At 67.3% G+C, this 54,823-nt stretch carries 55 protein-coding genes and 1 riboswitch (2 of these 56 running past the window's edge); of the genes, 20 read left to right on the top strand and 35 right to left on the bottom strand.

Features of this window, described 5'->3' with window-relative positions; genetic code table 11:
• From LGR64_RS11475 to LGR64_RS11435, 9 genes are all read right to left on the bottom strand, one after another.
• Window positions 1-278, bottom strand: partial view of a PepSY domain-containing protein gene (locus LGR64_RS11475; RefSeq protein ID WP_230355469.1) — the 5' portion only. Its footprint begins 268 nt before the window's first position; 278 of the gene's 546 nt are visible here — the first part of the coding sequence; the start codon lies at window positions 276-278; the stop codon falls past the left edge of the window.
• Between the two features lie 143 nt (window positions 279-421).
• Window positions 422-1,633 carry a tryptophan synthase subunit beta gene (trpB, locus tag LGR64_RS11470; protein WP_071955814.1) on the bottom strand — a complete coding sequence of 404 codons (1,212 nt, stop codon included), beginning with the start codon at window positions 1,631-1,633 and terminating at the stop codon, window positions 422-424.
• 444 nt (window positions 1,634-2,077) lie between these two features.
• Window positions 2,078-2,974, bottom strand: coding sequence for a 3-hydroxyisobutyrate dehydrogenase (gene mmsB, locus LGR64_RS11465; RefSeq protein ID WP_230355468.1), 897 nt, complete (start codon window positions 2,972-2,974; stop codon window positions 2,078-2,080).
• A gap of 37 nt (window positions 2,975-3,011) precedes the next feature.
• Window positions 3,012-3,506 (bottom strand): DUF488 domain-containing protein, encoded by a 495-nt coding sequence (locus tag LGR64_RS11460; protein WP_230355467.1) that lies wholly within the window; start codon window positions 3,504-3,506, stop codon window positions 3,012-3,014.
• A gap of 22 nt (window positions 3,507-3,528) precedes the next feature.
• Window positions 3,529-3,993, bottom strand: coding sequence for a TfoX/Sxy family protein (locus LGR64_RS11455; protein WP_230355466.1), 465 nt, complete (start codon window positions 3,991-3,993; stop codon window positions 3,529-3,531).
• A gap of 23 nt (window positions 3,994-4,016) precedes the next feature.
• A complete protein-coding gene (locus LGR64_RS11450; RefSeq protein WP_065345865.1) occupies window positions 4,017-5,183 on the bottom strand; it encodes an acyl-CoA dehydrogenase family protein in 1,167 nt (388 codons plus the stop codon).
• Window positions 5,184-5,284: 101 nt separating this feature from the next.
• Window positions 5,285-5,686 carry a lysozyme inhibitor LprI family protein gene (locus LGR64_RS11445; RefSeq protein WP_199962522.1) on the bottom strand — a complete coding sequence of 134 codons (402 nt, stop codon included), beginning with the start codon at window positions 5,684-5,686 and terminating at the stop codon, window positions 5,285-5,287.
• Window positions 5,687-5,747: 61 nt separating this feature from the next.
• Complete coding sequence (locus LGR64_RS11440; protein ID WP_012205523.1) at window positions 5,748-7,271, bottom strand: CoA-acylating methylmalonate-semialdehyde dehydrogenase; 1,524 nt, start codon at window positions 7,269-7,271, stop codon at window positions 5,748-5,750.
• A 190-nt stretch (window positions 7,272-7,461) separates the two neighbouring features.
• Entirely contained in the window at window positions 7,462-8,013 is a 552-nt protein-coding gene (locus tag LGR64_RS11435) for a MarR family winged helix-turn-helix transcriptional regulator (protein ID WP_230355465.1), read from the bottom strand.
• 122 nt (window positions 8,014-8,135) lie between these two features.
• Here LGR64_RS11435 and LGR64_RS11430 point away from each other — a divergent pair, with 122 nt between their 5' ends.
• Together LGR64_RS11430 and LGR64_RS11425 are read left to right on the top strand one after the other, a co-directional pair.
• A complete protein-coding gene (locus tag LGR64_RS11430) occupies window positions 8,136-9,116 on the top strand; it encodes a tripartite tricarboxylate transporter substrate binding protein (protein ID WP_016446007.1) in 981 nt (326 codons plus the stop codon).
• A gap of 49 nt (window positions 9,117-9,165) precedes the next feature.
• Window positions 9,166-10,404, top strand: a complete 1,239-nt coding sequence (locus LGR64_RS11425; RefSeq protein ID WP_230355464.1) for a flavin-dependent oxidoreductase — start codon at window positions 9,166-9,168, stop codon at window positions 10,402-10,404.
• Between the two features lie 414 nt (window positions 10,405-10,818).
• On the opposite strand, the gene LGR64_RS11420 is transcribed toward LGR64_RS11425, so the two are convergent.
• The 5 genes from LGR64_RS11420 to LGR64_RS11400 form a co-directional block, all read right to left on the bottom strand.
• Entirely contained in the window at window positions 10,819-11,856 is a 1,038-nt protein-coding gene (locus LGR64_RS11420; protein ID WP_230355463.1) for a Bug family tripartite tricarboxylate transporter substrate binding protein, read from the bottom strand.
• A gap of 106 nt (window positions 11,857-11,962) precedes the next feature.
• Window positions 11,963-12,604 carry a maleylacetoacetate isomerase gene (gene maiA, locus LGR64_RS11415; RefSeq protein ID WP_230355462.1) on the bottom strand — a complete coding sequence of 214 codons (642 nt, stop codon included), beginning with the start codon at window positions 12,602-12,604 and terminating at the stop codon, window positions 11,963-11,965.
• A 19-nt stretch (window positions 12,605-12,623) separates the two neighbouring features.
• A complete protein-coding gene (locus LGR64_RS11410) occupies window positions 12,624-13,331 on the bottom strand; it encodes a fumarylacetoacetate hydrolase family protein (RefSeq protein ID WP_230355461.1) in 708 nt (235 codons plus the stop codon).
• 38 nt (window positions 13,332-13,369) lie between these two features.
• Window positions 13,370-14,407 carry a cupin domain-containing protein gene (locus tag LGR64_RS11405; protein WP_230355460.1) on the bottom strand — a complete coding sequence of 346 codons (1,038 nt, stop codon included), beginning with the start codon at window positions 14,405-14,407 and terminating at the stop codon, window positions 13,370-13,372.
• Window positions 14,408-14,423: 16 nt separating this feature from the next.
• The gene (locus tag LGR64_RS11400; RefSeq protein WP_230355459.1) at window positions 14,424-15,632 is read right to left on the bottom strand and encodes a 3-hydroxybenzoate 6-monooxygenase; all 1,209 of its coding nucleotides are present in this window, start codon (window positions 15,630-15,632) and stop codon (window positions 14,424-14,426) included.
• A 204-nt stretch (window positions 15,633-15,836) separates the two neighbouring features.
• On the opposite strand from LGR64_RS11400, the gene LGR64_RS11395 reads away from it, so the two are divergent.
• The 3 genes from LGR64_RS11395 (at window position 15,837) to LGR64_RS11385 (ending at window position 18,413) form a co-directional block, all read left to right on the top strand.
• Complete coding sequence (locus LGR64_RS11395) at window positions 15,837-16,373, top strand: MarR family winged helix-turn-helix transcriptional regulator (protein ID WP_012205532.1); 537 nt, start codon at window positions 15,837-15,839, stop codon at window positions 16,371-16,373.
• 14 nt (window positions 16,374-16,387) lie between these two features.
• Entirely contained in the window at window positions 16,388-17,290 is a 903-nt protein-coding gene (locus tag LGR64_RS11390) for a LysR family transcriptional regulator (RefSeq protein ID WP_016446014.1), read from the top strand.
• Window positions 17,291-17,366: 76 nt separating this feature from the next.
• The gene (locus tag LGR64_RS11385) at window positions 17,367-18,413 is read left to right on the top strand and encodes a patatin-like phospholipase family protein (protein WP_230355458.1); all 1,047 of its coding nucleotides are present in this window, start codon (window positions 17,367-17,369) and stop codon (window positions 18,411-18,413) included.
• A gap of 21 nt (window positions 18,414-18,434) precedes the next feature.
• On the opposite strand, the gene glyA is transcribed toward LGR64_RS11385, so the two are convergent.
• Genes glyA through LGR64_RS11365 form a run of 4 tightly spaced genes read right to left on the bottom strand, consistent with a single transcriptional unit; the run spans window position 18,435 to window position 23,164 of the window.
• Window positions 18,435-19,709 carry a serine hydroxymethyltransferase gene (glyA, locus tag LGR64_RS11380; protein WP_198821398.1) on the bottom strand — a complete coding sequence of 425 codons (1,275 nt, stop codon included), beginning with the start codon at window positions 19,707-19,709 and terminating at the stop codon, window positions 18,435-18,437.
• A gap of 46 nt (window positions 19,710-19,755) precedes the next feature.
• Window positions 19,756-20,994, bottom strand: a complete 1,239-nt coding sequence (locus tag LGR64_RS11375; RefSeq protein WP_442873811.1) for an aspartate aminotransferase family protein — start codon at window positions 20,992-20,994, stop codon at window positions 19,756-19,758.
• A gap of 57 nt (window positions 20,995-21,051) precedes the next feature.
• Entirely contained in the window at window positions 21,052-21,903 is an 852-nt protein-coding gene (locus tag LGR64_RS11370; RefSeq protein ID WP_230355456.1) for a YggS family pyridoxal phosphate-dependent enzyme, read from the bottom strand.
• A gap of 4 nt (window positions 21,904-21,907) precedes the next feature.
• On the bottom strand, window positions 21,908-23,164 hold the full coding sequence (locus LGR64_RS11365) for a benzoate/H(+) symporter BenE family transporter (protein WP_230355455.1): 1,257 nt from the start codon (window positions 23,162-23,164) through the stop codon (window positions 21,908-21,910).
• A gap of 191 nt (window positions 23,165-23,355) precedes the next feature.
• Here LGR64_RS11365 and pdxR point away from each other — a divergent pair, with 191 nt between their 5' ends.
• Window positions 23,356-24,870 (top strand): MocR-like pyridoxine biosynthesis transcription factor PdxR, encoded by a 1,515-nt coding sequence (pdxR, locus tag LGR64_RS11360; RefSeq protein ID WP_230355454.1) that lies wholly within the window; start codon window positions 23,356-23,358, stop codon window positions 24,868-24,870.
• Window positions 24,871-24,900: 30 nt separating this feature from the next.
• Here pdxR and LGR64_RS11355 read toward each other — a convergent pair whose 3' ends face one another.
• Entirely contained in the window at window positions 24,901-26,181 is a 1,281-nt protein-coding gene (locus LGR64_RS11355) for a serine hydroxymethyltransferase (RefSeq protein ID WP_170962038.1), read from the bottom strand.
• 495 nt (window positions 26,182-26,676) lie between these two features.
• Between LGR64_RS11355 and LGR64_RS11350 the strand changes: the two genes are divergently transcribed.
• The 4 genes from LGR64_RS11350 to LGR64_RS11335 all read left to right on the top strand — a co-directional run bounded on the left by LGR64_RS11350 (window position 26,677) and on the right by LGR64_RS11335 (window position 29,935).
• Window positions 26,677-27,639: an AurF N-oxygenase family protein gene (locus LGR64_RS11350; RefSeq protein ID WP_012205541.1), complete on the top strand. Its 963-nt coding sequence runs from the start codon at window positions 26,677-26,679 to the stop codon at window positions 27,637-27,639.
• Window positions 27,636-28,715 carry a 2Fe-2S iron-sulfur cluster-binding protein gene (locus tag LGR64_RS11345; protein ID WP_230355453.1) on the top strand — a complete coding sequence of 360 codons (1,080 nt, stop codon included), beginning with the start codon at window positions 27,636-27,638 and terminating at the stop codon, window positions 28,713-28,715. The genes LGR64_RS11350 and LGR64_RS11345 overlap by 4 nt, the downstream gene beginning before the upstream one ends.
• Before the next feature lie 51 nt (window positions 28,716-28,766).
• A complete protein-coding gene (locus LGR64_RS11340) occupies window positions 28,767-29,471 on the top strand; it encodes a glutamine amidotransferase (RefSeq protein ID WP_230355452.1) in 705 nt (234 codons plus the stop codon).
• Between the two features lie 95 nt (window positions 29,472-29,566).
• The gene (locus LGR64_RS11335) at window positions 29,567-29,935 is read left to right on the top strand and encodes an antibiotic biosynthesis monooxygenase family protein (RefSeq protein WP_141832287.1); all 369 of its coding nucleotides are present in this window, start codon (window positions 29,567-29,569) and stop codon (window positions 29,933-29,935) included.
• 213 nt (window positions 29,936-30,148) lie between these two features.
• Here LGR64_RS11335 and LGR64_RS11330 read toward each other — a convergent pair whose 3' ends face one another.
• On the bottom strand, window positions 30,149-30,490 hold the full coding sequence (locus tag LGR64_RS11330; RefSeq protein ID WP_034393459.1) for an H-NS histone family protein: 342 nt from the start codon (window positions 30,488-30,490) through the stop codon (window positions 30,149-30,151).
• A 241-nt stretch (window positions 30,491-30,731) separates the two neighbouring features.
• A complete protein-coding gene (locus tag LGR64_RS11325) occupies window positions 30,732-31,202 on the bottom strand; it encodes a hypothetical protein (RefSeq protein WP_230355451.1) in 471 nt (156 codons plus the stop codon).
• 329 nt (window positions 31,203-31,531) lie between these two features.
• On the opposite strand from LGR64_RS11325, the gene LGR64_RS11320 reads away from it, so the two are divergent.
• Window positions 31,532-31,852 (top strand): heavy metal-binding domain-containing protein, encoded by a 321-nt coding sequence (locus tag LGR64_RS11320; RefSeq protein WP_012205554.1) that lies wholly within the window; start codon window positions 31,532-31,534, stop codon window positions 31,850-31,852.
• Between the two features lie 40 nt (window positions 31,853-31,892).
• Here the strand turns inward: LGR64_RS11320 and LGR64_RS11315 are convergent, their stop codons facing one another.
• A complete protein-coding gene (locus LGR64_RS11315; RefSeq protein WP_141832285.1) occupies window positions 31,893-32,831 on the bottom strand; it encodes an ABC transporter substrate-binding protein in 939 nt (312 codons plus the stop codon).
• A 5-nt stretch (window positions 32,832-32,836) separates the two neighbouring features.
• A complete protein-coding gene (locus LGR64_RS11310) occupies window positions 32,837-34,741 on the bottom strand; it encodes a TonB-dependent receptor domain-containing protein (RefSeq protein ID WP_141832281.1) in 1,905 nt (634 codons plus the stop codon).
• A 70-nt stretch (window positions 34,742-34,811) separates the two neighbouring features.
• A riboswitch (cobalamin riboswitch) is annotated at window positions 34,812-35,037 on the bottom strand.
• A gap of 96 nt (window positions 35,038-35,133) precedes the next feature.
• On the opposite strand from LGR64_RS11310, the gene LGR64_RS11305 reads away from it, so the two are divergent.
• On the top strand, window positions 35,134-35,523 hold the full coding sequence (locus tag LGR64_RS11305) for a hypothetical protein (RefSeq protein ID WP_017406629.1): 390 nt from the start codon (window positions 35,134-35,136) through the stop codon (window positions 35,521-35,523).
• Between the two features lie 25 nt (window positions 35,524-35,548).
• Window positions 35,549-35,740 carry a helix-turn-helix transcriptional regulator gene (locus tag LGR64_RS11300; RefSeq protein ID WP_013802457.1) on the top strand — a complete coding sequence of 64 codons (192 nt, stop codon included), beginning with the start codon at window positions 35,549-35,551 and terminating at the stop codon, window positions 35,738-35,740.
• 9 nt (window positions 35,741-35,749) lie between these two features.
• Here the strand turns inward: LGR64_RS11300 and LGR64_RS11295 are convergent, their stop codons facing one another.
• Window positions 35,750-36,556, bottom strand: a complete 807-nt coding sequence (locus LGR64_RS11295) for a sulfite exporter TauE/SafE family protein (RefSeq protein WP_141832279.1) — start codon at window positions 36,554-36,556, stop codon at window positions 35,750-35,752.
• Between the two features lie 128 nt (window positions 36,557-36,684).
• On the opposite strand from LGR64_RS11295, the gene LGR64_RS11290 reads away from it, so the two are divergent.
• A complete protein-coding gene (locus LGR64_RS11290; protein ID WP_013802455.1) occupies window positions 36,685-37,452 on the top strand; it encodes an AraC family transcriptional regulator in 768 nt (255 codons plus the stop codon).
• Here the strand turns inward: LGR64_RS11290 and LGR64_RS11285 are convergent.
• Window positions 37,449-38,660, bottom strand: coding sequence for an MFS transporter (locus LGR64_RS11285; RefSeq protein WP_230355450.1), 1,212 nt, complete (start codon window positions 38,658-38,660; stop codon window positions 37,449-37,451). The genes LGR64_RS11290 and LGR64_RS11285 overlap by 4 nt on opposite strands.
• 76 nt (window positions 38,661-38,736) lie before the next feature.
• Here LGR64_RS11285 and LGR64_RS11280 point away from each other — a divergent pair, with 76 nt between their 5' ends.
• Entirely contained in the window at window positions 38,737-39,186 is a 450-nt protein-coding gene (locus LGR64_RS11280; protein WP_230355449.1) for a winged helix-turn-helix transcriptional regulator, read from the top strand.
• Between the two features lie 3 nt (window positions 39,187-39,189).
• Complete coding sequence (locus tag LGR64_RS11275; RefSeq protein WP_230355448.1) at window positions 39,190-39,681, top strand: rod shape-determining protein; 492 nt, start codon at window positions 39,190-39,192, stop codon at window positions 39,679-39,681.
• Window positions 39,682-39,762: 81 nt separating this feature from the next.
• Here the strand turns inward: LGR64_RS11275 and LGR64_RS11270 are convergent, their stop codons facing one another.
• The 10 genes from LGR64_RS11270 to LGR64_RS11225 form a co-directional block, all read right to left on the bottom strand.
• Window positions 39,763-41,760, bottom strand: coding sequence for a TonB-dependent receptor domain-containing protein (locus LGR64_RS11270; RefSeq protein ID WP_043821947.1), 1,998 nt, complete (start codon window positions 41,758-41,760; stop codon window positions 39,763-39,765).
• 333 nt (window positions 41,761-42,093) lie between these two features.
• Window positions 42,094-43,542 carry a D-serine/D-alanine/glycine transporter gene (gene cycA / locus LGR64_RS11265; RefSeq protein WP_230355447.1) on the bottom strand — a complete coding sequence of 483 codons (1,449 nt, stop codon included), beginning with the start codon at window positions 43,540-43,542 and terminating at the stop codon, window positions 42,094-42,096.
• A 214-nt stretch (window positions 43,543-43,756) separates the two neighbouring features.
• The gene (locus tag LGR64_RS11260; RefSeq protein WP_230355446.1) at window positions 43,757-44,167 is read right to left on the bottom strand and encodes a polyhydroxyalkanoate granule-associated phasin; all 411 of its coding nucleotides are present in this window, start codon (window positions 44,165-44,167) and stop codon (window positions 43,757-43,759) included.
• A gap of 97 nt (window positions 44,168-44,264) precedes the next feature.
• Window positions 44,265-45,356, bottom strand: a complete 1,092-nt coding sequence (locus LGR64_RS11255; RefSeq protein ID WP_230355445.1) for an MBL fold metallo-hydrolase — start codon at window positions 45,354-45,356, stop codon at window positions 44,265-44,267.
• 168 nt (window positions 45,357-45,524) lie between these two features.
• Window positions 45,525-47,159, bottom strand: coding sequence for a DHA2 family efflux MFS transporter permease subunit (locus LGR64_RS11250; RefSeq protein ID WP_043821952.1), 1,635 nt, complete (start codon window positions 47,157-47,159; stop codon window positions 45,525-45,527).
• Window positions 47,160-47,204: 45 nt separating this feature from the next.
• The gene (locus tag LGR64_RS11245; RefSeq protein WP_141832271.1) at window positions 47,205-48,566 is read right to left on the bottom strand and encodes an HlyD family secretion protein; all 1,362 of its coding nucleotides are present in this window, start codon (window positions 48,564-48,566) and stop codon (window positions 47,205-47,207) included.
• A 132-nt stretch (window positions 48,567-48,698) separates the two neighbouring features.
• Window positions 48,699-50,174 carry an efflux transporter outer membrane subunit gene (locus LGR64_RS11240; RefSeq protein ID WP_141832270.1) on the bottom strand — a complete coding sequence of 492 codons (1,476 nt, stop codon included), beginning with the start codon at window positions 50,172-50,174 and terminating at the stop codon, window positions 48,699-48,701.
• Between the two features lie 70 nt (window positions 50,175-50,244).
• Window positions 50,245-50,781: a MarR family winged helix-turn-helix transcriptional regulator gene (locus LGR64_RS11235; protein WP_141832268.1), complete on the bottom strand. Its 537-nt coding sequence runs from the start codon at window positions 50,779-50,781 to the stop codon at window positions 50,245-50,247.
• A 164-nt stretch (window positions 50,782-50,945) separates the two neighbouring features.
• Window positions 50,946-51,260: a DUF4148 domain-containing protein gene (locus tag LGR64_RS11230; protein WP_141832266.1), complete on the bottom strand. Its 315-nt coding sequence runs from the start codon at window positions 51,258-51,260 to the stop codon at window positions 50,946-50,948.
• Between the two features lie 126 nt (window positions 51,261-51,386).
• Entirely contained in the window at window positions 51,387-51,590 is a 204-nt protein-coding gene (locus LGR64_RS11225; protein ID WP_141832264.1) for a hypothetical protein, read from the bottom strand.
• On the opposite strand from LGR64_RS11225, the gene LGR64_RS11220 reads away from it, so the two are divergent.
• From LGR64_RS11220 to LGR64_RS11205, 4 genes are all read left to right on the top strand, one after another.
• On the top strand, window positions 51,581-52,318 hold the full coding sequence (locus LGR64_RS11220) for an AzlC family ABC transporter permease (RefSeq protein WP_141832262.1): 738 nt from the start codon (window positions 51,581-51,583) through the stop codon (window positions 52,316-52,318). The two genes, LGR64_RS11225 and LGR64_RS11220, sit on opposite strands and share 10 nt — an antisense overlap.
• A 3-nt stretch (window positions 52,319-52,321) precedes the next feature.
• A complete protein-coding gene (locus tag LGR64_RS11215; RefSeq protein ID WP_141832260.1) occupies window positions 52,322-52,618 on the top strand; it encodes an AzlD family protein in 297 nt (98 codons plus the stop codon).
• Window positions 52,619-52,681: 63 nt separating this feature from the next.
• Window positions 52,682-53,026: a FlxA-like family protein gene (locus tag LGR64_RS11210; protein WP_012205575.1), complete on the top strand. Its 345-nt coding sequence runs from the start codon at window positions 52,682-52,684 to the stop codon at window positions 53,024-53,026.
• 280 nt (window positions 53,027-53,306) lie between these two features.
• A protein-coding gene (locus tag LGR64_RS11205) for a methyl-accepting chemotaxis protein (protein WP_141832257.1) crosses the window boundary here: on the top strand, window positions 53,307-54,823 show its 5' portion. It continues 85 nt past the right edge of the window; the window shows 1,517 of its 1,602 coding nt (coding positions 1-1,517); the start codon lies at window positions 53,307-53,309; its stop codon lies off the right edge, out of view.

Genomic DNA, 54,823 nt, shown 5'->3' with positions numbered 1-54,823 from the left:
TTGACCCAGACTTCCACGCTGTCGCCGGCCGGGGTGATGACTTCGATTTCGTAGCGCGGGCCCATGCCGTCGCCGTCGTCCAGCTGGGCTTCGATGGCCTTGCCGGGCACGGCCTGGGTGGCGCGGGTGATGGCCTGTTCCAGCGGGATCTTGGCCTGGCTGGTGATGGTCTGCCATTCGGCCACTGATTTGGCGGCGACGGGCAGGGCAGCGGTGGCGCAGGTCAGGGCCAGGGCGATGGAGAGGGCGGCAGTGCGTGCGAACGGGGCAGGCTTCATGGGTGTGGGCTCCTTCCGGGAATGGGGTTGGACAAGACAACGGTCGGGGCCATTGTCTCCACCGTCCCGGAGAGCGGTTGTCGGAGAGGGCGCCCTTTGCCCCCTCCGGTGTGCTGCGGTTTGATCCAGCGCAAGCTCTGCGTTCAGAGGCCCAGCACCTTGGCCACGTAGTCGGCGTCCTTGTCGCCCCGGCCCGAGAGGTTGATGAGGATGTGCTGGTCCTTGGGCAGGCCGGGCGCCACGCGCATGGCCCAGGCCACGGCGTGGGCGCTTTCCAGCGCGGGGATGATGCCTTCCACGCGCGACAGCTGCATGAAGGCGTCCAGGCATTCCTTGTCGGTGACGGATTCGTACTGCACGCGGCCCAGGTCCTTGAGGTAGCTGTGCTGCGGGCCCACGCCGGGATAGTCCAGGCCCGAGGCAATGCTGTGCACGGCAGCGGGCGTGCCGTCCGCGTTTTCCAGCACGTAGCACTTCATGCCGTGGATTTCGCCGGGCTTGCCCATGCTGAGGGTGGCTGCGTGGCGGCCGGGCTTGTCCGTGCCTTCGCCCGAGGGCTCCACGCCGACGAGCTTGACCGAGGCATCGCCCAGGAAGGCCGTGAAGATGCCCATGGCGTTGGATCCACCGCCCACGCAGGCTGCCACATGGTCGGGCAGCTTGCCGTGCCTGGCCTGGAATTGCTCGCGCGCCTCGCGGCCGATGATGCTCTGGAAGTCGCGCACCATCATCGGGAACGGGTGGGGGCCGACCACGGAGCCGATGGCGTAGATGTAGTCGGTGGGGTTGGTGAGGTATTCCTCGAAGGCGCTGTCCACGGCTTCCTTGAGCGTGGCCGCGCCGCGCGTCACGGGCACGAGCTTGCAGCCCAGGATGCGCATCTTGGTGACGTTGGGGTGTTCCTTCTCGATGTCCACCTGGCCCATGTGGATCTCGCAGGGAATGCCCACCAGCGCGCAGGCCGTGGCCAGGGCCACGCCGTGCTGGCCGGCGCCGGTTTCTGCGATGACCTTCTTCTTGCCCATGAACTTGGCCAGCAGGGCCTCGCCCAGGCAGTGGTTGATCTTGTGGGCGCCGGTGTGGTTGAGGTCTTCGCGCTTGAGGTGGATCTGTGCGCCGCCCAGCTGCTCCGACAGGCGCCGCGCGTGGAAGATGGGGCTGGGGCGGCCCACGTAGTCGGCGAAGAGCTGGGCCAGTTCCTGCTGGAAGTCTTGGCGTTTGGTGATTTCGGCGTAGGCGGTGTTGATGTCGTCCATGGCCTGCTTGAGGTGGGGCGGGACCAACTGGCCGCCGTAGGGGCCGAAGTAGCCTTCTGCTGTGGGCATGGGGGCGAAGGTGGGGGGTGTAGTGGTCATGGTTGCTGGCGGGTGTTCTGTGGAATGGCTGATGGTGGCGGTGGCAGCTTACGTAGGGCTGCCATGGGTCTGAAGAGAGAAAACCCCGGTCGGGGTTTCTTGTTTTTGACCCTGCCGGGTGGTTGTTTTTCGAGGCCGGGTTTCGGCCCGGCGGCCGACCGACTTTCTTGCCGCGCGGCAAGAAAGTAGGCAAAGAAACGCGCCCGAATGCCCGCGACCCCTTCGCTGCGCTGCGGGGCAACCTGCGTCGGGCCGCCTGCGGGGTTCGCCGTGAAACTCGTTGCGCGCTGCGCGCTTCACTCAAACATCACGGCGAGTCAGATGACGAGGCAGTCCTGTCCTGCGGCAGGACTGCAACCCCGCAGGCGGCCCGACGCAGGCGCGGGCATACGGGATTCAGGGGTGCGGGCGCGGGGGCATCGGCCGCTGGCCTGAGCCTGGCGGTCAGCCGTTCTTTTGCAGGGAGCGGATGACGCTGGAGAAGTCCAGGGCGCCGTTGCCTGCGATGGAGTGCATGGCGTACATGGCGCGGGCCATGCCGCCCAGGGGCGTGGAGGCCTTGACGGCCATGGCGTTTTCCTGGGCCAGGCCCAGGTCCTTGAGCATGAGGTCGGTGCCGAAGCCGCCAGCGTAGTTCTTGGAGGCGGGGGCGTTTTCGTGGACGCCGGGGAAGGGGTTGTATTTTTCCAGGGCCCAGTTACCGCCCGAGCTGCGGCGCATGATTTCGCTGAGGACCTTGGGGTCCAGGCCGTTGGCCACGCCCAGGGCGATGGCTTCGCTGGTGCCGATCATGAGGATGCCCAGCAGCATGTTGTTGCAGATCTTGGCGGTCTGGCCCGCGCCCACGGCGCCGGCGTGGAAGATGTTGGCGCCCATTTTTTCGAGCAGGGGGCGGGCGCGTTCGAGGTCGGCGTCGCTGCCGCCGACCATGAAGGTGAGGGTGCCTGCAATGGCGCCGCCCGTGCCGCCGGAGACGGGGGCGTCGATGAAGGCAATGCCTGCGGCTTCGGCGGCCTTGGCGACCTTTTGGCTGGTGGCGGCGGCGATGGTGGAGCTGTCGATGATGAGCGCGCCCTTGGCAATGCGCTGCAGCAGGCCGGCCGCGCCGTCACGGCCGAGGAAGAGGCCTTCCACGTGTTGGCTGGCGGGCAGCATGGAGACCACGGCTTCGGCGCCCTGCACGGCGTCTTCGGCGCTGGGGGCAATGGTCACGCCTTCGGCGGCGACCTTGGCGCAGGCGTCCTTGGAGAGGTCGAAGGCCTTGACCGTGTGGCCGGCCTTGTGCAGGTTGATGGCCATGGGGCCGCCCATGTTGCCGAGTCCGATGAATGCGATCTGCATGTACTTGTCTCCTGTGTTGTGAAGCTTGTGGTGTGTCTCAGTGGACCGTGTCGCCGGTGTACTTTTCGCCGGGGTTCATGTCGCCGGTGTCCATGTCGCCGTCCGCAATGCCGCCGTTCGCAATGTCGGCGCCGCGTTCTTTGAGCAGGGAGCGCAGGATGCCGCGATGGCAGCGCGCCTCCTGCTCGCAGTAGCAGCCGATGGCGAAGGCGCTGTGCTGCGAGAGGGCGGCCAGCAGGTCCAGGGTGCGGCTGGCGGCGGGCTCGGCCATTTCCTTGCGGAATTTGCGCACGAACTGCTGCCAGAGCTTGTCTGCCTCGGCCTGCTGGCCGTGGTCCTGCAGCCGGTGCGATTCGAGCGCGGTGTGCATGGTGTCGGGCTGGGGCGAGAGTTCGGGGTACCAGACGTCGTAGTAGTCGCGGCTGGCGAATTCGGCCTTGGGCACGCCGCGCGGCGGGCGGCGCACGGTGCCTATGCGCAGGCCTTCATCGGCGTGGCGGGGGCTGCCTAGCTGGACGATGCGGATGGGCATGGGGCTCTCCTGCAAAGGGGGCTTATTCGGCGCCGAAGATGGGGTGCTTGCGTGTGCGGCGCCCGGCCGGGGCGGGCGGCGCTGGCGGCGTGTTTGCGTCGGCGGGCGCGGGTTCGCTGGCCTGGGTCTTGCGCTTTTTCGGGGGCGTGGCCTTGGCGTGGGGGTTGAAGGCCAGGGCCTGGGCAATCCAGTGCTGCCACTGCTGGCGCGTGGCGTAGGCGGCGGGGCCGATGAAGAAGTAGCCGTCCATCTGGCTCTTGGATGAGAGCGGGCGCAGGCCCGGCGTCTCGGCCACGGCGGCGTGCTGCGAAGGCGGCAGGCGCACCAGCAGTTCGTCGTCTTCCACGCCCAGGCACAGCTTGCCGTTGACCATGAAGACATGGCAGCCGAACATGCGCTTTTCCTGCACGTCGTCGCAGCCGGCCAGGGCTTCGCGCACGGCGTCTATGAGGTGCAGCGTGGTGTCGGAGAGCGGGCGGGCGGGCATGGCGTGGGCTGGATGTGGATGGATCAGCGGATCATGTCGGGCGCATCGCCTTCCAGCATGCGCCGCGCGATGATGACGCGCATGATTTCGTTCGTGCCTTCGAGGATCTGGTGCACGCGGGCATCGCGCATGAGGCGCTCCAGCGGGTATTCGCGGATGTAGCCGTAGCCGCCGTGCAGTTGCAGGGCTTCGTTGCAGACCATGAAGCCGGCGTCGGTGGCAAAGCGCTTGGCCATGGCGCAGTAGGTGGAGGCGTCGCGCGCGCCGGCATCGAGCTTGGAGGCGGCCAGGCGCACCATCTGGCGCGCGGCCACGAGTTCGGTGGCCATGTCGGCCAGCTTGAACTGCAGGGCCTGGAAGCTGGCAATGGGCTTGCCGAACTGCTTGCGCTCGTGCATGTACTGCTGGGCCTGGGTGAGCGCGCCCTGGGCGGCGCCCACGGAGCAGGTGGCGATGTTGATGCGTCCGCCGTCCAGGCCCTTCATGGCGATCTTGAAGCCTTCGCCCTCGCGGCCCAGCAGGTTGTGCGCGGGAATGCGCACGTTGTCGAAGCTGATGACGCGCGTGGGCTGGCTGTTCCAGCCCATCTTCTCTTCCTTCTTGCCGTAGCTGATCCCGGGCAGGTCGGCGGGCACGGCAAAGGCGGAGATGCCGCTGGCGCCAGAGCCGGCGTCGCCCGTTCTGGCCATCAGCACCAGCATGTCGGTGCTGCCCGCGCCGCTGATGAAGGCCTTGGCGCCGTTGATGATGTATTCATGCCCCGCCAGCTCGGCCCGGGTCTTGAGCGAGCCGGCGTCCGAGCCCGCGCCGGGCTCGGTCAGGCAGTAGCTGGCCAGCTTGCGGCCGCTGGTCAGGGCCTCGCCCCATTCGGCGCGCACGGCGTCGGTGGCCCAGGTGCCCAGCATCCAGGTGGCCATGTTGTGGATGGTGATGAAGGCGGTGGTGGAGGGATCGACGGCTGCCAGTTCCTCGAAGACCATGGTGGCGTCCAGGCGCGGCAGCTGCAGGCCGCCGGCGTTCTCGGGCGCGTACAGGCCGCAAAAGCCCAGTTCGCCCGCCTTGGCGATGGCCTCGCGCGGGAAGATGGATTCACGGTCCCAGTGCGCGGCATGGGGCGCGAGTTCGGCCTGGGCAAAGGCGCGGGCCGATTCGGCAAAGGCGCGCTGGTCGTCGTTGAGTTCGAAGTCCATGGCTGGCTTGTCTCCTGCGTTGGGCTCTGGGGCCCTTGTTGTTCTGGGGGGGCTTTCGGGGCCTGTGGGCGCCTGTCGATGCCTGTGGGGGCGTGCGGCGGTCAGTGCTGCAGCCAGCGCTCCAGCGCCTGCATGCGCTCCTGTGTCGCGGCCGTGAGGCATTCGTGGTACAGGCGCGGTCCCTCGGGCTGGGTTTCGCTGTCGCGCGTAGCGGCCTTGCAGCGTGCCGTGCGGCCCTTGATCCAGCCGTTCTGGTCGTGGCGCAGGCCCGTGCGCTTGCCCTGGGGCAGTTGCTGCATGACGTCCAGGTAGCGGATGTTGAGCGCGGTGTCGGCCTCCTGGAAGGCCTGGACCGCGCAGGCATTGCGGCTGGCAGCGGCGGTGGAGGCCGGGTCGCAGGCTGCACCGGCCTGCGCGTGAAGGGTCAGGGGCAGGGCGGCCAGGGTGGTCAGCAAGGCGGCACCCAGGCCCCGGGAGAGGAAGGCGGTCATTGGAAAACGCATGCCGCCATCATCCCAGAGCCGGGGCCTGCCCCGGATCAATCCAGGCCCGCCCACCCGTGCATCAGCGCAGGCTGATGGTGGTGTTCACGCCCTGGCTGGTGGTGCTGTCGTCGAACCAGCGCGCCGTGACGGTCTTGGTCTGCGTGTAGAACAGCACGACCTGCTTGCCGTAGGGGCCCAGGTCACCCAGCTTGGAGGCGCGGCTGCCCGTGAAGGAGAACAGCGGAACCGGCACGGGAATCGGCACGTTGATGCCGACCTGGCCCACGTCGATGTCTTCCTGGAACTTGCGCGCCGCGGCGCCCGACTGCGTGAAGATGGCCGTGCCGTTGCCGTTGGGGTTGGCGTTGATGAACTCGATGGCCTCGTCCAGGCTGTCGGCAGCCGCCAGGCACAGCACGGGGCCGAAGATTTCCTGGTCATACACGCTCATGCCGGGCTTGACGCCGCTGAACACGGTGGGGCCGACGAAGTTGCCTTTGTCGTAGCCAGCCACCTGGGGCTTGCGGCCGTCCAGTTCCAGCTTGGCGCCGTCGGCCAGGCCGCGTTCGATCAGGCTTTCCACGCGGGACAGCGCGGCGCAGGACACCAGCGGGCCCACGTCGGTGCCGGGCTCGGTGCCGCCGCTGACCTTGAGGGTCTTGGATTTTTCGACCAGCTCGGGAATCCACTTTTGCGCATCGCCCACCAGCACGGCCACCGACAGCGCCATGCAGCGCTGGCCTGCCGCGCCGAAGGCTGCGCCCAGCAGGGCGTTGAGCGTTTGCTCCTTGTTGGCGTCAGGCATGACGATGGCGTGGTTCTTGGCGCCCATCATGCATTGCACGCGCTTGCCGGCCAGGCTGGCACGGTTGTAGACATGGGTGCCGACCTTGGTGGAACCCACGAAGCTGATGGCCTTGATATCGGGGTGGTCGCAGATGGCGTTGACCACGTCCTCGCCGCCGTGGACCACGTTCAGCACGCCGGGCGGAATGCCGGCTTCCAGCGCCAGTTCGCACAGGCGCATGGTGACCATGGGGTCCTGCTCGGAGGGCTTGAGCACGAAGGTGTTGCCCGTGGCAATGGCCATGGGGAACATCCACAGCGGAATCATGGCCGGGAAGTTGAAGGGGGTGATGCCTGCGCACACGCCCAGGGGCTGCAGCACGGAATAGGTGTCCACGCCGTTGGCCACGTTGTTGGCCAGCTCGCCCAGCTGCAGCGAGCCGATGTTGGCCGCATGCTCCACCACTTCCAGGCCGCGGAAGACGTCGCCCTCCGCGTCAGGCAGGGTCTTGCCCTGTTCTGCGGTCAGCAGGGCGGCCAGCTCCTTCATGTTCTCGCGGATCAGCTGCTGCAGCTTCAGGAAGATGCGGGCGCGCTGGCCAATGGGGGTCTTGCGCCAGGTCTTGAAGGCTTCCTTGGCGTTGGCGACGGCGGCGTTGACCTCGTCGGGTGTGGCAAAGGGCACACGGGCCAGCACTTCCTGCGTGGCCGGGTTGACCACATCGCGCCATTGGGTGCTTTGGGATTCGACCAGCTTGCCGTTGATCAGCAGCTTGACCGTGGGCGCCAAAACCTTGGCGGACGTGGATGCATTCATGGCTTGTCTCCTGTTGCGGTGGTGTCAACCCGGCATGCGTGCGCCGGGCGTTCATCGCATGGTAGCTGTGCGGTTTTTCGCAAGCAATGGAGATGTTTGCAGTATGCATGTGCGTTTTTGCACAGGCTGGCACAAAAAAGAGCATGGCCTGCGGCAGGCGCAGGCCATGCTGGTTCAGGCGGTCAGCGGCTCAGTCCGTGCCGGTGGCCGGCAGGCGGGCGTCGTCGGCAGGCGCAGCCACAGGAGCAGGGGGCTGAACGGCGCGGGCGCCGGGCTTGCGCAGCGGCTCCAGCTTCACGCGGGCATTGGCGCCCAGGCCGGACTCCAGCTTGGCCAGCAGGCGCAGCAGTTCCTGCAGCTCGCCGTCTTCCAGCGGGGACACCAGGCGGTGGTAGGCCTGGTCCACCAGCGGCACGCTGGCAGCCAGAAGGGCGCGGCCCTTGTCGGTCAGCGTCAGTTCGTGCTGGCGGCGGTCACGCGTGCTCAGGGCGCGGTGCACGTATTCGCGCTCTTCCAGCCCGCGCACCAGGCGCAGCGTGGTCACCTTGTCAAAGCCCATGGCGCGCGCCAGGGAGCTTTGGTCGGAGCCGGGGGAGGCGTCGATCAGGACCAGGGCGCCGTACTGTGGCGGTGTCAGCCCCAGGGGGCGGCATTGCTCTTCAAAAATGCCGACCGAAATCTGGTGGGCGCGCCGCAGCAAAAAGCCAGGGCGCTGATATAGCGGCAGTGGTGCAGGCGTCATCGTGTCCATATGCGTCTAGTATTCTTGCAGAGGTGTCCAGTATTCATTCGATTTCCACCAATTGTGCCCATTCTGGTGCATGATTACCATGCGTTTGCATGCTAACTACAAAAGAGGTCTACATGCGAAATTTTGTTGGCAGACGGCAATTTTTGAAGACAAGCGGATTGGGAGTATTGGGTTTACCCGTAGCAGGCGCCATCGCCAGTACCGAGAGTGTGCCTCTGAAATTGATTGTGCCATTCACTCCGGGTACTGGAATCGACACGATTGCGCGAACGATCGGTCCTTTGCTCGCCAAGCGCCAGGGCCGGCCCGTGGTGGTGGAGAACAAGCCGGGCGCCTCTGGAAATATCGGCACCGAGGCCGTTGTGCGCTCGCCCGCCAATGGCCAGACGCTTTTGGTGACAGTGAATACCCTGGTGATGAATGCATCGCTGTATCCCAAATTGCCATTCAATCCGCTGACGGACCTCGAACCTGTAACGCTGACCAGCTGGGGACAGCTGATTTTGGTGACGCCCACGGCCTCCGCCTATCAGACGGCGGCCGATCTGGTGAAGGCCGCCAAGGCCTCGCCGGGCCGCATCAATTACGCATCGCCGGGAGTGGGCACTCCGCACCATATGGCGATGGAGCTTTTCAAGAGCACGGCGGGCGTATCGATCACGCACATCCCTTATCGCGGAACAGGGCCGGCGCTGACGGACCTGCTGGGCGGCCAGGTGGAATGCATGTTCCTGCCCATTCATGTGGCCTTGACGCATGTGAAGGCCGGCAAGCTGCGTGCGCTGGGCATTGGCAGCCAGCGGCGCCACCCGCTGCTGCCCGATGTGCCCACGCTCAAGGAGGCCAAGGCGGGCGATGTGAACGTGGATATGTGGTACGGCGTGTTTGCGCCGGCCGGCATGCCGGCGGACCAGGTCGATGCCCTCAATCGCGAGATCCGCGCGATTTTGGCGTCGGAGGAAGTCCGGCATGCCTTTGCGCCCCAGGGCATGGATCCGGCCGGCAGCACGCCGGCCGAGTTCAAGGCCCTGGTGCAAAAGGACGCCCGGCGCTGGGCCGATCTGGTCAAGGCGCGGGGGATTACCGCCGAGTAGGCGGGACGGGCGCCCAAGGCGCCCTGGAGAAAGCATGGAGAGTCAGCGGATGAAAGTAGCGATCGTGGGGGGCGGCATCGGAGGCCTGTGCCTGGCATTGGCCTTGCATCAAAGAGGCATTGCCTGCGAAGTCTTCGAGGCCGTGCCCGAGGTCCGCGAGATCGGCGCGGGCATTACCCTGCTGCCGCATGCCATGCGCGAACTCAGCGACCTGGGCCTGCAGCCGCAGCTGGAGGCCCAGGCGATTGAGAACCTGGAGAGCGTGTTCTTCAACCGCTATGGCCAGTTCGTCTACCGCGAGCCGCGCGGCCGCCATGCCGGCTATGAGCTGCCGGAGCTGGGCATCCACCGTGGCCGCCTGCACCGCGTTCTCTTCGAGGCCGCCGTGCAGCGCCTGGGCCCGGGTGCCGTGCACACGGGCCACCGCTGCGTGCGCGTGGACCAGTCGGCCCACGGCGCCACCGTGCATTTCGCGCCGGATGCCCAGGGCCATGTGCCGCCGTCCACCACGGCCGACATCGTCGTGGCCTGCGATGGCGTCAACTCCGCCGTGCGGCGCCAGTTCTATCCGCAGGAGGAGCTGGCCTTTGGTGGCATCAACACCTGGCGCGGCGTCTCGCGCTTCAAGCCCATCCTCACGGGCAAGAGCTACCTGCGCATCGGCTCGGTCGATACCGGCAAGATGGTGATCTATCCCATCGAGGACAACGTCGACGGCCAGGGCATGCAGCGCATCAACTGGGTGGCCGAGATCCGCGACCCGCAGATGCGCATGAACGACTGGAACCGCGCAGGCCGCATGGAGGATGTGCTGGAGATTTTCGGCGGCTGGACCTTCGACTGGCTGGATGTTCCGGCCCTGATCCGCTCGGCCGAGACCATCTTCGAGTACCCCATGGTGGACAAGGACCCCGTGGACCAGTGGAGCTTCGGCCGCGTGACCCTGCTGGGCGATGCCGCCCACCCCATGTATCCGCGCGGCTCCAACGGCTCGGCCCAGGCCATGCGCGATGCGCGGGTGCTGGCCGACCTGCTGGCCGCCGACCCGCAGGGCGACCCGCTGGCGCTGTTGGCCGCCTACGAGGCCAGCCGCCTGCCCGCCACCAGCCAGGTGGTGCTGACCAACCGCTCCACGCCGCCCGACTTCATCATCATGAAGGCGGACGAACTCAGTGGCGGCCAGCCCTTCGGCCATATCGACGAGCTGATCAGCCAGGATGAGCTGCGTGCCATTGCCCGCCATTACGAGCAGGTGGCGGGGTTTGCGAATCCGCAGTCGCAGGGTTGAAGTGGTTGGGCAATGAGCTGGCTTGGCAGGTACTCAGTATTGCATCCCGACTCTTTTTGGGTCCCTGCCGGGCGGTTGTTTTTTCGAGGCCGGGTTTCGGCCCGGCGGCCGACCTCCTTTCTTGTCGCGCGACAAGAAAGGAGGCAAAGAAACGCGCCCAAATGCCCGCGTCCCCTTCGCTTCGCTACGGGGCAACCTGCGTCGTGGCGGTTGCGGGGTTCGCCGTGAAACTCACTTCGCGCTGCGCGCTACGTTCAGACAATCACGGCGAGTCAGTTGACGAAGCAGTCCTGTCCTTCGGCAGGACTGCAACCCCGCAACCGCCACGTCGCAGGCACGGGCATATGGGGAGGAGGGGCCGGGGTGCGGGGGCGACAGGGCGCTACGCCCCGTTGCTTTGTCTATTCGGTGCTCTCAATCCAGGCTAATGTTCGCCTTCTGGATCAGCAGCTTGTACTGGTCCGCCTTGGTCTTGGCGAATTTCTCCATCTCCGGCACCTCCCAGGTGATGGGCTGGAAGGCGAAGGTGGCGAATTTCTCGCGCACCTGCGGGTCCTGCAGCACGGCGACCACGTCGGCATGGATCCTGTCGCGCAGGGCGGCGTCCACGCCCTTGGGCGCCAGCAGGGAGACGAAGGAGTTCACGATCAGGTCGGCGGGGCCGCCCGATTCGGCCACGGTGGGCACGTCGGGCATCTGGGCGATGCGCTGGGGCGCAGCCACGGCCAGGTAGCGGATCTTGCCGGATTTGTAGATGCCCTGGCTGGAGGGGAGGCTGGCAAAGCTCCAGGCCGGATCGCCATTGGCCACCGAGGTGTAGAGCTGGCTGACCTCGCGGTAGGGCACATGGGTCATCTTGCTGCCCGTCAGGAAGTCCAGCCATTCACCGCCCAGGTGGCCGGGGCTGCCCACGCCCCAGGAGCCGTAGCTGACCTTGCCGGGCTCGGACTTGGCCGCCTTGATCAGGTCGCCCATGCTCTTCCAGTGCGAGTTCGTGGGCACGGCCACGAAGAAGGGAGTGAGGAACAGCGGTGCCACCGGGTCGAAGTGCTGCAGCGGATGGAAGTTGCGCTGCTTGTAGAGGTAGGGCAGGGCGGAGACATGTTCGCTGTCGAGCTGCAGCAGGGTGTAGCCGTCGGGCTTGGCGCGGCGTGCGGCTTCGATGGCGACAAAGCCGCCGCCGCCTGGGCGGTTGTCCACGGTCACGCCCTGCTTCCAGCGGGCGGCAAGCTTTTCGCCCACGATGCGCAGCACGGCGTCAGGGCCGCTGCCCACGGCAAAGGCCGTTATCACGGTGACGGGGCGCGTGGGAAAGCTGGCGATGCTGCTGGAGCCTGCCTGCGCCCAGGCGCAATGCAGCGGGGCGATGGAGGCCAGCAGCAGGGCTGCGCCTGCAAGGGCCTTGCGGCGGGAGGGGGCGGCGCCGAGGCGGTTGGATGGGGATGCTTTCACAGTCTGTCTCCTGTTGGATCTGCTTTTTTCACTGCTTGCAATGCCCCGGTCCTTCTGGCGAGGACTCGGGGCGGGGTAGGGCTGCCGGCAAAAGGTGCGGCGAGGTTCAGCCGGCGTCAGGCTGGGCCAGGGGCGCAGCCTGTGCAAAGGCGGGCAGGGCCGCGCAGGCCCTGTCCACAGCGCTGATCAGCGGCCAGCGGTCCAGGTCCACGCCAAAGCGGCGTGCGCTTTCGATCTGGGGCACCAGGTAGACATCGGCCAGCGTGGGTGCGTGGCCGAAGCAGAAGTCGCCGCGCTGCGTGTCGCGTGCCAGCAGGGCCTCGATGGCGTCGAAGCCGTCGGCAATCCAGGTGGCACACCAGGCGTTGATGGCGGCCTCGTCCGCACCGAACTGGCGGCGCAGGGTCTGCAGGATGCGGCGGTTGTTGATGGGATGCACGTCGCAGCCCACGATGGCGGCCAGCGCGCGCACCTGGGCGCGGTCCTCGGGGTCGGCGGGCAGCAGCGGCGGCTCGGGGTGGCGCTCCTCCAGCCATTCGATGATGGCCGGCGACTGGATCAGCGTGCGGCCATCGTCCAGTGTCAGCGCCGGCACCAGGCCCTGCGGGTTGACCTGCTTGAACGGCGCCTGGGCCTGCTCGTCCATGCGCAGGTCCACGGGGAAGTAGTCAGGGCGCAGGCCCTTGAGGTGGAGCGCGATGCGCAGGCGGTGCGAGGTGCCGCTGCGGAAAAAACTGTAGAGCTTCATGGTGGTGGTCTCCCTGGCCTTATTCGGGCTGGCCCACGGTGAGCGCGATCTCGCCCACGCCCTGCACATGGCCGGTGATGCGGTCGCCCGGCAGCACGGCGCCCACGCCCTCGGGCGTGCCCGTGTAGATGAGGTCGCCGGGTTGCAGGTGATAGAACAGCGAGAGGTCGGCAATGATTTCGCGGATGTTCCAGATCAGCTTGTCCACGTCGGACTGCTGCCTGGTCTCGCCATTGACGGCCAGTGCAATGGCGCCGGATTCGATCACCTGGCCCGACATGGGCACGATCTCGCTGGCCACCGAGGACTGCTCCACATCCTTGCCCAGGTCCCAGGGCCGGCCCTTGTCGCGCGCCACCAGCTGCAGGTCGCGGCGCGTCATGTCCAGGCCGCAGGCGTAGCCGTAGATGTGTTCATGCGCCTGGTCCGCCGCAATGCGAAAACCCGCCTTGCCGATGGCCACCACCAGTTCCATCTCGAAGTGGTAGTTGTTCGTCTCGGGCGGGTAGGCCACGGTGGCACCCGATTCGGTCAGGGTGGAGGGCGCCTTGGTGAAGTAGAAGGGGCGCTCCACGCTCTTGTCCACCGGGCGGCCCATCTCGACGGCATGGGCGTGGTAGTTGCGGCCCACGAAGAACAGGCGGTTCACGGGCAGGCGCTGCGTGCTGCCGCGCACGGGCAGGGATTGGACGGGGGGCGGGGTCCAGAGGTATTGGGGGGCGGTCATGGTATTGGCGATGGGGGAGGAAAGAGACATCGGAGGATTCAAGGCCGGACTTCGTAGAGGCCCAGCTTTCGGTGCAAAGGCGCCTCGTCGGCCAGGAAGAGGAAGGCGGGCTCGCTGGCGCTGGCATTGGTCAGCGTGGCGGGCGCCCAGCCGGGCACGCAGCAGGTGTCGGCCGGTGCCAGGTCGAAATGGCGGTCCACGGCGGCCACGCTGGCGCCGCCCTCGATGACGTGGAACACGCAGGCCGGCGAACGCGCGGGCAGCTGCAGCGTCTGGCCCGGGCGCAGCATCAGCGCGTAAAAGCCCAGGATGTTTTCGCAGTCGGCCCCGGTTTCGGGGTTGGTGTAGGCCAGCTGCACGCAGTCCAGGTCCGGCCGGTCGGCGGCCAGCTCCAGCAGGGCGGCGCGCGCGTCCTTCCAGGGGTAGCGCAGCATGGGGTAGGCCTTGGCGCTGCGGGCGAACACCTGCGTGGGTGCCAGGCCGCCGCGCGCATACGCCCGGTCGCCACGGCCGGGCAGGGCGGGCTGGCGCGGGCCATCCACGTGGTAGGTAACTTCCAGGTAGTAGGCCAGGGGCAGGTCCAGCACATCGAGCCAGACCACGGGTTCGTTGCCGTCGTGGCCATGCTCGTGCCACAGGCCCGTGGGCGTGAGGATCAGGTCGCCGCGCTCCATGGGGCATTTCTCGCCGTCGACCAGGCTCCAGGCGCCCTGGCCCTCCACCACCATGCGCACGGCATTGGGTGTGTGGCGGTGCGAGGGCGCCCACTCGCCGGGCAGCAGCAGCTGCATGCCCAGGTAGATGGAGGAGCTGGCCTGCATCTTCTCCAGCCCATGGCCGGGATTGGCCAGCACCAGCACGCGGCGCTCGGCCTTTTCGATGGGCGTCAGCTCGCCGGCCTGCATGAGCAGTGGGCGGATGGTCTGGTAGGGCCAGGCAATCGGCTGGGTGCGCGGGCGCGGCGTGTGCGGCGGCATCACGTTGCGCAGGCTGGGCCACAGCGGCACCAGGTTGTTGCGCGTGAGTTCGTCGCGGTAGTCCTGGGGCAGGTCTTCCAGGCGGCCAAGTTCTTGCATGGCGGTCTCCTTGTGTTCAGTCTTCGGCAAGGCAGGTTTCGGCCTTCCAGCCGTACAGCCATTCCATGGCGTCGTAGAAACGCTGGGGCGTGCGGCCCTTCCAGAGGTCGTTGCGCACCAGGCGCTCCACGCCGCTGGCGTGGAAGATGCGGCCCATCTCGCGCGCGGACAGCACCACGCGCGCCGTGCGGGCGATGCGCGAGCGCTCGTACAGCCGCAGTGCCTGCGGCCAGTCGTTGCCGCAGCGCTTGAGCGCCTGGCCCAGCGTCACCGCGTCTTCCAGCGCCATGCAGGCGCCCTGGGCGATGTACTGCAGGGTGGGGTGGGCCGCATCGCCCAGCAGCGTGGCGCGGCCGAAGCTCCACTGGCCAATGGGCTCGCGGTCGGCCGTGGCCCAGCGCTTCCAGCTTTTGGGCAGGTCTATGAGCTGGCGGGCGCGCGGGCAGCAGTCGCGGTAGTAGCTTTGCACCTCTTGGCGGCTGCCTTCGCGCACGCCCCATTCCTCCTGCTCGCGGCTGTGGAAGGTGACGACCACGTTGTACTGCTCGCCGCCGCGCAGCGGGTAGTGCACCAGGTGGTAGTTGGGGCCGACCCAGATGCTGGCCGCGTTCCAGCGCAGGTCCTCGGGGAAGTCGTTCTTCTCCACCACGGCGCGGTACACCACGTGGCCGGAGACACGCGCCGCATCGCCCACGTACTGCTGGCGCACCACGGACTTCACGCCATCGGCGCCGATCAGGGCCTGGCCCACATGGACCTGGCCGTGCTGGTCGCGCACGGTGACGGTGTCGCCCTCCTGCTGCACGGCTTCGATGCGGGTGCCCGTCAGCGTCTCGATTTGGCCGTGGGTGCGCGCGCCTTCGAGCAGCGAGGTGTGGATGTCGGCGCGGTGGATCACCGCATACGGGTTGCCGAAGCGGGCGCGAAACGCCTCGCCCGTGGGAATGCGGCCGACCAGTCTTTCATCGAGCGCGTCGTGCATCACCATCTCGTCGGTATAGACCGCGCGGCCACGGGCCAGCTCGCCAATGCCGAGCGCGTCGAAGGCCGCGAATGCGTTGGGCCCCAGCTGTATGCCGGCGCCGATCTCGCCCAGCTGCGGCGACTGCTCCAGCACCTTGACGGCGAATCCCTGGCGCGCCAGGGCCAGCGCGGCCGCCACGCCGCCAATGCCGCCGCCTGCCACAAGAACGGGCAGCGCCCGGGAAGAAATGCTGGTGCTCATGGATGTCCTGTGCTTCGTGGTGCGTGTCGCCAGCCAGCGGGTCAGCTGCGTCGCGAGTAATTAAACAGTATGCTGATGATGAGTGTAGTGTTGATTTGCATCAGGCCAGCCTGGGGTTTCCCTGGATGCAGGCAAAACGACGGCGGACAGCGTGTCCGGGTGAATCACCTGTCCGCCAGCCAACGCCAACGGAGGGTGCGGTTCATGCGAACATCTGCGCTTGCCCGCAGGGACCCGGAAAAGAGCGCAATGGCCATGGACTACCAACCCGCAGAACTAGAAAACTACCCCGGCTACCACATCCGCCGCCTGCAGCAGATCGCGGTAGCCGTCTTCATGGAGGAGACCCAGGAGTTCGGCGTGACCCCCGTGCAGTACGCGGCGCTGTCGGCCGTGCTGCGCCAGCCCGGCGTGGACCAGCGCACGCTGGCGCGGATGATCGGCTTCGATACCTCGACCATTGGCAGCGTCATCGACCGGCTGGAGGCGCGCGGCCTCATGGTGCGCAACACCAGCCCGGCCGACAGGCGCGTGCGCCTGCTGTCGGTCACCGCAGAAGGCGCTGCGCTGCTGGCCGCTGCCGAACCCTCGGTACTGCGGGCCCAGCAGCGCATGCTGGAGCCGCTGCCGCAGGAGCAGCGGGGCCTGTTCATGGACATGATGGCCGTCCTGGTGCGGCAAAACGACGAGCTGGCGCGTGCGCCCAGCACGCTGGCCGCGCGCCGCGCCGCTGCCGACTGAGGCGGCCTCGACCCATGGACTGGGACCATCTGAGATTCTTTGGCGAGCTGGCGCGCAGCGGCAGCATGGCCGCCGCCGCGCGGCAACTGGGCGTGGAGCACACCACGGTGTCGCGCCGCATCCAGGCCCTGGAAAAACAGCTGGGGGCCGTACTCTTCGAGCGCGAAGCGGGCCAATGGCGGCCCACGGAGGCCGGCCGACAGCTGCTGGGTGTGGCAGACGCCATGCAGCGCGCCGCAGCCGGGCTGGAGCGCATGCCGCTGGCGGCCGAATCCACCAGCCAGGGACCGTCCGGCCTGGTGCGCGTGGGCGCCACCGAGGGCTTCGGCACCCAGCTGCTGGCCCCGCAGCTGGCCGCGCTGACGCAGCGCCATCCGCTGCTGAGCATCGACCTGCTGGCCCTGCCGCGCCTGCTGCACCTGTCGCGGCGCGAGGCCGACATCGTCATCTCGCTGGAGCGCCCCACGCGCGGCTCGGCCGTGGTCACCAAGCTCACCGACTACCGGCTCTTCCTCTACGGCCAGCGCGAATACCTTGCGCGCCGCCCCCTGGTGGCGCGCACCGAGGACCTGCGCCACCACAGCTTCATCCACTATGTGGACGACCTGCTGTTCACGCGCGAGCTGCAGCTGCTGTCCACCCTGTTCCAGCCCGAGCGATTTGCCTTTCGCAGCACCAGCATCACCGCCCAGTACGAGGCCGTGCGCGCCGGCGCTGGCCTGGCCGTGCTGCCCGCCTTCATTGCCGACCGCGACCCCGTGCTCAGCCGCGTGCTGCCCGCCGAGGCCTGCTTCACCCGCACCTTCTGGATGAGCATGCCCTCGGATGCCCGGCAGGTTCAGCGCATCGAGGCGGTCTGGGGGTTTTTGCGGGAGGCTGTGCAGGGCATGGGCGGCTTGCTGAAGCCCAGAGCCTGAGGGCCTGCGGCGGTCAGGCCCCTGCCGCTATACTGCCCGCCCCGAATCTCGTCATCCGACAGCAGGATCTTCCGGCATGCGCCTCCAAGCCCTTTTGCGTCCACTGGTGTACCTGAGCCTGGCGGGGCTGGCCGCTTGCGGCAGCAACCCGCCCAGCCCCTCGGCGGCCACGCCCGAGTCCACGCCCACCGCGCCGGGCACACCCGTGGCGCCCATCAGGATCGGTCTGGCCCTGGGCGGCGGAGCCGTGAAGGGCTTTGCCCATATCGGCGTCATCAAGATGCTGGAAGCCAATGGCCTTGCGCCCGCGGTGGTGTCCGGCACCAGCGCGGGCAGCGTGGTAGGGGCGCTGTATGCGAGCGGCATGAACGCCTTCGAGCTGCAGGAAAAGGCCGTTGCGCTGGATGAGACCAAGATCCGCGACCTGCAGCTGTCCTCGGGCGGCCTGCTGGTGGGCCAGAAGCTGGAAGACTATGTGAACGAACAGGTGGGCCGCAAGCCGCTGGAGCAGTTGGCCAAGCCCTTCGTGGCGGTGTCCACGCGGCTGGAAGACGGCGAGCGCACCGTGTTCGCGCGCGGCAATACGGGGCAGGCGGTGCGTGCCTCCAGCAGCATTCCGGGTGTGTTCCAGCCCGTGGCCATCGGCAAGTTCCACTTCGTCGATGGCGGCATCACCAGCCCCGTGCCCGTGGACGCCGCGCGCCAGCTGGGCGCCGATCTGGTGATCGCCGTGGACATCTCCAACAAGGCCCGTGGCAAGGCGCCCGAGAACATGCTGGGCGCCCTGGGCCAGTCCATTGCCATCATGGGCCAGAAGCTGGGCCAGGCCGAGCTGGCCCGCGCCGACATCACCATCCGCCCCAAGGTGCTGGACATCGGCCCGGCCGACTTCACCCAGCGCGCCAGCGCCATTCTTGAGGGCGAAAAAGCCGCCGTGGCCGCCATGCCCCAGATCCGCGAGCGCATCGCCCAGCTGCAGGCCGAGCGCGCCAAGGCCGCGAAGCTGGCCCAGCAAAAGGCGGCCGAAGCCCAGCACCAGGCCTGCCTGGACCAGCGCTCGCGCATGCAGAAGCTGGCGGAGATGGCGGGGATGGATGGCGCCTGCGCCAACCCCAACCCCTGATCCACCAAGGCTGCGCGCGGGCTATCCGTACACCGGATAGCGGGCGCAAAGCCCCGTCACCTGCTCCCTGACCTGCGCCGCCACCTTGGCAAAGCGGGCGCCTTCCTGCGCGTCCAGCGCATCGAGCACATCGCACAGCCAGCCGGCCAGCTGTTCGCACTGCGCCTGGCCGAAGCCGCGCGTGGTGACGGCGGGCGTGCCTATGCGCAGGCCCGAGGTCACGAAGGGCGAGCGCGGGTCGTTGGGCACGGTGTTCTTGTTGGTGGTGATGTGCGCCTCGCTGAGCGCGGCGTCGGCATCCTTGCCGGTGTAGCTGCGGTCGGACAGGTCGATCAGCATCAGGTGGTTGTCCGTGCCGCCCGAGACGATGCGGTAGCCGCGCTGCTGGATCACGGCGGCCATGGCGCGGGCGTTGGCCAGCACCTGGCGCTGGTAGGCCTTGAACCCGGGCTGCAGCGCCTCCTTGAAGGCGACGGCCTTGGCGGCGATCACATGCATGAGCGGCCCGCCCTGCACGCCGGGGAACACGGCCGAGCTCAGGCGGCGGTTGAAGGTTTCGTCCTGTCCCTTGGACAGGATCAGGCCGCCGCGCGGGCCGCGCAGCGTCTTGTGCGTGGTGCTGGTGACCACATGCGCGTGGGGCAGGGGGCTGGGGTATTCGCCCGCGGCCACCAGGCCTGCGACATGGGCCATGTCCACCCAGAACACGGCGCCCACCTTGTCGGCAATGGCGCGCATGCGGGCCCAGTCCTTGTGGCGCGAGTAGGCAGAGAAGCCGCCGATGAGCATGCGGGGCCGGTGCTCCAGGGCAGTGCGCTCCATCTCGTCGTAGTCGATCAGGCCCGTGGCGGGGTCCAGGCCGTAGGGGACGATGCGGTAGTGGCGGCCCGAGAAGTTGGACGGGTTGCCATGCGTCAGGTGGCCGCCCTGGGCCAGGTTCATGCCCATGACGGTGTCGCCGGGCTGGGCCAGCGCCAGGAACACGGCGGCATTGGCCTGGGCGCCGGCATGGGGCTGCACGTTGGCGTAGTCGCAGTCGAACAGCGCCATGGCGCGTTCCACGGCCAGGCGCTCGGCCACGTCCACGTTCTCGCAGCCGCTGTAGTAGCGCTTGCCGGGGTAGCCCTCGGCGTACTTGTTGGTGAAGACCGAGTTCTGCACCGCCATCACCAGCGGGCTGGCGTAGTTTTCGGAGGCGATGAGTTCCACATGGTCTTCCTGGCGGCGTTTCTCGCTCTGGATGGCCTTGGCCAGCTGCAGGTCGAAGTCGGCCAGGGTCAGGGATGCGTCGTACATGGATGAGTGGTTCCTGTGTCGGGGCAAGGGCTGGGGGAGTCGATGGTCATGCAGCCGCCAGCTGGCCTGCGGCGGGCGCGCCTGCCTGCGCGGCGCTGGCCGACTCCAGCAGGCAGGCCACGCGGGCGACGATGTCGTCGATCTGGCGCTCGTCGCATATCAGCGGCGGCAGCAGGCGGATGGTGGATTCGCGCGTCACCGTGATCAGCAGGCGCTGCTGGGCCAGCGCGCGGCCCACCAGGTCCTGGCAGTTGCGGTTCAGCTCGATGCCCACCATCAGGCCCTGGCCGCGCACGGCCAGCACGTCGGGGTGGCCGTGCAGCGCCTGCTGCAGGCCGTTGAGCAGGCGCCGGCCCAGTTGCCTGGCGCGGCCGGGGATGTCCTCGCTCTCCATGATGTCCAGCACCGTGCAGCCCACGCGGCAGGCCAGCGGGTTGCCGCCGAAGGTGGAGCCATGCTGGCCGGGCGAGATCAGGTCGGCCGCAGGCCCGCGCGCCAGGCAGGCGCCGATCGGAATGCCGTTGCCCAGGGCCTTGGCCAGGGTCATCACATCGGGGGCGATGCCCGCGTGCTGGTGGCCGAACCAGGCGCCGGTGCGTCCCAGGCCGGTCTGGATCTCGTCCAGCATCAGCAGCCAGCCATGCCGGTCGCACAGGCTGCGCAGCTGGCGCAGGTAGTCGGGGCTGGCCAGGCGGATGCCGCCTTCGCCCTGCACGGGCTCGATCAGCACGGCCACGATGTCGCCATGCTGGGCGGCGGCGTGGTGCACGGCCGCGATGTCGTCATAGGGCACGCGCACGAAGCCCGGCATCAGCGGCTCGAAGCCGCGCTGCTTGGCCGGGTTGCCGGTGGCCGACAGCGTGGCCAGCGTGCGGCCGTGAAAGCCGTTGTCCATCACCAGGATCTGCGGCCGCGCCACCTGCCTGCGGTGGCCATGCAGGCGCGCCAGCTTGAGCGCGGCCTCGTTGGCCTCGGCGCCGGAGTTGCAGAAAAAGGCCGTCTCCATGCCGGCCAGGGCGCACAGGCGCTGGCCCAGGCGTTCCTGCCAGTCGATGCGGAACACGTTGGAGGTGTGCAGCAGCAGGCCGGCCTGCTCGGCGATCACGGCGGCGATCTCCGGATGGGCGTGGCCCAGGGCGGTCACTGCCACGCCGGCAATGGCGTCCAGGTATTCGTTGCCGTGCTCGTCCCACAGCAGGGCTCCACGGCCACGGACGAAGGAGACGGGCTGGCGGGCATAGGCCTTCATCAGGCGGGAATCAAGGGGTTGCATGGCTTTTTGCATGTCAAGGTCCTCAAGCGGGGTCAGGGTTGAATCGAAAAGGGTGGCGAGGGGGCGCGTTCAGGGCAGTGCCAGGGCGGCGGGATCAGGGCCGCCGGCGGGCCAGTAAAAGCTGTCCGGCTGGGCGCGGGCGCCGAAGATGGCCTGGCCCACGCGCACCACGGTGGCGCCTTCCTCGATGGCGATCTCGAAGTCGCCGGACATGCCCATGGACAGCTCATCCAGCGAGATGCCCGCCGGCGCGCTCTGGCGCAGCTGGTCGCGCAGGCTGCGCAGCAGCACGAAGCACTGGCGCACGCGCTCGGCCTCGCTGGAGAACAGGGCCAGCGTCATCAGGCCGCGCACGCGCAGCGCACTGAAGGCGGGCAGGGCCTGGACAAATCCCTGCACCTCGTCGGGCGGCAGGCCGTACTTGCTGGCCTCGCCCGAGGTGTTGACCTGCACGAACACGTCCAGCGCCCGGCCTTCGGCCTGCAGGCGGCGGTCCAGCGCCTCGGCCACGCGCAGGTTGTCCAGCGCCTGGAACTCGCTGGCAAAGCGCGCCACCAGCCTGGCCTTGTTGGTCTGCAGGTGGCCGATGACGGACCACTGCAGATCGGCCAGGTCCTGCATGGCCTCCCACTTGCCGAAGGCTTCCTGCACCTTGTTCTCGCCCAGCATGCGGCAGCCCGCCGCGTGGGCCAGGCGCAGGCTGGATTCGGGCTTGGTCTTGCTCACGGGCAGCAGGCGCACGCTGGCCGGGTCGCGCCCCGCGCGGCGGCAGGCAGCGGCCATGCGCGCGTGCACGGTGGCCAGGTTGTGCCGGAAATCGTCCACCGTCTCGGCCTGGGGGTAGCGGCCGTGCTGGTCGTGGCGCGTCAGGGTGTCGGCGGCTTGGGCGGTGCCGTCGGTGGTGTCTTGTGTCGCAAGCATGGTTTCAGCTCCTTTTGATGGCGGCATCGGCGGCGGGCACGTTGCCGGTGCACGCCTCGCTGCGGGCGGCCCGGCGCGGCCACTGGCCGTTGAGCACGGCATGGGCCACCAGGCCGATGACCAGGCCCCAGAAGGCGCCGCCTATGCCCAGCATGGAAATGTTGGCGGCGGCGGCCAGGAAGGTGATCAGCGAGGCCTCGCGGGTTTGGGCGTCGGCCAGCGCATTGGCCAGGCTGCCGCCGATGGTGCCCAGCAGCGCCAGACCAGCCAGCGTGGTGATGAAGGTGGCCGGGAACGCCATGAACACGGCCGCCAGCGTGACGCCGAACACACCCACCAGGATGTAGAACACGCCCGCAGCGATGCCCGCGATCCAGCGCCTGGACGGCTCTTCATGCGCCTCCTTGCCCGTGCAGATGGCGGCCGTGATGGCGGCGATGTTGAAGGCGTGCGAGCCGAACGGCGCCATCAGCAGCGAGCCCAGGCCCGTGAGCGTGACGATGGGGTTGGCGCTGGTCTTGAAGCCGTCGTTACGCAGCACCAGCATGCCGGGCATGTACTGGCCGGTCAGCGTGATCAGGAACAGCGGCAGGGCCACGCTCAGCAGGGCGTTGAGCGTGAACTCGGGCCGAGTGAACACGGGCGCGGCAAAGCGCAGCTGCAGCCCGGACAGGTCCACACGGTCCTGCGCCAGCAGGAACGCCAGGCCCAGCGCCAGGATGCCGACCACCGCATAGCGCGCCGTCAGCCGCTTGAGCAGCACATAGGCCACGATCAGCAGGCCGGCCAGCACCGGGTCCACGCTCATGCCGCCAAAGGCCTTGATGCCGAACTGCAGCAGGATGCCCGCCAGCAGGCCCGAGGCCACGCCGGGCGGAATCAGCCGGATCACGCGCTCGAACCAGCCCGACAGTCCCAGCACCACGAAGGCCGCGGCCGACACCACATAGGCGCCCACGGCCTCGGCATACGGCGTAGTGGCCAGGGCCGTCACCAGGAAGGCGGCGGCCGGCGTGGACCAGGCTGTGATGATGGGCTCGCGCGAGAGCCAGCTCAGCACCAGCCCGGTGACGCCCACGCCAATCGAAATCGACCACACCCACGAAGCCGTGAGTTCCGGGCTCAGGCCGGCCACCTTGGCTGCCTGGAACACCAGGATGAAGGTGCCGCCGTAGTTGACGATGACCGAGATCAGCCCGGCCACAACGGGGTGGATGAGGTCGCTGAAGCGAAGGGGTGAGTGTGTGTCTGATGAAGGCATGGTCTTCTCGTTTTCCTTGGGGGTTGGATTCCTGGCTGTCTTGGGAAAGGGGTATTTGAGCGCCGAAGTGGACTGAGTGATCCATACACTTCGCTCTCTTGTTGCAGACCACTTTGCAATGGGCGTGCAGCATTTGCGTCAGTACAATGGCCTGCCCAAGAGGTGCAATGAGATGAAAGGCGGCAGACCGCATGAGCAAGACCTTCGAGCTTGAGACCCTGAAGATCCGCATGGGAGATGCCGACCTGCGCCAGTTGGACCTGCACCAGCGGGTGCAGCGCGCCATGCGTGCGCTGATCCTGGATGGGGCGCTGCTGCCCGGCCTGAAGCTGCCGGCCACGCGCTCGCTGGCCGACTCGCTGGGCATTGCCCGCGACACGGTGGAGAACGCCTACACCCAGTTGCACCGCGACGGCTTCATCGTGCGGCGCCAAGGATCGGGCAGCTATGTCTCCGAGACCATCGGCACGGAGCTGCGGGGCCGGGCGGCGCGGCGCGGCCGGTCGCCCGAGCACGAGCGCAGCGCCCAGGTGGGCGCAGCGGGCAGGGCCGGTGCCGGCCTGAGCCGGCGCGGCCAGGCCATTGTTGACGGCGGCGGCATCGCCGACCAGCAGACCATTCGGGCCTTTGCCACCGGCCTGCCCGAGACGCGAACCTTTCCCACCGATGTCTGGGAGCGGCTGCAGCGGCAGGCGCTCAAGGACTACCGCGCCAGCGTCCTGCTGCACGGCGACCCGCAGGGCGCCGAGCCGCTGCGCAAGGCCATTGCCACTTACCTCAACCTGGAGCGCGGCGCCAAGGTGGACGCCGGGCAGATCGTGGTGCTCAGCAGCACGCGGCAGGCGCTGTTCCTGTGCGCGCAGCTGCTGGTGGATGCCGGCCGGCCCATCCTGCTGGAGAACCCCGGCTACTTCGGCGCCCGCAAGGCCTTCGAGTCGGCCGAGGCCAAGGTCCTGCCCATCGACGTGGACGCGCAAGGCATACGCACGGACCTGCTGCATGCCGACCGCAGCGGCGCCACCTGCGTCTATGTCACGCCGTCGCACCAGTACCCCACGGGCGTCACCATGCAGCTGGAGCGGCGGCTGGACCTGATCCGCTGGGCGTTCGAGAGCGGGCGCTGGATCATCGAGGACGACTACGACAGCGAATTCCACTACGACGGCATGCCCACCGCCTGCGTGCAAGGCCTGGACAAGCACGCGCGCACCATCTACATCGGCACCTTCGGCAAGACCCTGTACCCGGGCCTGCGCATGGGCTACATGGCCTTGCCGCAGGAGCTGGTGCGCGCCTTTGTCCAGGCGCGCAGCATCATGGACGGGCACACGCCCCAGATCCAGCAGCTGACGCTGGCGCGCTTCATGGAAGACGGCCACTACAACTCCCACGTGCGGGCCATGCGCAAGCTGTACGCGGGGCGGCGCGAGGTCATCCTCGAATCCATAGGCAGGCACCTGGCCGGCATCGTCACCGCGCCACGGCCCCAGGGCGGCATGCAGGTGCCCTGCCTGCTGGAGCCCGGCTGGTCCGAGGAAGACACCATCCGCCGCGCCGCCGCGGCCGGCGTGCTGCTGCAGGGGCTCAGCCGCCTGTACGCGGGCGAGCAGCGGCAGCCGGGCTGGCTGCTGGGCTATGCCTCGCTCACGGCCTACGAGATCGAGGCCGCCGTGCTGCGCCTGGCCAACGCGCTGCGAAAACCCTGACAGGTTGGGAGAAGCCGGACGCTGCATGCCTCAATAGGGCAGGGGAAAGCGCCCGGTCAGGTCGGACACGCCTTCGTGGATGGACTTGAGCGTGCGCGCGTTCATGGTGCCGCTGCGTATGCCGCCCAGCGTGGCAAGAATCATGTCGCCGATCTCGCGGAACTCGTCGGCGCCCATGCCGCGCGTGGTGCAGGCCGCGCTGCCCACGCGGATGCCCGAGGTCACCAGCGGCCGCGCGCCGTCGCCGGGCACGGCGTTCTTGTTGACCGTGATGCCGATCTGCTCCAGCGCCGTTTCGGCGGCCTTGCCCGTCAGCTCCCAGGGGCGCAGGTCGATCACGCCCAGATGGCAGTCCGTGCCTGCGGAGACCACGGACAGTCCGCCCTGCGAAAGCCGGTCGCACAGCACGCGGGCGTTGTCCACCACGGCCCGCGCATAGGTGCGAAAGGCGGGCTTGAGCGCCTCGCCCAGCGCCACCGCCTTGGCCGCCACCACATGCATCAGCGGCCCGGACTGCAGGCCCGGAAACACGGCGGCGTCTATGCGCCTGGCGATCTCGGCGTCGGCCGAGAGGATCATGCCGCCGCGCGGCCCGCGCAGCGTCTTGTGCGTGGTGGTCGTGGTCACATGGGCGTGCTCCACGGGGGAAGGGAACACGCCCGCGGCCACCAGCCCCGCCACGTGCGCGATGTCGGCCATGAAGATGGCGCCCACCCGGTCGGCAATGCGCCGGAACTCGGCCCAGTCCATCTGCCGTGAATAGGCCGAGCCACCAGCAATGATGAGCCTGGGCCGCTCCTTCAGCGCAATGCGCCGCACCTGGTCCATGTCGATGCGCTGGGAGCGGGCGTCCACCTCGTAGCTGATGGACTGGAACCACTTGCCCGACACGCTCACGCGGGAGCCATGCGTCAGGTGCCCGCCCGAGCGCAGGTCCAGCCCCATGATCTTGTCGCCGGGCTCCAGGAACGCCAGGTACACACCCTGGTTGGCCTGGCTGCCCGAGTGCGGCTGCACGTTGGCGTGCGCGCAGCCGAACAGCGCCTTGGCACGCGCAATGGCCAGGTTCTCCACGGCATCGGCATTGGCGCAGCCGCCGTAGTAGCGCACGCCCGGGTAGCCCTCTGCGTATTTGTTGGTCAGCACCGAGCCCTGCGCCTCCATCACCGCGCGGCTCACGAAGTTTTCAGAGGCAATCAATTCAATCGAGCGCGACTGGCGAATCCGCTCGGCCGCGATGGCATCCCAGGCCTCGCTGTCTGCCTGTTGAAGATCCAGTGAATTGATTTTGGGGAGCGATAAATCGTCCATGTCGCATTGGCTGTCTTGGAGGCGCTGAAGCACGGGAATCGGCAGCGCCCGGGTTATGGAAGGATTTGGAAACCAGGACGCATCGGTAATGGGCAGTCTACAAAGTGCAGCTGCCTTGATTCCGACCATGTTTCAGCGGGTGAGCAGACCAATTAAGGTGGCATGCCAATGTAAACCGTTGAAAAAAGCGGTCTGGTTCATTGACGAAAATAGGTCTGTTTGAATCCACGCTCTCTCCATGGAATTCGCCGCCAGACGTTGAAAGTCATGAGATCCAATACCGCCACGAATCATCCGCAATCTGCAGTGGAGGAGATTGATTCAAGGCGGAATATGACAGAGTGAAGAAATCCATGACAACGTATCTGCCATCTGCAGCGACATTTGAAGCGCTATTTGCAGCGCCATTGGTGATTGCGGCAGATGGAGAAAGCGGGGGGAGGGAGTAGGCGATTTGACTCAGATCAATCAAGTTCAATTACACGGAGTTGAAAAATGAATCTCGATATCTCTCGGACAGATGACGCCGTGCGCGATGCGCTCAAAAAGCTGTCCCTGCTGTGGAAGTCAAGAGCTGCCGTGAATCAGGACCTGCCTGATTACTGCGGCTTGGCGTTCGACCCCGCCCGGCAGGACTTCACCGCCTCGCTGCTGCCGTTTCGCGACCACCAGGCATGGGTGGAGGCGCCACAGCACCTGCGCGACCAATGCCTTTCCTACGCCTGGGGCATCTACAACCTCAAGACCATCTACATCGAGTGCAACGTGGTCACGCCGGCCTGCGAGGACATCATCAAGACCCCGCCGCCCAGCGCCAACCGGGCGCTGCTGCAGGACGTCATGTCCCAGGCCCTGCTGGACGAGGCCCTGCACACCCGCATGTCCATCATGGCCTGCAACTACATCTACGAGATGCGCGGCCTGGCGCCGCTGGACTACGCGGACTTCAACCTCGTCGGCTGGCGCAACGGCGTGCTGGCGCAGTGCGGCGCGGAATGGGAGCGCCGCCTGGCCCGCTTCGCCATTGCCTGCGCCAGCGAGACCCTGATCACCGACTACCTCAAGACCATGGCCGAAGACCGCAGCATCCAGCCCATCTGCCACGAGGTCACGCGCACCCACGCCGTGGACGAATGGAGCCACTCCAGCGTCTTCAGCTCGGTGGCCACCGACATCGTCCAGGGCCTGAGCAACCGCGAGCGCAGCTACCTGCGCTCCATCATCCTCAAGACCGTGCAGATGTTCGCCAACAACGAACTGGGCGCCTGGTCCACCGTCTTCACCATGGTCGGCATGCCGCATGCGCGCGACATCCTGCACGACGTGGGCGACAGCAACGAGATCGGCGTCTACACCGACTCGGTGCAAAGCCTGATCGACCGCATCGGCCTGGCGGGCCGTAACCTGGGCGGCAGCGTGGCGCTGGTGTCCTCGGTCCTCGAGGAGATGCAGGCATGAGCGCCGCCCTCCAGGCAGGCAGCACGCTGGCGCGCTGCGCCGCGGCACGGGCAGAGGCGGGCGGCGTCATGGTCTACACCCTGCGCGTGCAGGGCGCCTCGGCGCAGTTCCTCGGTGGCCTGCGGCCCGGCCGGCATGTGGCCGTCGAGCATGCCGACGCCAGTGGCACCGTGCAGCAGCGGCTGTACTCCATCACCCGCTACGAGCCCTGCAGCGAGCACGACGGCGCCGGCCAGTTCGACATTGCCGTCAAAAGCTCGGGCCGGGGCAGCGTCTCCGACCACATGCATGCGGTGCTGCGCGCAGGCTCCACGCTGCCGCTCGGCCACGTGGCCGGTGACATCACGGCCGACCTGGTGCTGGGCCTGGACTCCCTGGTCATGCTGGCCGGCGGCATCGGCCTGACCCTGCCTCTGGCGCTGCTGCGCGAACTGGATCGGCTGCAGCAGCAGGGCCACCGCGTGCCGCGCACCACGCTGCTGCTGTGCTTTGCGCGCATGGCCGACATTCCGTTCCTGCAGGAGCTGCAGCAGCTGTGCGAAACGGCCCCCAGGTTCGACCTGCGTATCCACATCACGCGTGAAGACATTGCCGCCCACGGCCCCTTCGTGCCGGGCCGCCCCTCGCAGCAGTCCCTGCTGGCGCTGGGCCAGCCCCAGGCGGTGGTCATCTGCGGCGGCCACGCCTTTGCGCAGACCTTTCGCGAGCATGCGCGGGCCTGCTTTCCCGGTGCCATACAGCACATCGAGGCCTTCACGCCGCCTGCCGCATCCACGGCCCAGCCAGGCGAGACCGCGCAGGCATGCCAGCTGCAGATCGCGCACAGCGGGCAGATTGTCGAAGCCGCGTCCGGCAAAAGCCTGCTCGAAATCCTGGAGGGCGTGGGCATTGCCATCCGCAGCCAATGCCGGGCCGGCATCTGCGGCAGCTGCCGCATCCGCATCACGGGAGGCAGTTCACGGCTGGAGGCGGACTTTTGCCTCAGCGACAGGGAAAAGGAAGCCGGCTATGCCTTGGCCTGCTGCACCTTCCCCTCGGCAGGCCATATCCACGTCGATCTCAAGCCCGGCGCCTGACGGGCTCCGCACGTTCCAAGCCACCCTCCTGTATCCACCTGAGTTCCTCCCATGAAAAAAGCCATCGCGCTGCGCCACATCCACTTCGAAGACCTGGGCACCCTGCATGCCGAGTTCGCCAGCCGCGGCTACGAAGTGCAGTACGTCGATCCCAGCATCGGCGAGCTTGACACCCTGGACCTGGGCCGTGCCGACCTGCTCGTCGTGCTGGGCGGCCCCATAGGTGCCTATGACGAGGCGCTTTATCCCTTCGTCGCCCAGGAGCTGGCGGCCGTACGCCGCTGGCTGGACAGCGGCAAGCCGCTGCTGGGCATCTGCCTGGGCGCCCAGCTCATTGCGCGCGCGCTGGGCGCCAGGGTCTACCCGCTGGGCGTCAAGGAAATCGGCTTTTCGCCGCTCACGCTCACCGACGCCGGCCTGGCCTCGCCCCTCGCCAAACTGGACGGCGTGCCCGTGCTCCATTGGCATGGTGACCAGTTCGACATTCCCGAAGGCGCCGTGCACCTGGCCGGCACCGCCATCGGCGCCAACCAGGCCTTCGCCGTGGGCCCGCAGGTGCTGGGCCTGCAATTCCATCTGGAGGCCGACGCGGCCCGGCTGGAGCGCTGGCTTGTCGGCCATGCCTGCGAACTGGGCGTCGCCCAGGTGGACCCGCGCACCCTGCGCGCCGATGCCCAGAAATACGGCGGCATGCTGGCGCTGGCCGCGCGCGATGTGCTGGCCGCCTGGCTGACCAACCTGGAGCGCAGCCGCTGAACCTGCGGCGCCGCCCATTCACCCATTTCCCCCCACGCCGGAGCCGCGCTGCGCGGCGCCGGAATCTCTGTTCCCGAAAAAAAGGAGAGTTGAAGATGGTTGTCGTACTGTTCGAACTGCAGGCCTTGCCCGGCCAGAACCAGACCTATGTGGACCTGGTCAACAAGCTCACCCCCATGCTCAAGCCCATGGAGGGATTCATCTCCGTGGAGTGCTTCCAGAGCACGCTCAACCCCGAGAAAGTCATGTCCGTCACCACCTGGCGCGATGAGGAAGCCGTCGTCCAGTGGCGCAACGTGGAAGCCCACCTCAGCGCCCAGCGCGCCGGCCGCGACAAGATCTTCAAGGACTACCGCGTGCGCGTCACCCAGGTGCTGCGCGACTATGGTCTGAATGACCGCGCGCAGGCGCCTGCCGACAGCATCATGGGCAAGGCAAGCAGCTGCCCGGTCAGCCACGCCTGAGCGCTTGCGGTGCCGCAAAGGCCCGGCTGATCCCCCTGCCGGAGCGCGATGCACGCCCTCGAAAGATGCCGGCAGTGACTACGCTGCCGGCGCCAGGCCGGAAAAAAAGCCCGCTGAATGCTCAGAGGGCTTTTTTTTGGAAGGCACAGATTCCTTCGCATCGGAACTCCACCGCACCGCACGGCATCCTGCGTGCCGCCGTGTGCAGCGCTTTCAGTTGCGAGCTGCCGCTGCCGCCATTTCGGCGAGAAACGGACCTTGGGCCGCTTCGGGTTTGCTTTCGATGAGGAAGTCGTCGCGATCCTGGTCCTTGATCCAGTTCGGAGGCTTGCCTCGACCTGTCCACGTCGCTCCCGTGGCCGGATCGCGATACTTCGCCGGCGCACTGGTTTTTTCAGGGATGTAGGGGAACACTTGCTGTTGGGTGAACCCGAAATCGGTCACCAGCTTCTGGACCTTGGACAGGGCAGCGTCGGCCGCCGAGGTGCGGGCCTTGGCAATTTCCATGTCCAGCGCGGCCTTGGCCGCAAGGAGTTCTTTGAGGGACTGTGTCATTGGTGTCGTGAAATTTTGAAGCCAGATTATGGGGCTGTTCGGCCAGCCGCGTGGAGTCCGGATCATGCTGGCCGATGAAAGGAAGGCAGCCCGCCTGAGCCTGCTGCCGAGCCGGGTGACCGCAGGCCCGGGCAGGAAAGCCGGTCTTGCCCTCATCTGTGGTCGCGCGTACTACCCCGCACGGCCGCAGCGATCACGCCAGATGGAATATCCCGCGTTACACCGGCCTGGCAAGGCAGCCCTAAGCTTCCAAGCTGCGAACGAATTCGCTCCCCACCTCGACTCCTAGAAGAGAGTCCACGGCGGCCACCCGCTTCAGCGCTTCGTCGGCGCTGAAGCCATTTCCCGCCAGCACGGCCAATGCTTCGTTGTGCAGGGCATAGGCCAGGTGCGCTGCGATCCGTACGCTTGGATCTGCGTCCACGTTGCTTCCCAGATATCCGCTCAGGAGAAGACGGATCTCGTATACGGCTTTCGCCAGGATTTTCTCCTCAGTCAGCTGTTTCATCACGCCCCTTTGCCTTATCGCCCCCACAACTGCCTCCATCGCCTCAATCTGCGCATTGATAAAGGCAAGCAGCTCATTGGAATCGACAACCTCCATGGGATTGCTGGGGTAAGCGCCAATCAGCAAGCTTGAGATGAGTCCCCATTGTTCTCGCACGCGGTTCAGTTGGTTGAACTCATCTTCCGACATCTGAAAATACAACATGGCGACTCCTTAGCGAAATGGCTTGGAGCCGGGTGCGGAGAAAGGGTAAGAAGCGATGTACAGATCAGAGAGCTGTGGCGCAGTGGAAATTGAGATGGGGAAGGGCCTTGAAACGCCCGCAAAGAAAATAGCCATAAGGCCTCCAAGCATTTTTCCAACACTGCTTTCGGGAGCGGCTTACCGGCTAGCAAGAAGTGTGTTCAGCACTTTGCGCGAGATGATACTCCAGGCCTATGGCAGACTGCCCTGGTTCAGTTCTTCCTTGAACCGATCGCCGGCCCGCTTGGCGCTCAAGGCCCATCTCCGTCACTCACCACCGAGGATTTCTCATGATCATCACCACCACCCCCCAGATCGAAGGCCGCCGAATCACCCGCTACTGCGGCGTGGTCGCGGGCGAGGCAATTTTGGGCGCCAATGTGTTCAAGGATTTGTTTGCCGGGCTGCGCGACATCGTGGGCGGGCGGTCGGCCACATATGAGCGCGAGCTGCAGCGGGCGCGCGAGATTGCGCTCAAGGAGCTGGAGGAACGCGCCCAGGAACTGGGCGCGAATGCCGTGGTGGGGGTGGACCTGGATTACGAAGTGCTGGGCCAGGGCAACGGCATGTTGATGGTGTCTGCCAGCGGCACGGCCGTGGTGCTGGAGTAGGCAGAGCCATCGGCCAAGCGGGCCAAGCAGGCCAGCGAAGTCAACGAGGCGCCGTGCCCCGCATCTCCAGGCAGCGGGCCAGCGCCCGCGCCGCCTCGCCCAGGCGCGGGCCGGGGCGGGAGACCACGTCCGTCTCGACCAGGTCCAGCGCGCAGATGCGGCCGGAGCGCACGGCGGGCATGCGGCTCCAGCCGGGGCGGGTGGCAAAGCTGGCCGATGGCGTCTGTGGCGTGTGGATGATGAGTTCGGGCTGCTGGCGCAGCACGTACTCGGGCGTGATGCGGGGGAAGGGCCCCAGGTTCTGCGGCAGCACATTGCGCGCGCCCAGGCGCTGCAGCAACTGGCCTATGAAGGAGTCCGGCCCCGCCGCATAAGGCGTGGCGTCCACCTCGAAATACACCTTCTGCCCGGCGGGCGCGTGCGCCGCCAGCGCCTTGGCCTGCTGGTCCACCTCGGCCTGCATGCGCGCCAGCAGGGCGTTGGCGCGCTGCACCTGCAGCAGCTGGTCGAGCTTGTGCAGCACCTGCTCCAGCTGCGCCATGTCGTTGGCGTCCAGTGCCAGCACGGGAATGCCGAAGCGCTCCAGCTGCGCGATGACGGGTGCGGAATACGCCATCAGCACCACGTCGGGCCTGAGCCGCACGGTGGCCTCGACCAGCGGGGCAAAGGTGTGGCCCAGCTTGGGCAGGGCGGCCACGCGGGCCGGGTGGTTGGAGAACTCGTCCACGCCCACGATGCGCTCACAGGCCTCCAGCGCGCACAGCGATTCGGTCAGCGAGGGCAGCAGCGAGACGATGCGCTGCGGCACGCGCTCCAGGCGCACCTGCCGCCCGCGCATGTCGGTGACGGTGTAGGCGGTGGTTGCCCCGCCCGTTCCCGCATCCGCCGCCTTTTGCGCAAAGGCGTTGCCCGCGCCGCCCGCGCAGGCCAGGGCGGCGGTCAGCAGCAGGATGCGGGGCAGGCGCACAAGCAGGTGCATGGCGGTCAGGGCAGGGGAGTCCAGCGCACGCTGACGAACACGGTGCGGCCTGCGTTCGCATAGCCGCGCGTGGGGGCGTAGTCGCGGTCGGCGATGTTGTTGACCCGGGCCAGCAGCGTCCATTGTCTGGTCAGCTGCCGCTGGGCGTAGAGGTTGACCACGCCGTATCCACCCAGCTTGAAGGTATTCGCCTCGTCTGCGTAGCGGCCGCTGTAGAGCTGGGCTTCGCCGCCCAGCGTCCAGCCGGCCGCCTGGGTGTCGGCGTTGAGCTTGAGCATGCGCTTGGAGCGGTAGGGCAGCAGCTTGCCGGTCTCCAGGTTCTCGGGGTTCATGAAGTCCAGCGAGGCGCCCAGATTGGCGCTGCCCAGGCGCGTGCTGCCCGCCAGCGTCAGGCCGGTGATTTCCACGCTCTGCCAGTTGCGGTAGCAGTTGCAGGGAAGGGCGCTGTTCCAGTCGTAGGTGATGAGGTTCTTGAACTTGTTGCGGTAGACCACGGCCGAGAGGCGGTTGGCACCGGCCGCATAGTGCAGGCCCGTTTCCACGTTGGTGCTGCTTTCTGGCTTGAGGTCGGTCGCCGCCTGGCCCGTGAAGCGTTCGTACAGCGTGGGGGTTCTGAAGGCCGTGCCGGCCGATGCCACCCAGCGCCAGCGCTCGTCGATCTGCAGGCCGTAGCCCAGGCCGCCCGTGGTTTTGTTCTGCTGGTCGCGCACCTGGTCGTGGCGCAGGTTGGCGTCGAACTGGTGGCGGCCCTCGGTCAGGCGCCAGCCGGCCGACAGGGAGTTCTGCACGCGCCGGCTGTCGGTGTTCTGCGTCCAGGCGTATTGCGTGTCCAGCTTGTCCTCGCGGCGTTCCAGGTCGATGTTGAAACGGTGCTGGCCCAGCGTGAACAGGTTCTGCAGCAGGTAGTTGGTGGAGCGGCCCTTGGCGCTTTCCGGCGACTGGGTGTGGCGGTCGCTTTGGCTGTCGGTATGGGAGATCTGGACCACGCTTTTGTACATGGCGTTCCAGCCGGCCTGCCAGCGCAGGCTGCCGGTGGTGTTCTTGACCACGTCGTAGTCGTCGAACGGCGGCGGGCTCTGGTCGTAGTGGGTGCGCAGGCGGCTGTGCAGCAGGCTGGCATCGATCTGGTGGATGCCCGTTTTGTAGCCCGCGTTCAGGCCCAGCGAGGTGTTGCTGTAGCCATCCTTGTCCGGATTGGGTGAGAAGGTGTTGCCGGGGTAGACGTCGAAGCCGTCGCTGCGCTCGTCAGCCAGGTTCAGCCCGTAGGTGAAGCCGTTGGCACCGCCCTGAAATCCCGTGGCCAGCTTGCTGGTGCCCTGGTTGCCTATGCCGGCCTCGGCATAGGCGCGGGTCTGGCCGTCCGCCCGCTTGGTGAAGATCTGGATCACGCCGCCCATGGCGTCTGAGCCATAGATGGCGGCGGCCGGGCCGCGCAGCACCTCGATGCGGTCGATCTGCGCCAGCGGCAGGGTGGACCAGACCGCGCCGCCCTGCAGCTCTTGCGAGCTGTAGCGCACGCCGTCGATGAATACGGCAGTGTGCTGGTTGCTGGTGCCGCGCAGGTAGACCGAAGTGACCTGGCCCGGCCCGCCGTTGCGGTTGATCTGCACGCCCGGCACCTGCACCAGCAGGTCGGCCACGCCCGTGGCGCCGCTGCGGGCAATGGTCTCGGCGTCGATCACGGTCATGTCGGCCGTGACGGTGCGCAGGGGCTGCTCGCTGCGCGAGGCGGTGACGACCACCGTATCGAGCTGGGAGGTCTGTGCCCGCTGCGCCTGTTGTGCCTGCGCTTGGGCCTGGCAGGCCAGCAGCGAGGCCGCAGCCAGGGCGGACAACGTGCGCAGTACGGGGAACGCCGAGGGCGAGCGAAGAGCGGCACCAGGAGCGCGCGCGAGGGCGAGGGTGTGCATGGATGCGAGCCAGTTGCGCGCCAGCGACCCCGCCGGCACGGAAACCACAAAGACCGGCTGCGCTGCAAGCGCGGCCGGCCGCCTGTTGGCCGGTATCCAGACTGGTGACGCACTCGCCAAGGCCTTCCCGGGCTGTACGCCCAGTGGCACGGGTTTGGCGGGGGCCGGTGCCATGCACGCGGCGTTTCACTCACTGTTGCGGGGGCAGTACATGCGGGCGGCTTTATCTGGCCGCCCCATGTTTCCCGTTTAACCGCAGCCCCTGGGGCTGCTGGCACCAACGGCGGCGATTGTACGGCGGGGCGTTCAGTACCGATGTAAAGCTTGCTTGACATGCCCGCGGGTGGCATCGCACAATGTCAAGCGTCCTTTACACATTGCGAGAGACTTCCATGAATCAAACAACGGTCACCAACCGCCGCTACCAGAAGGAACTGGGATTTGCGCTGCTGCTCTACATGGCGCTGCTTGTGGGGGCGCTTTTGCTCAGCGCCGACATGCAGGCCGGGGCTCTGCGCACAGCGCTGCTGCTGAGCCCCATGCTGGCGTTTGCGCTGGCCGTGCGGGCCATCGTGCGGCTGGTGCGCGATACCGACGAGTTCCTGCGCAAGTCCATGCTGGAGCAATTGGCGATTGCGGCGGCGGGCACGGCCGGCCTCACCTTCACCTACGGATTCCTGGAAATGGCAGGTTTTCCCAAGCTCAGCATGTTCATGGTGTGGCCCTTGATGGGTGCGCTCTGGGTGGCTGCCTCGGTGGCCCACTGGCTGCGCAGCCGATGAGCTGTTCCGCCAAAGTGCCCCTGCGATGAAAAACACCATCCGTGAACTGCGCGCCGAGCGCGGCTGGAGCCAGGCTGCGCTGGCGGACCTGCTGGGCGTGTCGCGCCAGACCGTGAACGCGATCGAGACGGGCCGCTACGACCCCAGCCTGCCGCTGGCATTCGCCATTGCCCGGGTGTTCGAGACCCGGATCGAGGCGATCTTCCAGGAGGGTTGAGCGCAGCGCTCAGGCCACGATCATGACCAGCAGCACCAGGCCCAGCAGGGCCAGGTAGGCCTTGGCATGCAGGGCATCGGGAATGCGGCCGATCAGCGGGGCCGCCAGCCTGATGCCCGTCCACGATCCGGCCGTCAGCAGTGCAAAGGCCTGCAGGTCCACATAGCCCACATGCCAGGCGCCCAGCCCCGCGCTCTGCGATGCCAGCATGTAGGCGGCAGTGCCCGCCACGGCCATGGGCAGGGACAGCGGGCTGGCCATGGCCGTGGCCGCGGCCATGCTGGCGCCGCGCCGGCGCATCAGCGGCACGGTCATCACGCTGCCGCCCACGCCCAGGAAGGCCGCGATCGCACCAATGGCCAGGCCCGCCGTGGCCGCCGCCCGCCGGCCCATGGGCTGCAATTGGGCGGTGGTGCCGTGCACGAAGCCCGGGCGCAGCAGCGCGTCGGCGATGGTCAGGGCCAGGTAGGCGATGAAAGCCCAGCGCACCCAGTCGCCGTTGAGCCAGGTGGCGGCCGTGGCGCCCGCCACGGCGCCGACCGCAATGAAGCCAGCCAGCGGCCGCACCTGCTCCCACGGCAGGGCGCCCGCGCGGTGCTGGCGCAGCGTGGCCATGGAGGCGCCGAAAATCATCACGCAGGTGGAGGTGGCGACGGCAATGTGCATGGCAGCCTGGCCAACGGCGGAGTCCACACCGTGGATGGAGGTCAGCAGCGCATAAAGCAGCGGAACGGCCACGAAGCCGCCGCCAAAGCCGAAGAGCACGGTGGTCACGCCGGCAAGCACACCGAAAGCCAGCAGCAGGAGAGGGAACACAGACAGTCCTTTGGAAAAAACGAGCAAGGACTGAACCTTAGGATGCCGCGGTTTGGCCTGCTTTCGCGGATAGGTCAATAATCCTCGAATTCCTGCCAAAGCCTGTTGGCTGTTTTCCGGACATTCCCATGCTCAACATCCCGCTGCATTCCGTGGACGCCGTGGCGCGCGATGTGCTGGCCATCGGCACTGACTACACGCCTGGCACGCTGCTGCCCACGCACAGCCACCGGCGTGCGCAGTTTCTCTACGGGATGAGCGGGCTGATGGAAGTGGAAACCGACGACGGCGCCTGGACCATCCCGCCCTACAGCGGCGTGTGGATTCCGGCCAGCAAGCCGCACAGCGTGCGCATGCAGGGCGTGAGCACGCGCAGCCTGTACATCGAACCGGCTGCTGCGCCCCGCCCGGGTGTGCATTGCGAGGCCCTGGTCGTCACCCCGCTGCTGCACCAGTTGCTGCTGTCCTGCGCCGACCTGCCGGCGCTGTACGACGAAGCGGGCCGCGACGGCGCCCTGGTCACGCTGGTGCTGCACGAGCTGGCCTCGGCCCGCAGCCTGCCGCTGTTCGCGCCCATTCCCCGCGACGAAAAGCTGGCCGCCTTGTGCAAGCAGTTCCTGGCCCAGCCCAGCATCCGCGCCACGCCGCAGGACTGGGCACAGGCGCTGAACAAGAGCCTGCGCACCTTCAGCCGGTTTTTCCAGCAGCACACAGGCATGGCCTTTGGCGCCTGGCGCCAGCAGGCCTGCCTGCTGGCGGCGGTGTCGCGGCTGTCTGCGGGCGCCTCGGTCACCCAGGTGGCGCTGGATTTGGGCTATGACAGCCCCAGCGCGTTTTCCACCATGTTCCGCAAGGCATTGGGCCGGGTGCCTTCGGAGCTGGTGAGCCGGGTCTAGGCGGGAACGCTGGCCTGGGCTGCCGTCTCCCGCGTCATGGCCCAGAACACCAGGGCCGCCAGGCTGAACGCCGCCCCCGCAACGCAGACCCCTTGCCAGCCAAACCGCGCGTAGGCGTTGGTGGCAATCAGCGCCCCCAGCCCGCTGCCCACGGCATAGAACAGCATGTACAGGCCCACCAGCCGGCTGTGCGCCTGCGGGTTGCTGCGAAAGATAAGGCTCTGGTTGGTCACATGCAGGGCCTGGCCGCCCAGGTCCAGCAGCACGATGCCGGCGACCAGCGCCCACAGCGATTGCTCCAGCAGCGCAATCGGCGCCCAGGCCAGCAGCAGTATCGCCAGCGCGCCCAGGCTGGTGCGCTGCGCGAAACCCTGGTCGGCCCAGTGCCCGGCACGGGCTGCTGCCAGTGCGCCCACCACGCCGGCCAGGCCAAAGGCGCCGATGGCCGTGAGCGACAGGCTGTAGGGCGGCGCGCTCAGCGGCAGGACCAGGGCGCTCCAGAAGATGTTGAAGGTGGCAAACATCAGCAGGGCCAGCATGCCGCGTGTGCGCAGCATGCGGTCCTGGCGCAGCAGCTGGAGCATGGAGGCGAGCAGCTGCGTGTAGCTGGGTGCATGCAAGGGCACCGCCAGCCGGGGCAGTTGCCGCCACAGGGACCAGGCCAGGGCCAGCATCAGCAGGGCCGAGCAGGCATAGACGCCACGCCAGCCGGCCAGGTCACCCACGGCGCCGGCAAACACGCGCGCCAAAAGCAGGCCGATGAAAACCCCGCCCTGGGCCGCGCCCACCACGCGCCCGCGCTCATGTGCCTGGCTGGCGCTGGCCGCATAGGCGATCAGCCCCTGCGTCATGGCCGTGCCCAGCAGGCCCACGGCCAGCATGCCCGCCAGCAGCAGAACGGCCGAACGCGCGGTGCTGACGGCCGCCAGGGCCAGTACCAGGCCCAGCAACTGCAAAAGCATGAGCCGCCGCCGCTCCAGCCGGTCGCCCAGCGGTACCAGCAGCAGCAGCGCCAGCGCGCAGCCGGCCTGCGTGGCGGTGACCACGCCGCCCACGGCCGCATGGCTGATGCCGAAGTCGGCCGCCAGCGCCTCCAGCAGAGGCTGGGCGTAATAGACATTGGCCACGCTCAGGCCGCTGGCAGCGGCGAACAGCAGCACCAGGCTGCGCGGCATGCGGACCGTGTCCGAGGCTGGGAAGGCGTTCATGGGTTGAATTCGGTTGCAAAACAAAACTGGTTGGATGCTAGTTGAACCAGTTTTGAAATGCAACCACAATAACGCCATGAAAGAAGACACCCGTCCTGACGCACCGCAGCCCTGTCCGGTGGCCCGCTCCCTGGATGTGATCGGCGACCGCTGGTCGCTGCTCATCGTGCGCGATGCCTTCGACGGCATCAGCCGTTTTGGCGATTTCCAGCGCAGCCTGGGTGCGGCCCGCAATATCCTGGCCGACCGGCTGCGCCGGCTGGTGGAGGCCGGCATCCTTGAAACCCGCCCGGCCGCAGAAGGCTCGGCCTACCTGGAATACGTGCTCACGGCCCAGGGCCTTGAGCTGTTCCCGGTGATCGTGGCGTTGCGGCAATGGGGCGAAGGCCATCTGTTCGCGCCGGGTGAGGCGCATTCGCTGCTGCTGGATCGCCAGACCGGCCTGCCTGTCGCCCCCATGCTGCCGCGCGGTGGGGATGGCCGGGCGTTGCTGCCGGGCCAGACCGTGGTTCAGAAAATCGATTGATGGATGTCCATGCTCTCTGCCTTCGTATCACTCATCTACGTACAGATTTCTCCCGAGCGCCTGACGCTGAAGGATCCGAAGACCGGGCAGACCCTGTCGGAGGTTCCCGAGCTGGCCCTGAGTCCGCCGCCCCGGCGCCGGATTCTCGCGGCCGGCCCGCAGGCCAGGCTCGCGGCTGCATCGGAGCCTGCCGAAGTCGTCAATCCCTTCGCCCACCCGCGTTCGCTGATATCGGACTTCATCCTGGCCGAGCAGCTTCTGAAGTACCAGCTCAGGCGCATGCATCGGCGTGCCTGGCTGGCGGCCTCCCCGCACATCGTCATCCATCCGCTCGGCGACCCCGAGGGCGGATTCACCCAGGTGGAACTGAGGGCCTTGCGCGAGCTGGCCAACGCGGCCGGCGCCTCGAAGGTGAATGTCTGGACAGGCCGGCCCTTGACAGACGAGGAATTGCTGACGCGCAAGCCCCCTGCGCAGGGCGGTGTCTGGGAGTGAGGCTTTGCTCTTCGCCATGAAAAAAGCGCCCGTCACAACGGGCGCTTTGTCTGGGTCAGCGCAAGGGCCGGTAACGGGCCATCAGAACCGCGCCGTCATCCCCACGAAGTAGGTACGGCCGCCGTTGTCATAGTTGGCGCCGATGGTGCGGGTTTCCTTGTCGGCCAGGTTGATGATGCCGGCGCGCAGGGTCAGGGTGTCGGTCACGTTGTAGTTCATGGACACGTCAAAGGTCGTATAGGCCTTGGCGAAGGTGGTGGCCGTGCCCGTGGTCACGACTTCCTTGCCCACGTGGCGGGCGCTGAACATGGCGGACCAGCCCTGGCGGATCTGCCACTGCAGCGACGAGTAGATGGACAGCTCGGGCACGGCCAGCAGCGAGGCGCCCGTGCTCAGGTTCTTGGACTCGAACATCTTGGTGATGTTGGTGTTCCAGGTCAGGCCCTTGGCCAGGGGAACGTTCACGAAGCCTTCCAGGCCGCGCGTGCGGGCACGCTGGGCGTTGGCCATGCGGGTCCACCAGAAGCCGTTATAGAAGCCCAGCGGCTGGTAGTCGATCTTGTTCTTGAAGTTGGTGTGGAAGTAGGTGGCGCCCAGGGCCCAGCCATTGCGGTCCCAGCTGGTACCCAGCTCGAAGTTGGTGCTGGTCTCGGGCTGCAGGTCGGGGTTGCCGGCCATGTAGCAGCCGCGCGTGCCGTCGGCGTTGACGCTGGTGTTGGTCCAGCCCATGCCGGCCAGGCTGCGGCAGCCGTTGCCCCCAGATTGCGTGGCGGCGCTGGCCGAGTTTTCCTTCAGGTTGGGCGCACGGAAGCCGCGCGAGACGCCGCCGCGCACCGTCCACTCCGAGGCCGGGTGGTAGACCAGATAGGCGCGCGGACTCCAGTTGTTGCCGTATTTCTGGTGGTGGTCCATGCGCAGGCCCAGCGTCAGCGCCAGGTTGTCGCGCAGGAAGATCTGGTCCTCGCCGAACAGCGCCCAGGTGGTGGCGCTCAGGCCCGAGCCCGAGACCGGGCGCCCCGCGTAGTCGATGGGAGCCAGGCCGATGGTGTCGCGGTTGTCCAGCGACTCGCGGCGCCACTGCATGCCCAGCGTCATGGCCTGGTCCAGGCCCCACAGCTTCAACGGCTTGTCGATGCGGCCGTCCAGCGTGGTTTCCTTGGAGTTGTTGCCGATGGTGTCGCCCTTGTCCTCGTACTTGTTGTGCACGAGGTTGAGCTTGGAGGTCAGGTCGCCCCAGCGGCCGTCATGGCTGAGGCCGAACTTGGTCTGCTCCAGCTTGCTCAGGCCCCAGGGATAGACCACCTGGTCGCCCGACGCCGTGCGCGCGTCGGAGCCCGTGGCGCGCTGGATGCCTTGCGCGGCCTCGATGCCGATCACCTGGTCGGGCGTGAGCTGCCAGTTGAGCAGGGCGTTGAGGTTTTGCTTGCGCGAGCCGGCCGTGGACTGGTAGGTGCCCGGGAAGCCGCCCGTGCTCTCATCGGCAGCGCGGTCCGTGTAGTTGCCGCCCAGGCGCAGGCCGAACTTGTCGGACAGCGGGCCGCTGATGTTGAAGCCCAGCTGGCGCGTGTCGCCGCGGTCGCCGTCGGAGGGCTTGCTGTAGTTCAGCGTGGTCGAGCCGCTCCAGCGCTTGCCGATCTTGCGCGTGATGATGTTGATCACGCCGCCCATGGCGTCCGAGCCGTACAGCGAGGACATGGGACCGCGCACCACCTCGATGCGCTCGATCATCTCGGGCGAGATCCAGTCCAGATCCTGCGAGCCCAGGTCGTCGCGGTAGTTGATGCCGGCCGAGTTGCCCTGGCGCTTGCCGTCCACCAGGATCAGCGTGTACTTCTCGGGCAGGCCGCGCAGCTTGATCTTGGACTGGGCGCCCGTGCCGGACAGGCCGCCGGTCACGCCGGGAATGGTGGACAGCAGCTCGCCGATGCTGGTGACGGGCTTGCGCTCGATGTCCTCGCGGGTGATCACGCTGATGCTGGCCGGCGCTTCCTTGATGTCCACGGCTGTGCCCGAGGCGGTCACCACCACGGTGGACAGGGACGTGTCGGCCTTGTTGTCGGCTGACTGGGCATGGGCCATGGCTGTGCATGCCAGGGCGGCGCAAAGAGGAAGCGGGCGGAGCACCGAGATTCTGACCATCTTTGTAAAGTTCCGGTTTGGTTAAAAATCAAGGTGCGAATGATAACGATTTGTATCCACATCTTTTTGTTGGCGTAAAGACAGTTGTTTTTTTGTTCACTCGTTATCTAACTGCTGGACAGGCCAAAGATGCTGTGCACAAGTTTGGTGCGCAGCAAGAGGGGGCAGCGGAGGCGCAGAAGGTGGGCGCAGAAGGGGCCGCAGAGGGAGCGCGGGCGCCAAAAGCCCCCTGCAATGGCCGCCCCCATGCGCAGGGGGGCGGCCGGGAGAGGGTCAGCGCGGTTCGGCTGCCGTGCCTGCAAGGGCGGTGGAGCGCTCCGCCGACTGGCGCGAAGCCTGGCGGCGCACGAACTGGTAGGCGATGGCCAGCAGGGCAAACCAAGCCGGCGTCACCACCAGCGCCTGGCGCGTGTCGGCCTGCAGGGTGAGCAGGCCCAGGATGGCGGCAAAGAACACCAGGCAGGCCCAGCACATGGCCACGCCGCCGGGCATCTTGTAGCGCGAGGCCTCATGCAGGGCTGCGCGCTGGCGCCGGTAGGCCATGTACGACAGCAGGATCAGCGACCACACGAACATGAACAGAATGGCCGATACCGTGGTCACCAGCGTGAAGGCTTCCACCAGATCGGGCACCACCCACATCAGAAACGCGCCGGCCAGCAGGCAGGTGCAGGAAAACAGCAGCCCGCGCGAGGGCACGCTGCTGCGCGACAGCCGGTGGAAGGCCCGGGGCGCATCGCCCTTGAGTGCCAGGCCGTAGAGCATGCGGCTGGTGGAGAACACGCCGCTGTTGGCCGACGAGGCGGCCGAAGTCAGCACCACGAAATTGATCACGCCTGCGGCGGCCGGCAGGCCTGCGAGCACGAACAGCTCCACGAACGGGCTCTTGCCCGGCACCACGTCGCGCCAGGGGGTGACGGCCATGATGGCGATCAGGGCCAGCACGTAGAACACGATGATGCGCACGGGAATCGAATTGATGGCCCGCGGCAGCGTGCGCTCGGGGTCCTTGGCCTCGGCCGCCGTGGTGCCCACCAGCTCGATGCCCACGAAGGCGAACACCGCGATCTGGAAGCCCGCGAAGAAGCCCATCATCCCGTTGGGGAACATGCCGCCGTCATTCCAGAGGTTGGCGAGGCTGGCCGCACGCCCCGCAGGCGAGACGAAGGCGGCACCCACCATGTACAGCCCCGTGCCCACCAGGGCCACGATGGCCACGATCTTGATCATGGCGAACCAGAACTCGATCTCCCCGAACAGCTTTACCGTCAGCAGGTTCAGGCCCAGCAGCAGGCCCACGCAGGCGATGGCCGGTGCCCACTGCGGCAGGTCCGGGAACCAGAACTGCGAGTAGGCCGAGATGGCGATCACGTCGGCAATGCCCGTGACGATCCAGCAGAACCAGTACGTCCAGCCCGTGAAGAAGCCGGCCCAGGGCCCGAGCAGGTCGGACGAGAAGTCGATGAAGGAGCGGTACTGCAGGTTGGACAGCAGCAGCTCGCCCATGGCTCGCATCACGAAGAACAGCATCACGCCGATGATGGTGTAGACAAAGATGATGGACGGGCCGGCCAGGCTGATGGTCTTGCCCGAGCCCATAAACAGGCCCGTGCCTATGGCCCCGCCAATGGCGATGAGCTGGATATGGCGGTTGGTGAGATTGCGCTGCAGGTCGTCTTGACCGTGCAGGCCCTGGCCGGTTGGCGGGGCCTTGTGTGTCATCAGAGAACTCCGGGGAAGACTGGCAAAGCGATGGCAGAAAGGGGGAATCCGCCTGCCGCGGCTGTGTTTTCAGTCTCTGCATGGAGTCCATGCCTGGAAATGCGGCAGCGCAGCAAAACGGAACGAAGGCCGCGAGGATACCCGAACCTCGCCCCGCATCGGCCCTGCCGCGCCGTGCCGCTCCTGCCAATGGAGCGGGTTTGATATGGATGGATCAGCCGCGCGCCAGGCGCCTTGCGTTGGCCACTGCGGTGCGGTGCACGGGGGCCATGCCCTTGCCCACCACGCCCCACATGGCGTTGTTCCACTGCGAGGCCTGCGATGCCAGTGCGCCGCCGTTCCAGCTGGAAGCGCTCCAGGGCATCCACCACATGCGCATCCAGGTCTGCATCAGGGTCTGGCTGGCGACCATGGACTGCAGGCCCATGGCGGCCCAGGATTGGTGGAAGGCTGTCTGTTTCTCGGACACCATGCGCGTGAATTCGCGACGGTCACTTGCGGAGGGATTGGCCCCGGCCAGCGCCATGCGGGTGAGCCTGTGCGCCACCACCTGCGGTGCGGCAATGGCCAGATCGGTGGCCTGACGGGCCACCGAGGCGGCCTTGGATGATTTGCGGTTTGCCATGTGCGCTCCTGAAGCTCTGGATCCACTTGCCGGTTCCACTTTATCCAGATGGATGCCGGCCCGCGTAGGCCGATGACGCAATGCAGCAAAAACGGATTTATCGCGGCTGGGCCTGTGGCGCTGATGCGGCGGCATCCTGCACGGCATGGGGCACCAGGGCACGCCACCAGCGCTCGCCTGCGTGGGGGGCGGCCAGGTCCACGCGCTCGCCCATCATGGGGGTGGCCACGGCAATGCCGTGCTCGGCACCCAGGGCCAGCACGCGCTCGAAGGGGTCCCACCAGGCATGCATGGCCAGGCTGAAGGTGCCGTTGTGAATGGGCAGCAGCCAGCGTCCGCCCAGGTCGCGATGGGCCTGGACGGTCTGGGCCGGGTGCATGTGCACATAGGGCCAGTGCGGGTCGTAGGCGCCGGTTTCCATCAGCGTGAGGTCGAAGGGACCGAAGCGCCGGCCGATTTCCGCAAAGCCGTCGAAATAGCCGCCGTCGCCGCTGAAGAAGACACGCAGCGTGTCGGCGCTTGCCAGGTCCTCGATGACCCAGGACGCCCACAGCGTGCGGTTGCCGTCGCGCAGGCCCCGGCCCGAGAAATGCTGGGCCGGCGTGGCCGTGAAGCGCAGGCCGTCCACCTGCACGTCCTGCCACCAGTCGAACTGGCGCACCTTCTCGGGGGCCACGCCCCAGTCCATGAGCCGGTCGCCCACGCCCAGCGTGCACAGGAAGAAGTCGACCCGGGGCGCCAGGGCGCGGATGGTGGCACGGTCCAGATGGTCGTAGTGGTCGTGCGAGAGCACCACGCCGCGCAGCGCGGGCAGTTCATGCAGGGCGATGGGCGGCGCATGAAAGCGCTTGGGGCCGATGAAGGAAAAGGGCGAGGCGCGCTCGGCAAACACCGGGTCGGTGATCCACCAGCCGCCGCGCAGCTTCATCAGCAGCGTGGAGTGGCCCAGGCGGTACAGGCTGCGCTCAGGCGCGGCGGCCAGGTCGGCCGGGGTGAGCCGCTGCACGGGCAGGGGCGCCGCAGGCTCGGTGTCCTTGGGCTTGTTGAAGAAGAAGTCCCACATCACCTTGGCGTCGGGCTGGGGCGCGTTGGCGGGGCGGGGATGGACGTTGCGAAAGCGCCCGCCCACCGACTGGGGTGACTGGGCGTAGTCGGCAATCGGGGCGCGGAAGATGCGGGGTGTTTTCACGGTGCTCCGTCGGTGTTCAGGCCGCCGCCATCATGGAACCGGTGGCGCAGCCCTGTCGAGATGGTGGTCTTGGCGGCCCGATTCAAGGCGCCTTGCGTGTCGTCATGTAAACAAAAAAGGAGCTGCCCCTGCAGGCAGCTCCTTGTCGTGATGGCCGCAAGCTGGGCCTCAATGGGCGCCGGCCGCCTCGGCACCACCGGCATGGCCCGCAGGGCGCCTGGTCATCCAGATCAGCACGATCAGCACCAGGAACAGCACGGACGATGCCAGGAAGATGTCGTCCGCCGCCCGCGTGTAGGCCTGCTGGTCGATGAGCCGGTTGATCTGGGCCAGCGCCTGCGCCTGGCTCAGGCCTGCGGCCTGTAGCCCCTGCAGGGTGACGCCGAACACGCCCTGGCCCTGGATCAGCCCTTCGGTCAGATGGGCGTGGTGCAGCGCGGCGCGGTTTTCCCAGAGCGTGGTGGCGATGGAGGTGCCCATGGCCCCCGCCGTGATGCGCACGAAGTTGCTCAGGCCGGCGGCGGCCGGGATACGGTCCGGCGAGATGCCCGACAGCGTGATCGTCGTCAGCGGGATGAAGAAGAACGCCATGGCCCCGCCCTGGATCAGCGTGGGCACCAGGATGTGCATGAAGTCCGTCTCCACCGTGAAGCGCGAGCGCATCCACAGCACCAGGGCGAACACGACGAAGGCGCCCGTGGCCATCTTGCGCGGGTCCCACTGCGTGACCTTGCGGCCCACCAGCGGCGTCAGGATGATGGCGAAGATGCCCACCGGCGCCAGCGCCATGCCGGCCGTGGTGGAGGTATAGCCCATCCACTGCTGCAGCCACAGCGGCAGCAGCACCACGTTACCGAAGAACAGGCCGTAGGCAATCGACAGTGCCACCGAGCCCGCCGCGAAATTGCGGCGCATGAACAGGCGCAGGTCCACCACCGGGTGCGCATCCGTCAGCTCCCAGACCAGGAAGACCACGAAGCTCACGATGGCCAGCACGCACAGCGTGACGATCTCGCCCGAGGCGAACCAGTCCAACTCCTTGCCCTTGTCCAGCATCAGCTGCAGCGCGCCCACCCACAGCACCAGCAGGGCCAGGCCCACGGAGTCGATGGGCAGCTTGCGCGTAGGGGTCTCGCGGCTGCGGTAGATGCTCCAGGTCATCAGGGCCGACAGCAGGCCCACGGGCACGTTGATGTAGAAGATCCACGGCCAGGAGATGTTGTCCGTGATCCAGCCCCCCAGCAGCGGGCCGACCACGGGCGCCACCAGGGTGGTCATCCCCCACAGCGCCAGGGCCACCCCGGCCTTGGCCGGCGGGTAGCTGGACAGCAGCAGTGTCTGCGACAGCGGGATCATGGGTCCGGCGACCAGCCCCTGGAGCACGCGGAACAGCACCAGCATCTCCAGCGACGAGGCAAAGCCGCACAGCCAGGAGGTCAGCACGAACAGCAGCACGCTCATAGTGAACAGGCGCACGGCGCCGAAGCGCTGGGTGAGCCAGCCCGTGAGCGGCACCGAGATGGCATTGGCCACGCCAAAGCTGGTGATCACCCAGGTGCCCTGGCTGGGACTGACGCCCACGTCGCCCGAGATCGCCGGAATGGCGACGTTGGCAATGGACGAGTCCAGCACGTTCATGAAGGTGGCCAGCGACAGGGCCAGCGTGCCCAGGGCCAGCTGGGCGCCCTTGAGCGGTGCGGGCCGTGCGGGCATGGCAGGCGATGCAGAGGGTGGCGCGGCAGGCGGCACGGTCGGCCCACCCGGCTGCGCCGGCTCCGGCACGGCGGTGGTAGAGGAAGTCATAGGCAGTCCGCGTAGGTTCTGGGAAGGCGGGGAAGCGATGCCTGCTTACTTGGACTGCGTGGCCTGCGCGTCAACCGGCGCGGAGGCCACTGCGGCTGGCGCCTTGCCCTGTGACCTGTCTTGCGCATCGGCCATGGCAATGGGCGGCAGCTCGGGCAACTGCTTGAGCGGCGCCACGTTCTGGCCCGCCACGATGTGGGCGATGCGTTCCTCCGCCTGGGGCAACGCCATGTCGTAGATGGAGGTCTGGGCCACGGGGGCATTGCGCGTGGCGGTTGCCAGCACTTCACCCTGCTGGTCGCGCACGTCCACCTTGGCCTCCATCGACAGGCCCACGCGCAGCGGGTGCTGGGCCAGGTCTTCCGGCGCCAGCGCAATGCGCACGGGCACGCGCTGCACCACCTTGATCCAGTTGCCGGTGGCGTTTTGCGCGGGCAGCAGCGAGAAGGCCGCGCCGGTTCCTGCGCCCATGCCCACCACGGTGCCGTGGTAGCTGATCTTGTCGCCGTACACATCGGCCGTCAGCTCGGTCTTCTGGCCGATGCGCAGCTGGGCCAGCTGGCTTTCCTTGAAGTTGGCATCCACCCAGAGGTTGTGCAGGCCCACCACGGTCATCAGCGGCGCGCCCGAGGCCACGCGCTGGCCTAGTTGCACGCCGCGCTTGGCCACATAGCCTTCCACGGGAGAGACCAGGCGCGTGCGCTGCAGCGCCAGATAGGCCTCGCGCACCTTGGCGGAAGCGGCGATCACGCTGGGGTGCTCTTCGGCGCTGCTGCCCTTGGTCTGGGCTTCGGCAGCGGTCAGCTGCGCCTTGGCGGCGCGCACGGCGGCTTCTGCTGCAGAGGCGGCATTGCCTGCCGTGCGGGCCAGGGACTGGGCGTGGTCGAACTCTTCCTTGCCCACGGCGCCGGTGGCCAGCAGCGGGCGGCGGCGGTCCACATCCTCGCGGGCGCGGGCGGCATCGGCCTGCAGGCGGGCCAGGTCGGCCTCGCGCTGGGCCACCTGGGCCACCAGGGGCGCATTGTTGGCGTACAGGGTGCGCACCTGGCGCACGGTCTGGGCCAGTTGCGACTCCGCCTGGGACAGGGCGACCAGGGCATCGGCCGAGTCCAGCTGCACCAGCAGCTGGCCGGGCTTGACGTAGTCGGTGTCGTCGGCGCCGATGCTGATCACCGTGCCGCCGATCTGCGGCGTGATCTGGACCACGTTGCCCGCCACATAGGCGTTGTCCGTGGTCTGGTAGTTGCGGGCCACCATCCAGTGCCAGCCGCCCCAGGCGACGGCGGCCACCGCGACGGCTGCGGCGATGAGGGTCAGGCCCTTGCGGCGGCCCTGCGGATTGGCCACGGGCGAGGCTGCGGCCGGTGCGGCGGCAGGGCTGGGTGCTTGCTTGTTGGTTTCGGTCATGGTGTACGGCGCTTTGTTATCTGTGAATGTGGTTTTGCGGCCGGGGCAGGGAGCTGGCGGTCTGTCACGCTGGCTGGCGGTCTGCCCGGTGGAGGGTCAAGAGTGCGTTGGATTCCTGTGCGGGTTGCGATCTCAGTGCTGGCTGACCTGCACGGCAGCCGTGCCATCGGTCCAGCCGCCGCCCAGCGCCTTCATCAGCGACACGCGCGTGTCCAGCGCGCGGGCGCGCAGGTCCACGTCCAGGCGGCGCTGGGTGATCACCTGGGTTTCGGTGTTCAGCACCGTCACCTGGCTGGCCAGGCCGGCCTTGTAGCGCTGCACGGCAAAGTCGTAGGCGCGTTCGGCCTTCTCCAGCGACTCGGCCTGCAGCTGCTGTTGGCGCACCAGCGATTGCACGGAAGTGAGGGCGTCGCCCGCTTCCTTGACCGCATCGAGCACCACGCCGTTGTACTGGGCGATGGCGGTGTCCAGGTCGGCCTGCGTGCCACGCAACTGGGCGCGCAGGCGCTTGCCGTCGAACAGGGGCAGGCGCAGCGCGGGCGTGATGCCCATCTGGCGCGAGCTGCCCTTGAACAGGTTGTCCAGGCCGATGGCATTGAGGCCGATGAAGGCCGTCAGGTTGATATCGGGATAGAAATCCGCCCGCGCGCTCTCTATGCCCTGCGTTGCGGACTCCACGCGCCAGCGCGCGGCCACCACATCGGGGCGGCGGCCCAGCAGGTCGGCACCCAACTGGCCGGGCACAGCCTGGATCTGCAGCGCGGCCAGACGGGGCGCCAGCTGCAGCTGCGCCTCGGGCGCCTGCCCGCAGAGCACGGCGATGGTGCGGCGCGCCAGCGTGATCTGCTCGTCCAGCATTTCGATCTGGGTGCCGGCATCGGGCAGGCCGGCCTGGGCCTGGGTCAGCTCCACCTGGCTGTCCAGCCCGGCGCGCGTGCGCTGCTGGCTCAGGTCCAGCAGCGACTGGCGCTGGGTCAGCGTGCGGCCAGCCACATCCTTTTGGGCAATCAGGCGAGCCAGCGCCACATAGCTGCGCGCCACCTGGGCGGCGAGCTGGTTGGCGGCGGCGGCGCTGTCGGCCTGGGCGGCACGGGCCTGGCCCAGGGCGGCCTGCAGGTCGGCGGCATGGCGGCCAAAGAAATCCGGTGTCCAGCTCAGGCCGGCCTGCAGGTTGCCGGTGTTGTAGGTATGGCCGGCAATGGGTGCGGGCACCAGGCCGTTGGCGCTGTAGTGCTGGCGCGTGGCGTCGACGCCGAGCGTGCCGCGCACATCGGTGGCCGTGCTTGTGGCCGTGGCCAGGGCGGCCGCCTTGTCGAAGCGGGCGCGGCTCATGGCCAGGCTGGGGCTGCCCTGCAGTGCCTGGGCGATCAGCGCATCCAGCTGGGCATCGCCCAGGGACTTCCACCAATCGGCGGCGGGCAGGCTGGTACTGGCGCCTGTCTCGGACTGGGCCGTCAGCCCCAGGTCGGCGGCGCCCAGCCGGGCCAGCGGCTCATGGGCCGGGCCCTGGGAAGCACAACCGGCCAGGGCCAGCGCGGCGCACAGTGTGGCCGCTGCGGCGGCCACGCGGCGGGGCGCGGCGGACACGGAAACAAAGGATTTGGGCATGGTGGTCTGCCTGTTGGGGGTCAAGAATCAGGAAATCGGAAACCGGGGCGGAAAAAGGGGGCTGGCGCAGTCAGCCGATGGGCGTGGCAGGCGCAGGGGCCGGCGGCGCAGCGTCCGGCGCGCGCATCGCATCGCCGTTGGCCAGCAGCCGGCGCAGCATGTCCAGCAGCTGGCGGGACTCGTCATGGCTGAAGCCGGCCATATGGGCATTCATCACGCTGGACAGCACCTGCGGCACCTTGGCCGCCATGGCACGGCCTTCATCGGTCAGCACCAGCTTGACCACGCGCCGGTCCACCGTGGAGCGCTCGCGCCGCAGCATGCCCTTGGATTCGAGCCGGTCCAGCGCCCGCGTGATGGAGGCCGGATCCAGCCCCAGGTCACGCGCCATGCCGGCATTCGTGGCGTCGCTGCACAGCAGCAGCTTGTACAGCGGCAGCCACTGCACATAGGTCAGCTCATGCTCGGCCAACTGCGCATCGGCCTGCTGGAGGATGGAACTGAGCACCTTGCGCATGAGGAACCCCACGCTCTCGAAGGGCGTGTAGCTGCCTGGGCTGTAGAAGTCCGAGGGCTGCAGGCCGTTGGGCAGGGGAGGCTGGGTCATGGTGTCTGCGGGTGAAATAATTGACTGCGCAATGATTGTTGCGGCAATTATTGCAGAAACACCGGCTGACCGTGTGACGCGAGGGTGCCGGGGACGGGATCAGGGTTATCCAGACCTGCCGGTGGCTTTCAGCTCCTCAGATCCGCCACCGGCCTCCTTCAAGCTCACTTGTCCTGGGCCACGGCATGTCCCTTCTCCAGCCTTGCCACGGCCTCGCGGTAGGCGGGGCTGGCGCGCAGTTGCTGGTAGCGCTCCAGGCCTCGCTGGTATTCGGTGGAGCGGACGTCGATCTCGCGGTCGGAGAGATAGGTGAGTCCGGCGCGGTGCCACATTTCCAGGTCGGCCAGCACCTGGGCGCGGCTGAGGTCGGTGGGGGCAGCCGTGGAGGAGGGCGTGGTGTCCTGGGCGAGGGCGGTGCCGGCCAGGCCCAGGCTGAGGGCGGTCAGGGCGATGAAGCGGGTGAAGTCGGAGGTGCGCATGGGGAACCTTTCAGGTGAAGCGAAGTGATGAGGGCTTCATGGTCCCGCCGCCGCCCTGGCCGGCACAGCCGTTTGCGACGCACTGCAGCATGGCGGGAGCCAATGGCCGTTGGGTTTCGTGAAATGTCAGGAGGGCAGGCGCGGCCATCCGAGGAGCGCCGACAGCCATGGAAATGGGTTGAGCGGCGCTTGTGCAGCGCTTGTGCAGCAGATTATTTCTAGTTTCTCGAATAAATCGGCATGAACAGCCGTGAAATGGCTGGTGGAAGCATGAATCAGCAGCAAATTCCAGCGGCGCAGGCCGACAATCGCCGCTCTCCATGTCTTCATCCATTCCACTTTCCCCCGCTGCCGTTTCGGCAGATTCCGTCTCCCGCAGTTCCGAGGCCTTTCGCGGCTTCAGGGATGCGATTCCCGTGATGCTGGGTTTCGTGCCCTTTGCCCTGGTGCTGGGTGCCCAGGCCGTGCAAAAGGGGCTGGCACCGCTGGAGGTTCCTCTCATGACCGGGATGAACTTCGGCGGCGGCTCGGAGTTCACGGCCATACGGCTGTGGACCTCGCCGCCGCATGTGCTGCTGATCGTCGCCATGTCTTTCCTGGTCAATTGCCGGCACATCCTGATGGGTGCGGCGCTGGCGCCCTATTTGCGCCATCTGCCCAGGCGCCGGGCGCTGCCGGCCCTGTTCTTCATGTGTGACGAAAGCTGGGCGCTGGCCCTCGCAGACGCGCAGCGCAGTGCCGCCCGGCGCGTGAGCCTGCCTTACTACATGGGCGTGTCGGCGGGCCTGTACATGGCCTGGGTCTCGTGCACGGCAGCCGGTGCCTTTCTGGGGCCGCGCATTGGCGACCTGGAGCAGTACGGCTTCGACATGGCGTTCACCGCCGTGTTTCTGGTGCTGCTGCGCGGCATGTGGAAGGGCGTCAGGCCTTGCCGGCCCTGGCTGGTGAGCCTGGTGACAGCGGCCCTGGTCTACAAGCTGGTGCCTGGCGCCTGGTATGTGGCGGCGGGCGCCGTCTCTGGCCTGATCTGCGCGGCCTTGCTGGCGCCCAGGAGCTGAGCGATGGAAGCCACAACCTTGCTGACGCTGGTGCTCATGGCGTGCAGCACGTATTTCACGCGGGTGATCGGCTACCTGCTGCTGCGCGGGCGCACGCTGAGCCCGCGCATGCAGTACGTGATGGAAAGCCTGCCGGGCTGCGTGCTGATCTCGGTGATCGCCCCGGCGTTTGTGTCCGAGCGGCCGGCCGATCTGCTGGCCCTGGTGGTGACGATGGTGGCCGCGAGCCGGCTGCCCATTCTGCCGACGGTGCTGATCGGCATTGCATCGGCGGCAGCGCTGCGGTATGTGCTGGGGTGACTACTGGCAGGGCAGGCGTGTTTTCGGCCTTCAGTTTGTGCGGCGGTGGACGATGTATGAGGCATGCAAGTCTCATCCTCCACATCGGCTTCCGCCTCGGGAGCCGCTTCATCCTCCGGCGGCAATGACATCGTTGCGTTGCAGCGCAAGCTCAAGGAACTGCAGCAGGCGCTCAAGGAAGTGTCTTCCGAGAACATCGACGCCAAGGCCAAGCAGACGAAGGCCAAGCTGCTGCAGTCGCAGATCATGATGGTGCAAAGTCAGATCGAGGCGCTCATGCGCGCCAGGCAGCAGGCCCAGATCGACAAGCAGCGCGAGCAGCAGCAGGCGGCCGAAGCCAAGTCGCCGTCCCAGCCGAAGAGCAACAAGGCGCCCGGACTGGGTGGCGTGGTCGACGTCTACGTCTGAATGGAAATGGCTCGTGCTTTCACGGGCCATTTTTTGATCATCTTGATGTAACTTACATGAATGGATTTGCCGTGCCTTGGATGGGTTGGCCTGGCAACGGGGGTGAGGGCAGGGGCTGGGCATCCGCACTGTGGCGGGTGTCTTTACACATCTCGCGGAACTTATTGAGTTTTGTCTCTCAAGAAATCGGCCACCGCTACCGATAAGGCAGCTAATGTGACTGCCTGGATGCGATAGCGATGGCCTATACCGACGGCAGCACTGGGCCAGAGGTTCTGCGATGAAAAAACTCAGCGATGTGCGTATCGGTACCCGGCTTACAGCCGTCTTTCTTGTCCTGCTGGTCTGCCTGATGGCCGTAGGGGGCGTCGGCGCAAGGGCGCTGGGCCATGTGTTTTCGGGCACGGAGACCCTGTACCAGGACCGTGTGGTTCCACTCAAGCAGCTCAAGCAGATTGCGGATGCCTATGCCGTCAACGTCATAGACACGGTCAATAAAGCCAATGCGGGCCTGATCACGGCGCAGGAGGCATCGGCCAGCATCTCGGGCACGCTGCCCGTGATCGAGGCCGCCTGGCGCAGCTACTCGTCCACCCAGCTCACAGCGCAGGAGGCCATGCTGGCCAAGCAGGCCCAGGCACTGTTCGCGCCGGCCAACCAAAGCATCGACAAACTGCTGCAGCGCCTCAAGCAACTGGACGGCAAGAAGGCCGGCAGCCTGGATGAGTTCGACGGCTCGCTGTATTCCAGCATCGACCCCATCAGCGCCAAGATCGGCGAGCTGGTCGAGCTGCAGCTCAAGACGTCGGAGGATGTCTATGGGGACTCCAGGGAGGTTTTTGCACGGTCGCAGATGCTGATCTACGGTTTTGTGGCGGCTGCCGTCATCCTGGCCGTGGCCCTGGGCTACATGGTCACGCGCTCCATCACGGTGCCCTTGAAGTCGGCCGTGGAAGTGGCCCGGCACATCGAGCAGGGCGACTTGGCTTCGGAAATCCAGGCCACTGGGCGTGACGAGGTCGGCGACTTGCTGCGCTCCATGAGTGCCATGCGCGAGTCGCTGGCAAACATCGTTGGCGATGTGCGGCGCGGGGTGGAGTCGGTGACCACGGCGTCCAGCCAGATCGCTGCCGGCAACCAGGATTTGAGCAGCCGCACCGAGCACCAGGCCTCCAGCCTGCAGGAAACGGCGGCGTCCATGGAGCAGCTGGCCGGCAACGTGGGCCAGAGCTCAGAGAACGCGCGGCAGGCCAGCGCCCTGGCCGTGCGTGCCAAGGAGGTGGCCGGCGTGGGCGGCGGCGCGGTCGCCAGGGTCATCGGCACCATGGACGAAATCTCGGCCAGCAGCGGAAAGATTGCCGAGATCACGGGCGTGATCGACTCCATTGCCTTCCAGACCAATATCCTGGCGCTCAATGCAGCGGTGGAGGCCGCGCGGGCAGGCGAGCAGGGCAGGGGCTTTGCCGTGGTGGCCGGGGAAGTGCGCTCCCTGGCCCAGCGCAGCGCCGCAGCGGCGCGGGAGATCAAGGCACTGATCACGGCATCCACCGACAAGGTGCGAACGGGCGGCAACCAGGTCCGGGAAGCAGGCAAGGCCATGGATGCCATTGAAGCCCAGGTGAGCGAGGTGGCATCGCTGATCGAGGCCATCTCTGCCTCCAGCGTGGAGCAGAGCGGTGGCCTGGGGCAGATCACCCAGGCCGTCTCCCAGATGGACCAGGTCACGCAACAGAATGCCGCCTTGGTGGAAGAGTCAGCAGCCGCTGCGGCCAGCCTGGAACGGCAGGCGCGGGTGCT

Origin of the sequence: Delftia sp. Lp-1, from assembly GCF_020523835.1 — a bacterium.
GTDB lineage: Bacteria > Pseudomonadota > Gammaproteobacteria > Burkholderiales > Burkholderiaceae_C > Comamonas > Comamonas acidovorans.
This window is presented reverse-complemented; position numbering and strand designations above follow the sequence as displayed.

Coding starts and splice junctions, on each gene's coding strand:
- trpB (WP_071955814.1), bottom strand. CDS start 1,633: ATGACCACTACACCCCCCACCTTCGCCCCCATGCCCACAGCAGAAGGC.
- mmsB (WP_230355468.1), bottom strand. CDS start 2,974: ATGCAGATCGCATTCATCGGACTCGGCAACATGGGCGGCCCCATGGCC.
- LGR64_RS11460 (WP_230355467.1), bottom strand. CDS start 3,506: ATGCCCATCCGCATCGTCCAGCTAGGCAGCCCCCGCCACGCCGATGAA.
- LGR64_RS11455 (WP_230355466.1), bottom strand. CDS start 3,993: ATGCCCGCCCGCCCGCTCTCCGACACCACGCTGCACCTCATAGACGCC.
- LGR64_RS11450 (WP_065345865.1), bottom strand. CDS start 5,183: ATGGACTTCGAACTCAACGACGACCAGCGCGCCTTTGCCGAATCGGCC.
- LGR64_RS11445 (WP_199962522.1), bottom strand. CDS start 5,686: ATGCGTTTTCCAATGACCGCCTTCCTCTCCCGGGGCCTGGGTGCCGCC.
- LGR64_RS11440 (WP_012205523.1), bottom strand. CDS start 7,271: ATGAATGCATCCACGTCCGCCAAGGTTTTGGCGCCCACGGTCAAGCTG.
- LGR64_RS11435 (WP_230355465.1), bottom strand. CDS start 8,013: ATGACGCCTGCACCACTGCCGCTATATCAGCGCCCTGGCTTTTTGCTG.
- LGR64_RS11430 (WP_016446007.1), top strand. CDS start 8,136: ATGCGAAATTTTGTTGGCAGACGGCAATTTTTGAAGACAAGCGGATTG.
- LGR64_RS11425 (WP_230355464.1), top strand. CDS start 9,166: ATGAAAGTAGCGATCGTGGGGGGCGGCATCGGAGGCCTGTGCCTGGCA.
- maiA (WP_230355462.1), bottom strand. CDS start 12,604: ATGAAGCTCTACAGTTTTTTCCGCAGCGGCACCTCGCACCGCCTGCGC.
- LGR64_RS11410 (WP_230355461.1), bottom strand. CDS start 13,331: ATGACCGCCCCCCAATACCTCTGGACCCCGCCCCCCGTCCAATCCCTG.
- LGR64_RS11405 (WP_230355460.1), bottom strand. CDS start 14,407: ATGCAAGAACTTGGCCGCCTGGAAGACCTGCCCCAGGACTACCGCGAC.
- LGR64_RS11400 (WP_230355459.1), bottom strand. CDS start 15,632: ATGAGCACCAGCATTTCTTCCCGGGCGCTGCCCGTTCTTGTGGCAGGC.
- LGR64_RS11395 (WP_012205532.1), top strand. CDS start 15,837: ATGCGAACATCTGCGCTTGCCCGCAGGGACCCGGAAAAGAGCGCAATG.
- LGR64_RS11390 (WP_016446014.1), top strand. CDS start 16,388: ATGGACTGGGACCATCTGAGATTCTTTGGCGAGCTGGCGCGCAGCGGC.
- LGR64_RS11385 (WP_230355458.1), top strand. CDS start 17,367: ATGCGCCTCCAAGCCCTTTTGCGTCCACTGGTGTACCTGAGCCTGGCG.
- glyA (WP_198821398.1), bottom strand. CDS start 19,709: ATGTACGACGCATCCCTGACCCTGGCCGACTTCGACCTGCAGCTGGCC.
- LGR64_RS11375 (WP_442873811.1), bottom strand. CDS start 20,994: ATGCAAAAAGCCATGCAACCCCTTGATTCCCGCCTGATGAAGGCCTAT.
- LGR64_RS11370 (WP_230355456.1), bottom strand. CDS start 21,903: ATGCTTGCGACACAAGACACCACCGACGGCACCGCCCAAGCCGCCGAC.
- LGR64_RS11365 (WP_230355455.1), bottom strand. CDS start 23,164: ATGCCTTCATCAGACACACACTCACCCCTTCGCTTCAGCGACCTCATC.
- pdxR (WP_230355454.1), top strand. CDS start 23,356: ATGAGCAAGACCTTCGAGCTTGAGACCCTGAAGATCCGCATGGGAGAT.
- LGR64_RS11355 (WP_170962038.1), bottom strand. CDS start 26,181: ATGGACGATTTATCGCTCCCCAAAATCAATTCACTGGATCTTCAACAG.
- LGR64_RS11350 (WP_012205541.1), top strand. CDS start 26,677: ATGAATCTCGATATCTCTCGGACAGATGACGCCGTGCGCGATGCGCTC.
- LGR64_RS11345 (WP_230355453.1), top strand. CDS start 27,636: ATGAGCGCCGCCCTCCAGGCAGGCAGCACGCTGGCGCGCTGCGCCGCG.
- LGR64_RS11340 (WP_230355452.1), top strand. CDS start 28,767: ATGAAAAAAGCCATCGCGCTGCGCCACATCCACTTCGAAGACCTGGGC.
- LGR64_RS11335 (WP_141832287.1), top strand. CDS start 29,567: ATGGTTGTCGTACTGTTCGAACTGCAGGCCTTGCCCGGCCAGAACCAG.
- LGR64_RS11330 (WP_034393459.1), bottom strand. CDS start 30,490: ATGACACAGTCCCTCAAAGAACTCCTTGCGGCCAAGGCCGCGCTGGAC.
- LGR64_RS11325 (WP_230355451.1), bottom strand. CDS start 31,202: ATGTTGTATTTTCAGATGTCGGAAGATGAGTTCAACCAACTGAACCGC.
- LGR64_RS11320 (WP_012205554.1), top strand. CDS start 31,532: ATGATCATCACCACCACCCCCCAGATCGAAGGCCGCCGAATCACCCGC.
- LGR64_RS11315 (WP_141832285.1), bottom strand. CDS start 32,831: ATGCACCTGCTTGTGCGCCTGCCCCGCATCCTGCTGCTGACCGCCGCC.
- LGR64_RS11310 (WP_141832281.1), bottom strand. CDS start 34,741: ATGCACACCCTCGCCCTCGCGCGCGCTCCTGGTGCCGCTCTTCGCTCG.
- LGR64_RS11305 (WP_017406629.1), top strand. CDS start 35,134: ATGAATCAAACAACGGTCACCAACCGCCGCTACCAGAAGGAACTGGGA.
- LGR64_RS11300 (WP_013802457.1), top strand. CDS start 35,549: ATGAAAAACACCATCCGTGAACTGCGCGCCGAGCGCGGCTGGAGCCAG.
- LGR64_RS11290 (WP_013802455.1), top strand. CDS start 36,685: ATGCTCAACATCCCGCTGCATTCCGTGGACGCCGTGGCGCGCGATGTG.
- LGR64_RS11285 (WP_230355450.1), bottom strand. CDS start 38,660: ATGAACGCCTTCCCAGCCTCGGACACGGTCCGCATGCCGCGCAGCCTG.
- LGR64_RS11280 (WP_230355449.1), top strand. CDS start 38,737: ATGAAAGAAGACACCCGTCCTGACGCACCGCAGCCCTGTCCGGTGGCC.
- LGR64_RS11275 (WP_230355448.1), top strand. CDS start 39,190: ATGTCCATGCTCTCTGCCTTCGTATCACTCATCTACGTACAGATTTCT.
- LGR64_RS11270 (WP_043821947.1), bottom strand. CDS start 41,760: ATGGCCCATGCCCAGTCAGCCGACAACAAGGCCGACACGTCCCTGTCC.
- cycA (WP_230355447.1), bottom strand. CDS start 43,542: ATGACACACAAGGCCCCGCCAACCGGCCAGGGCCTGCACGGTCAAGAC.
- LGR64_RS11260 (WP_230355446.1), bottom strand. CDS start 44,167: ATGGCAAACCGCAAATCATCCAAGGCCGCCTCGGTGGCCCGTCAGGCC.
- LGR64_RS11250 (WP_043821952.1), bottom strand. CDS start 47,159: ATGACTTCCTCTACCACCGCCGTGCCGGAGCCGGCGCAGCCGGGTGGG.
- LGR64_RS11245 (WP_141832271.1), bottom strand. CDS start 48,566: ATGACCGAAACCAACAAGCAAGCACCCAGCCCTGCCGCCGCACCGGCC.
- LGR64_RS11240 (WP_141832270.1), bottom strand. CDS start 50,174: ATGCCCAAATCCTTTGTTTCCGTGTCCGCCGCGCCCCGCCGCGTGGCC.
- LGR64_RS11235 (WP_141832268.1), bottom strand. CDS start 50,781: ATGACCCAGCCTCCCCTGCCCAACGGCCTGCAGCCCTCGGACTTCTAC.
- LGR64_RS11230 (WP_141832266.1), bottom strand. CDS start 51,260: ATGCGCACCTCCGACTTCACCCGCTTCATCGCCCTGACCGCCCTCAGC.
- LGR64_RS11220 (WP_141832262.1), top strand. CDS start 51,581: ATGTCTTCATCCATTCCACTTTCCCCCGCTGCCGTTTCGGCAGATTCC.
- LGR64_RS11225 (WP_141832264.1), bottom strand. CDS start 51,590: ATGAAGACATGGAGAGCGGCGATTGTCGGCCTGCGCCGCTGGAATTTG.
- LGR64_RS11215 (WP_141832260.1), top strand. CDS start 52,322: ATGGAAGCCACAACCTTGCTGACGCTGGTGCTCATGGCGTGCAGCACG.
- LGR64_RS11210 (WP_012205575.1), top strand. CDS start 52,682: ATGCAAGTCTCATCCTCCACATCGGCTTCCGCCTCGGGAGCCGCTTCA.